We start from the raw sequence: 55943 nt of genomic DNA, 5'->3' as shown, positions 1-55943 counted from the left end.
TCCAGTCCTTGGAAAAGGCGGGCGCAGCGAAGGCGGAAAAAGCCGCCACGCCGCAAAATAGGATTGCGCTGAATTTCATTGATGAATTCTCCTCTGGAGTTGAAACAGACCTTGCGGCACCACGGCCGATCTTCGTCGGCTTGCCCTTTCCTGTCCTTTTAATGTTTCGGACCGATTGGGAGGTTGTATATGGTACCATATGAGATATTTTGTGATATGCAAGAGGAAAGTCGATTTAGGTGGCGAATTCCATTCGTGCAAAAGGAATAGGCAATGAAGCGTTCCGGCGAGATGAAGCGCGAGTTGGCGGAAAATGATAGCACGCCGCTTTATGCCGGCGTCAAGCAGGTGATCCTCGACCGCATCCACAGCGGCGAATGGCCGCCGAAATACCGGGTGCCATCGGAAAACGAGCTGGTGGTCGAGCTCGGCGTCAGCAAGATGACCGCCAACCGGGCGCTGCGCGAACTTGCCAATGAAGGCGAACTCGTCCGCATCCAGGGGGTCGGTTCCTTCGTCGCCGAGCGCAAGGGCTATTCGGCGCTGTTCGAGGTGCGCAACATCGCCGAGGAAATCGCCGAACGCGGCCATGTCCACGAGGCTTCGGTCATCGTTCTCGCCCAGGAAACAGCCTCTCCGGAGATCGCCGACGCATTGGAGCTTGCGATCGGCGCGGCGGTCTTCCACTCGCTGATCGTCCACAGCGAAAACGGCGTTCCGGTGCAGATCGAGGACCGTTTCGTCCATCCGGAGGCTGCTCCCGAATATCTCGGCCAGGATTTCACGACGCTGACGCCGAATGCCTATCTGACCGCCGCAGCCCCGCTTAGCGGCTCCGAGCACGTCGTCGAGGCGGCGATGCCGCAGGCCTGGGAATGCAAGCTCCTGACCATCCTGAAGACCGAACCGTGCTTGACGATCCGTCGACGCACATGGTCGGCAAAGCAGGTGGTGTCGACCGCCCGCCTTGTCTATCCGGGCTATCGCTACCGGCTCGAAGCGCGCAGCGGCAAGATGTTCGAGGAATGAGAACACTCGCCATGTTGTATATGGAACATGGAATTACTGTGATGCCGGGGTGAAACGCGCCACCAGCGCGTGACGATCGCCCGGATAGGTGAAGCGCACATGCGTCACCGGGCCGGCGCCGCTCCAGGTGCGGCGTTCGACGACGAGACAGGCGGTATTGCGCGCGATGTCGAGGACCGCGGCCACTTCGGCATTGGCCGAGACGGCGTGGATCCGGTGTTCGGCCGTGCTCCACGGCACCTGGTTGAGCAACCAGGGCCCCGGCGCCATCATCAGGAAATCGGCATCGGCGGCTTCCGGTACGGTCGCCAGACTGATCAACCGCTCCTCCAGGCAGAAGGGCCGCGCGCCGGCATTGTGGATGCAGACCACCTCGACGACCGAAGAGGCGACCGGCAGTTCCAGCCGGCGGCTGTCTTCCACCTTCGCCTTGCGGCTGGTCTTCTTCGAAACCGCATAGGAATAGGGCAGGTTCAGCGACTGCACCTCGGCCTTGATGTCGTGGATTTCGAGGACGGCCGATTGCGCCTGCGGCTGGGTGACGAAGCTGCCGGATTTCTTGCGGCGCTCGATGAGACCGGCCTTGGCGAGCTGAGTCAGCACCTTGTTCACCGTCATCCGCGAGACGTCATATTGGGTGGCGAGATCCACTTCGAAGGGAATGCGATGCCCCGGCGGCCATTCGCCCGAGACGATACGGCCCTCGATGTCGCCAAGGATGCGCTGATGCAAGGTGGGATCCCTGCTTTGATTCATCGCCACGTTCCGATTGATCCCCCGCTCTAATTCGAATGCTTGCTCATGAAAAGCGCTTTTTCAGGCAGCCAGCAATTCACCCATCGCGGCCAGGAAACGCCGGTCGATGGCGTCACGTTTGAGATGGCGCCCGCCCTCCACCTGCTTGCGGCCGCGCGCCCAGACGCAATCGACGGAAATACCGCCGGCAAACAGCCAGTGATCGAGAATCTGGTCGCCGGAGAGATAGGAAACGGCCGCAGTATCGAGCGAAACGAGATCGGCGTGATGGCCTTCAACAAGACCTGCGGGCGCCTTCAAAGCGGCACCGCCGCCGGCAAGCGCCTGGGTGAACAGGCAAAGTGCCGTCGATCCGCCGGGTGCTGCAACGACATTGCGGGCGCGCAGAGCCAGGCGCTGCGAATATTCGAGCTGGCGCAGTTCTTCCGGCACCGAGATCAGCACATTGGAATCCGAACCGATGCCGTAACGCCCGCCCTCTTCGAGGAAGAGTGGCGCGGCAAAGGCGCCGTCGCCGAGATTGGCTTCGGTGATCGGGCAGAGGCCGGCAATCGCCCCGCTTTTCGCCATCCGCCGCGTTTCGTCGTCGGTCATGTGCGTCGCGTGGATCAAGCACCAGCGCTCATCCACAGGCGCATGATCGAGCAGCCATTCCACCGGCCGCGCGCCCGACCAGGCGATGCAATCCTCGACCTCCTTGACCTGCTCGGCGACATGGATATGGATGGGGCCGTCGCCCGCCATCGGCACAAGCTTCGCCAATTCCTCAGGCGTTGCGGCGCGCAGGCTGTGCGGCGCCAGCCCGAGTTCGGCGCCGTCGAGCCGGCTGGTTACCGCCCGGCATCCCTCCATCAGCCTTTCGAAGCTTTCCAGCGAATTGATGAAACGCCGCTGGCCGTCGATCGGCTGAGCGCCGCCGAAGCCGGAATGAGCGTAGAAGACCGGCAGCAAGGTCAGGCCGAGGCCGGTCTCTTCGCTGGCAGCACCAATGCGTTCGGCAAGCTCGGCGATATTGGCGTAAATGCCGCCATCCCTGTCATGGTGGAGATAATGGAATTCGCCGACCCGGGAAAAGCCCGCCTCCAGCATTTCCGCATAGAGCTTGGCGGCGACCGCCTCGACATGTTCAGGGGTCATTGCCAGCGCGAACTTGTACATGACGGTGCGCCAGCTCCAAAAGCTGTCATTGGCCGGGCCGCGTACCTCGGCAAGGCCGGCCATCGCCCGCTGGAAGGCATGGCTGTGCAGATTTCCCATGGCCGGAACGATAAGAGCGTGGCGTTCATCGCCGGGCTGAGGCGAAACCCCGATCTCGACCCGGGCAATGCGACCGGCTTCGAGCGTCAGCCGCACGTCCTTCTGCCAGCCTTTCGGCGTCAGTGCCGTGCCTGCGTGAAGTGTGGTCATGGCCGTCCCTCTCCTCTTACCGCGCCGCTGCTCTTTCTTTTCCAGAAAAGCGCGCAAAATTTCTCTTGTCACCTGCTTATTATGTATATACATGTTTCGACATAAGGAAAGGCGCAAAGCTGATGACCGGGAACAATTTTTCAGAGGAAGCCTCATCCCCAGACGTCCGGCCAGTGCTGTGGCGCAATGCGCGCCTGGCCACGCTTGCGCCTGAAAAGGACGGGCTCGGTATCGTCGAAAAGGGCGCCGTGCTCACCGAAAACGGCCGCATCACCTTTGCCGGTGCCGAAAGCGAGTTGCCGGCTTCCGCCATCGAACGCTCCGACATCGTCGATCTCGAAGGCCGCTGGGTCACGCCCGGCCTCGTAGACTGCCACACCCATATCGTCCACGGCGGCAACCGAGCCCGCGAGTTCGAGATGCGCCTTCAAGGCGCCACCTATGAGGAAATTGCGCGTGCCGGCGGTGGCATCGTCTCCTCGGTCAAAGCGACCAATGCGCTGTCGGTCGAGGAACTCGTCAGCGCGGCGCTGCCGCGGCTCGATACGCTGCTTGCCGAAGGCGTGACGACGATCGAGATCAAATCCGGCTACGGGCTGAACCGGACCGGCGAAGTGAAGATGTTACAGAGCGCCCGTCTGCTCGGCCATCTGAGACCGGTCCGCGTCGCCACCAGCTATCTCGGCGCCCATGCGACGCCGGTGGAATACAAGGGCCGCAACGGCGATTATCTCGATGATGTCGTGCTGCCCGGCCTCGACGACATGTATAATCTCGGCCTTGCCGATGCGGTCGACGGCTTCTGCGAGGGCATTGCCTTTTCCAGAGCCGAGATCGCCCGCGTCTTCGACAAGGCGAAGGCGCTTGGCCTGCCGGTCAAGCTGCATGCCGAGCAACTTTCCAATCTCGGCGGCGCCCGGCTCGCCGCGTCATATGGCGCGCTTTCGGCCGATCATCTGGAATATCTCGACGAAGAAGGTGTTGCCGCGATGGCCGCTGCCGGCACCGTGGCCGTGCTTCTGCCCGGCGCCTTCTACGCCATCCACGAGAAGCAGAAGCCACCGGTGGAGGCGCTACGCCAGGCCGGCGTGCCGATTGCGATTGCCACCGATTGCAATCCCGGCACCTCGCCGCTCACCTCGATGCTGCTGACCATGAACATGTCGGCGACGCTTTTCGGCCTCACCGTCGAAGAATGCATCGCCGGCGCCACTCGCGAAGGTGCGCGCGCGCTCGGCCTCATCGGCGAGACCGGAACGCTCGAGCCCGGCAAATCAGCCGATTTTGCCGTCTGGAATATTGAGAGCCTCGCCGAGCTCGTCTACCGCATCGGCTTCAACCCGCTTCACACACGCGTCTTCAAGGGCGAAAGGAACGGTCGATGACCATCACGCTCCACCCGGGCTCCGTTTCCCTCAGGGATTTGGAAATCATCTATTGGACCGGCGAGCCGGCAAGGCTCGATCCCGCCTTCGATGCCGGCATCGCCAAGGCCGCCGCCCGGATCGCCGAGATCGCCGCCGGCAATGCGCCGGTCTACGGCATCAATACCGGCTTCGGCAAACTCGCCTCGATCAAGATCGACAGCGCCGACGTCGCAACCTTGCAGCGCAATCTCATCCTGTCGCATTGCTGTGGCGTCGGCGCGCCGCTGCCTGAAAATATCGTCCGGTTGATCATGGCGCTGAAACTGGTCTCGCTCGGGCGCGGCGCCTCCGGCGTACGGCTGGAGCTGGTGCGGCTGATCGAGGGCATGCTGGAAAAGGGTGTCATTCCGCTGATCCCGGAAAAAGGCTCGGTCGGCGCCTCCGGCGATCTTGCACCGCTCGCCCATATGGCCGCGGTGATGATGGGCGAAGCCGAAGCCTTCTTCGCCGGCGAACGTCTTTCGGGCGCTGAAGCCCTCGAAAGGGCAGGTCTCAAACCGGTAGTGCTCGCCGCCAAGGAGGGCCTGGCGCTGATCAACGGCACCCAGACCTCGACGGCCTTGGCGCTTGCCGGTCTCTTCCGCGCCCACCGCGCCGCGCAGTCGGCGCTGATCACCGGCGCCATGTCGACCGACGCCGCCATGGGCTCTTCGGCGCCCTTCCATCCGGATATTCACACCTTGCGCGGCCACAAGGGCCAGATCGACACGGCATCAGCACTTCGCGCCCTGCTCGAACAATCCGTCATCCGCCAGAGCCATATCGAGGGCGACGAGCGTGTGCAGGATCCCTATTGCATCCGTTGCCAACCCCAGGTCGATGGCGCCTGCCTTGACCTGCTGCGCTCGGTTGCCCGCACGCTGGAGATCGAGGCCAATGCGGTCACAGACAATCCGCTGGTGCTGTCGGACAATTCCGTCGTCTCCGGCGGCAATTTCCACGCCGAACCCGTCGCCTTTGCCGCCGACCAGATCGCGCTTGCCGTCTGCGAGATCGGCGCGATTTCGCAGCGCCGCATCGCCCTGCTGGTCGATCCCACCCTTTCCTACGGCCTGCCGGCCTTCCTCGCCAAGAAGCCGGGCCTGAATTCCGGCCTGATGATCGCCGAGGTCACCTCGGCGGCGCTGATGTCGGAGAACAAGCAGATGTCGCATCCGGCCTCGGTCGATTCGACCCCGACCTCAGCCAACCAGGAAGACCATGTCTCGATGGCCTGCCACGGCGCCCGCCGCCTGCTCGGGATGACCGAGAACCTGTTCGCCATCATCGGCATCGAGGCGCTGACCGCCGCCCAAGGCGTCGAACTGCGCGCGCCGCTGTCGACAAGCCCGGAACTCGCCAAGGCGATCACCGCGATCCGCAGCAAGGTTCCGACCCTCGATACCGACCGCTACATGGCCAACGACCTCGCCGCCGCCGCCGAGCTGGTGGCGACCGGCGCACTGAACGCCTCGGTTTCATCTGGCATCTTGCCGGTTTTGGAGGGTTGAGATGACCGCACCATACGAAATCCGTCAGGGCACCTCCCCCATAATCCTCGCCTTTCCCCACACCGGCACCGACGTGCCGGCGGAGATTGCCGACCGTCTCAACGACAATGGCAGGATTCTGGCCGATACCGACTGGCACATCCACCAGCTCTATGACGGCCTGCTCGACAATGTCACGACCGTGCGCGCCACCTTCCACCGCTACGTGATCGACGCCAACCGCGATCCGCAGGGCGTCAGCCTTTATCCCGGCCAGAACACCACCGGCCTCATCCCGGAAACGGACTTCGACGGCCAGCCGATCTGGAAGGATGGGCAGGCGCCTGACGAAGCCGATATCGCGGCGCGGCTGCGGGATTTTCATGCGCCCTATCACGCGGCACTTGCCGCCGAGATCGAGCGCGTCAGGGCAAGCCATGGCGTGGCGATCCTTTACGACTGCCACTCGATCCGCTCTCACATTCCCTTCCTGTTCGAAGGCAAGCTGCCGGATTTCAATATCGGCACCGATATGGGCAAAACCTGCGACGGCGCCATCGAGCAAGCGACGCTGACCGTCGTCGAAGCCGCAGAAGGTTATGACAGCGTGCTCAACGGTCGCTTCAAGGGTGGCTGGACGACCCGCCATTACGGCCGGCCCGAGACCGGCGTGCACGCGATCCAGATGGAGCTTGCGCAGTCGACGCATCTGCAGACCGAGACACCGCCCTTTGCCTACGACACCGCGAGGGCAGACCGACTTCGCGTCCATCTCAAAAACATTCTGGTGCGCATCGAACAAATTGCGCCAGACCTGAAACGATAACGATCACTCGACAGGGGAACCGCCATGACCAACCCACGCCACAATATCCGCGAAATCCGCGCGCCCCGCGGCAATGATCTCAATGCCAAGAGCTGGATGACCGAAGCGCCGCTGCGCATGTTGATGAACAATCTTGATCCTGATGTCGCCGAGAACCCGAACGAACTCGTCGTTTACGGCGGCATCGGCCGCGCCACCCGCACCTGGGAGGATTTCGACCGCATCGTCGCGACGCTGAAGACGCTGACCGAAGAAGAAACGCTGCTCGTCCAATCCGGCAAGCCGGTCGGCGTCTTCCGCACCCACAAGGATGCGCCGCGGGTGCTGATCGCCAATTCCAACCTGGTGCCGCATTGGGCGACCTGGGACCATTTCAATGAGCTGGATAAGAAAGGCCTTGCCATGTACGGCCAGATGACGGCCGGCTCGTGGATCTATATCGGCACGCAGGGCATCGTCCAGGGCACCTACGAGACCTTCGTCGAGGCCGGCCGTCAGCATTATGGCGGCAATCTCAAGGGCAAATGGATCCTGACCGGCGGCCTCGGCGGCATGGGCGGCGCCCAGCCGCTCGCCGCGGTGATGGCCGGCGCCTGCTGCCTCGCCATCGAATGCAATCCAGACTCGATCGATTTCCGGCTGCGCACCCGCTATGTCGACGCCAAGGCCGAGACGCTCGACGAAGCGCTCGAGATGATCGACCGCTGGACCAAGGCCGGTGAAGCCAAATCCGTCGGCCTGCTCGGCAATGCCGCCGAAATCCTGCCGGAAATGGTCCGCCGCGGCATCCGCCCCGACATGGTCACCGACCAGACCTCGGCGCACGACCCGATCAACGGCTACCTGCCGAAGGGCTGGACGATGGCCGAGTGGAAGGCCAAGCGCGAAAGCGATCCGAAAGCAGTGGAAAAAGCGGCGCGCGCCTCGATGCGCGAGCATGTCGAAGCGATGATCGCCTTCTGGAATGCCGGTATTCCGACGCTCGATTACGGCAACAATATCCGCCAGGTCGCCAAGGACGAAGGCCTCGAAAACGCCTTCGCCTTCCCCGGCTTCGTGCCGGCCTATATCCGCCCGCTGTTTTGCCGCGGCATCGGCCCCTTCCGCTGGGCAGCCCTTTCCGGCGACCCGGAGGATATCTACAAGACCGATGCCAAGGTGAAAGAATTGCTGCCCGACAACAAGCACCTGCACAATTGGCTGGATATGGCCAGGGAGCGCATCGCCTTCCAGGGCCTGCCGGCGCGCATCTGCTGGGTAGGCCTCGGCGACCGCCACAAGCTTGGCCTCGCCTTCAACGAGATGGTGAGATCAGGCGAACTCTCCGCCCCGATCGTCATCGGCCGCGACCACCTGGATTCGGGTTCCGTCGCCTCGCCGAACCGGGAGACGGAGGCCATGAAGGACGGCTCCGACGCCGTTTCCGACTGGCCGCTACTCAACGCCCTGCTCAACACGGCGTCGGGCGCCACCTGGGTGTCGCTGCACCACGGCGGCGGCGTCGGCATGGGCTTCTCGCAGCATTCCGGCATGGTCATCTGCGCCGATGGTACGGACGACGCGGCAAGGCGGCTGGAGCGCGTGCTCTGGAACGACCCGGCGACCGGCGTCATGCGCCACGCCGATGCCGGCTATGACATCGCTCTCGACTGCGCCAGGGAAAAGGGCCTGCGCCTGCCCGGCATTCTCGGGAACTGAGCCCGGTGAGGATCCTGCGCGCCGGCGATTACAAGCGCATGCCGTGGAAAAACGGCGGCGGCGAAACGGTGGAGATCGCCGTTTCGCCTGAAGACGCCGGCCTTGCCGGTTTCGACTGGCGCGTCAGCATGGCGACCGTCGCAGCCGACGGACCGTTTTCGATCTTTCCCGGCATCGACCGCACGCTGGCGATCCTCGACGGCAACGGCATGGTGCTTGATATCGAAGGCCGGACGCCGGCGCTGCTGACGACGGCAGGCGATCCGCTTGCCTTCCCGGCCGATATCCCCGTCGCCGCCATGCTCGAGGACGGAGCGATCACCGATCTCAATGTCATGACCCGCCGCGACGGGCTTGCGCACACGCTGATCCGGATCGACATCGCTGGCGGCAAGACCGTGCCGCTGCCGTCGTCGACATGCCTATTGCTCTGCCATCGCGGCACGCTCTCATTCCGGCGGGACGGCGAGACCGGCGCGCTTGCGGCCGGTGATGCGCTGCTGATCAACAATGCGGCCGGGACCGTGCTGGAAATCGACGGCGAGGCAAAATGTTATCTTGCAGCGATCGCCACATGCTGAACTTAGCCCAAGCTTTTGAAGAAATTGGACAATCCTCGATTTTGCGACGCTGCCGCATTGACCATTCCAATCTCAGGCCATGGACGTCATTCCTGCTTTCGGTCTAAACTTCGCCCTTCTGATGCAGAAGAAGACCTAGACCGCCCACGACGTGCTGGGTGGCAAGGGAGCAGGCGTGACGGATCCATACGATATTCTCGGCGTTGAACGCGATGCAAACGAGGCTCAGCTGAAGGCCGCCTATCGGCGCCTGGCGAAGGTCGCGCACCCCGATTCGGGTGGTGATACGGAAGCCTTCGCCCATCTGCAGAAAGCCTATGGGCTGCTTCTCGATCCGGTCCGCCGCAAAGTCTACGACGATACCGGCTACGACGTCGAATTCGCCGATGCCGCCGAACTGCAGGCGCTTGTGATGATCGAGAAGCTGGTCACCGACGCCGTGCTCGATGAGCGGATGCCCGGAAGTTTCGATCCTGTCGCCGTCATGCAGGACAGCCTCTCCGAAGAGCTTCGCAAAGCGCGGTTCAGCAAGAGCGAGTTGGAGCGCCATGCCTCGCGTATCGGCCTGCATCTGGAGCGGCTCGAAAAACAGTCCGGCCGCGATGTGCTCGCCCACATGTTCCGCGCCCGCATCGAGGCAATCTCCAAGGCGGTCGCCGAGACCGAGGCGAAGATCAAGGCGACGGAACGCGCCGCCGATATGCTCGCCGGCTATGTCTACGACGTCGATCCCTCACCGCTGCCGGAGGCCGCAGTCGCCAACCTCGAATGGGCCGAGGCGTCGAGAAACCGCTCCACCGGCTGACGGAGTACGATGCCGGCCTCAATAGGACAGCTTCGGATACCAGTCCGGCGCCCGGCCTTCGGGCGTGCAATCGAGCACGGTCCAGAGTGGCATCAGATCGGGCGCGCCGCGCGGATCCTCGCCGGGATCGGCCGTCACCCCGCCCATCTCTCCGCTCCAGAAATGGCGGATGGTGCCGTCGCGCCGTGTGAAGACGTTGAAGGCGGCGTCATCGCCACCGCCCCGGCCGATGGCGTGATAATCGCGGCTGTAATCACCCGTCGGGTCGGAATAAAGCGGCAGGTGGTGCCAGCCGCGTTCCTTCTTGAAGGCAAGCAGCCTGCCGATCGGCGAAAGCGCGACGACCGCAAGGGCGGCGCGCTGCTCAATGTCAGGCACCTCGCCATCCCAGGCCGACAGCAGCGAGGTGCACATCGGGCATGGGCGCTCACGCTCCGGGCCGAACATATAGCTGTAGACAATCAGCGTCTCCTTGTCGGCGAAGAGTTCGGTAAAGGATATCGGCCCGTTGGCGCCTTCGAAGCGATAGTCCGTCTTCACCTCACCGCCCGGCGGCAGCGCCCGGCGCTGGACCGCCACCCGCTCGATGTGGCGGCGCAAATCGATCTCTTCGGCCAGCAGCGCATCGCGGGCGCTGCGATAAGCCTCGCTCTCATTGGGGAACCGGACGCCGTTCTTTGCCGCAAGCACGGCGGCGGGGACCAGATGCTGATTATCCATGACGATATCCTCCTTCTGTTGCGGCGCGTCGTTTCGGACGCGCAAGGGACGTGTTGCAGCACATCGTGAGAATGACGATCGGCGGATGCGAAAATCGACAGCGCCCGCGTGAAATAACGACAGGACGAAAAAAATCCCACTTCGGAATCCCGAAGGGCTGCCGCTTCGGGATCCCGAAATCCGCGGGGTTTTTCGAGCTGTCGCCTTGGAAAAAGATGCAATGATTTCAAAGACGCAAATTTCGGGATTCCGAAGTGCTATATAGAGTATGGTGGAGGTCCTCACGATTGCCACCACAGCGAAACAAAAGCCTCGGCCCGCGCGGTGTCTGAAAAGCAAAAAGGGCGCTCGACCCTTGCGGGGAGCGCCCTTATCCTGTCGGACAGCGAACGGCTCGACGGCGTCGATACCATGCGCATCCATTTTTCAGGCAGGAGCGGTATATGGACCCTCCAAGCCTGAGTTTCAAGGGACTGTTCCGCACGACAATCGCGTCAGCCGTTAGAAGGCCACTCCAGTCACGGGATTGACCACCGGCCGTTCGCTTTTGTCGCTTGCTCCAGCCGGCTGCACCGTCGGTGGCGCCAGCGATTCTGCGTCGGCGGGCTCCGGCTTTTCGGGAACGGCGCCGACATCCTTGGGTCGCCGCTGCTCGGGCTTTACGTTTTCGTCATTCGTCGACATTGTCTGTCTCCTTTCAAGGACAAAGTCACGGCCGCCGAGATGGTTCCGATGACGGAATGGAGGATTGCCGATGCTGGACAGATTTCTGCTGCAGGGGCCGCAGGATGCGCGCTTCACCATCCTTCTGGCGCATGGCGCCGGCGCGCCGATGGATTCCGCATCGATGACATCCGCGGCAGAGGCGCTGGCCGCCGTCGGCTTCCGCGTCGCCCGTTTCGAATTCGCCTATATGGCCGCCCGCCGCACCGGAGGCCGCAAGCCGCCGCCGCGCGCCGAAACGCTCAATCCCGAATATGAGGCGGCCATTGCCGAGCTCGGGACCAGCGGCCCGCTGATCATCGGCGGCAAGTCGATGGGCGGCCGGGTTGCCAGCATGGTGGCAGACGACCTCTATCGTCAGCAAAAGATCGCCGGGTTGCTTTGCCTCGGCTATCCCTTTCATCCGCCCGGCCAGCCGGAAAAGCTGCGCACCGGCCATCTCACGGGGCTGGCGACGCCCGCGCTGATCTGCCAGGGGACGCGCGATGAATTCGGCACAGGCGACGAGGTACCGGGCTACGATCTCTCAAGCAGGATCGAGCTCTTCTGGCTCGAAGACGGCGACCACGACCTCAAGCCGCGCAAGACAGTCTCCGGCTTCTCCGCTGCCGATCACCTCGCCACGATGGCGAAGACGGCCAAGGCCTGGGCCGAGCGCCTCGTCGTCTAGGGTGCCAGCTTCCTGACATCGATGCTCCGGTCGGTGGCGGAGACGGTGATTTCGAAGTGATCGGCCTGCACCACGTCGCGGATGTTGCGCGGCCGGTGCGCGGCGATATTTACCCCGCCTCTCAGCCGGACGCTGTCATAGAGGATACCGGCGCCGCCGCTCGAACGCACCTCTTCGCCCAACACCTGCGACGCAGCATAACTCGTGCCGTCATAGACATGGGGCCGCAGCGCCTGTTCGCCGCGAATGTCGAGATAGTCGCCAATGAGGGTAGCGGCGTAGCTTCGATAGGTGCGGGCCATCGTCGCGACACCGCGCGCGACAGTTTCGCGCCGGAGATGATGGCCGACCTCGGCGGCGGCCGTGCGGAGATGGTCGGCGGCATACCAGGCGCCGAGATCCGGGCCGTTGAAACGCATTCCTCCCGGCGCGACATGCAGGAATGCCGCCATCACGATACTGGCGTTCGGCGTCCCGTAGACCCATTCATCCTCGGGAAGCCTGCGGATGCGGTCGGCGACGAGACGGTCGTTGGTCCAGCCGACAAGCTCCATCACGGCGTCGAGATCGGCCGCCCGTGCCACCGTCTCGAAAAGCCCGATCGGTGGAAATTGCGACGGGATCAGCCGGTAGGACGGATGCGGCGCCTCGGCAAAACGATCGCTCACCGGAAGACGATGTCCGTATCTTCGTATGGCGTGAATGCCTCGTCGAGCCTATTCGGCTGCATATAGAGACCGCCGCGCGCGCCATCGAGAAACCGGCGTACGGTCATCAACCCGTCCTGGGTTCCGTTGGTCACGATATCGATCGGCGGATGCCCGCCGAAAACCGGCGCCTGATGTGGCATGCGCAGCCAGGCGATGCCGGCGTGTTCGTCGGCAAACAGCACGCCGAGCGCCTGATGGATGCCAAGCACGGCGGAAATCCGGGTCAGCCTATCGACATCGAGCGTGAAAGTCCCGTGCTCGCGGGCCTGCTTGGCCCAATTGTGATAGGTCGAGCGGGAGGGATAACCGAGCACGAGCAGGCGCTGCTCTTCACTCAACCCCCAGAGATCGGCGATCGCCAGAAAGGTTCGCAGCGCTGGGGCACTGAGCCTTTTGCGATTTACAGCGGCAAAGCGGTCGGTTTCCAGCCGCTGCGGCCCCTGGCCTTCCTGCTGCTCGGTACGTCGCGCATGCTGCATAGAAGTCTCCTGGCTTGATTTAGACTTAGTCCAAATCTGGTCATTGTTCAAGCAAATTTAAAGAACCGGGCTCAGGAAATCTCTCCGGCCGCCTCGCGGATCGTCTGCATCAGGATCGATTGCGGCACGGACGGCACGGCATCGGCGCGCATCGTCAGCCCGACCGGACCCCTGGTCTCGCCGGTATTCACCGGCAGCAGAGCCAGCCGTCCGTCGGCGACATCGTCGGCCACCACGCCGTTGGAAATGATCCAGATCGCGTCGCTCGAGCGAAGGAAAGCGCGGCCGAAAGAGTCCGAGACCGTCTCGATCTGGTTGGGCAGGCTGGAGACGCCGTTGGCGATGAGGAAATTTTCGACCACCGGCCGGATGATCGAACCCCGCGTCGGCATCAGCACCGTGTAGTCGCCAAAACCTGAGAAGGGCGATTGCCCGCCGCTCAGCAGCGGATGGCCGGCGCGCACGGCAAACACCACCTGCTCGGAATAAAGATGCTCGAAGGAAAAGCCCGCCATCTTCTCCGCCCCCGCCAGGCGTCCGACGACGACATCGAGATCGCCGACGCGAAGCTGCTCCAGCAGCACCGCGTTCTCGCCGGTGACGATCTTCACCCGGCTCCAGGTCCTCTCCTTGAGGAAGAGTTCCATCGCCCGCGGCATGATGCGTGATGACACCGTCGGCAGGGCGCCGATCCGGATCGGCGGTGCATCGGCAAACTGCTCCTGCGCGACGGAATCGAGACCCTGGCGCAGCGCCGTCAGCGCCGCCCCGGCATGGCGCAGGAAGACTTCGCCGTAACGGGTGATCTTGATGCCGCGGCCATCGCGCTCGAAGACGGCGACACCCAGCGCCTGTTCCAGCTCGCGGATCGTCTTGGTGACCGCCGGCTGGCTGACATGCAGCAATTCGGCCGCCTTCATGACGCTCTTCTGTCGTGCCACCTCGACAAAAGTTTGCAGATGGCGAAACTTGACGCGGCTGTCGATCATCGATCACATAACTCCAGGGTTATCGAAAAGCATAAAAATATCATTTTACTTAACCGGATCAACCGGTCAGTTTTGCCGTTCAGGAGGAGAGTGACGTGCAATTTGCCCGCATCAACGACGTGACGATCCACTATCAGGTGATCGGTGCGCCTGCCGACCGGCCGGTGATCGTTTTCATCAATTCGCTCGGAACGGATTTCCGCATCTGGCGCGACGTCGTGGTGCGGCTTGCCGGGGACTACGCCATCGTGCTTTACGACAAGCGCGGCCACGGGCTTTCCGATGTCGGCCAGCTCCCCTGCTCCATTGAGGACCATGCAACGGATCTCGCCGGCCTGCTCGATCAGCTCTCGGTGAAAGATGCCGTCATCTGCGGCCTCTCGGTCGGCGGCCTCGTCGCCCAGTCGCTCTATCCGCGCCGGCCGGATCTGGTCGGCGCGCTGATCCTCTGCGACACCGCCCATAAGATCGGCACATCGGAAAGCTGGAACGCCCGCATCGCCGCCGTCGAGCAAAACGGCATCGCCAGCATCGTCGACGCCATTATGGAGCGCTGGTTCACGCCTGCCTTCCGCCGGCCCGAAAGCACCGCCTATGCCGGTTATTGCAACATGCTGACGCGCCAGCCGGCCGAGGGTTATATCGCTGCCTGCGAAGCGATCCGCGATGCCGATTTCACCGAGGCGGCAAAGAGGATCACTGTCCCGACGATCTGCATCGTCGGCGACCAGGACGGCTCGACGCCCCCCGACCTCGTGCTTTCCACAGCGAAGCTGATCCGGGGCGCCCGTTACGAGGTGATCCCAGATTGCGCCCACATCCCCTGCGTCGAGCAGCCGGAAGCGCTGACAGCGATCATCCGCGCCTTCCTCTCATCTCTTCCGCCTGGAGAAACCAACCGATGAACGAAACTGCGTCCTCCTCGGAGCGCTATCGGCAGGGCATGGCGACACGCCGCGCCGTACTCGGCGACGCCCATGTCGACCGCGCCGCAACCGCTGCGACCGAGTTCGACCGCCCCTTTCAGGAACTGATCACCGAAGCCGCCTGGGGCCATGTCTGGTCGCGCCCGGGGCTGACCAAGCGCGAGCGCTCGATCGTTACCATCGCGCTTCTGGCGGCACTCGGCCAGGACGACGAGGTCGCCATGCATGTGCGCGCCACCGCCAATACCGGCGCCACCCGCGAGGATGTCTGCGAGGCGCTCTTGCATGTGGCGATCTATGCCGGCGTTCCCGCCGCCAATCATGCAATCAAGATCGCCAAGCAGGCCTTTGAACGGATGGACGCCGAAAAGGCAGCCTGAGAGGGGAAAATGTCCGAATTACCGAACCGCAAGCCGGAGACCGGCGCCTTCTTCGCCCGCGACCGCGCCTGGCACGCGCCGGCGCTGACCCCCGGCTATAAAACATCCGTGCTGCGTGCGCCGCAGCGTGCGCTGCTCTCGCTCGACGGCACGATCTCCGAAACGACAGGCCCGGTCTTCGGCCATTCGATGATCGGCGACCTCGACAACGACCTGATCCTGAATTATGCGCGGCCCGGGGAAAGCGCCATCGGCGAACGCATCATCGTCCATGGGCGCGTGCTCGACGAGCGGGCAAAACCGGTTGCCGGCGCCCTGATCGAGTTCTGGCAGGCCAATGCCGGCGGCCGCTATCGCCACAAGAAGGAATCCTATCTCGCGGCGATCGACCCGAATTTCGGCGGCTGCGGCCGCACGATCACCGACGAGGAAGGCCGCTACCATTTCCGCACCGTCCGCCCCGGCGCCTATCCCTGGCCGAACGGCGTCAACGACTGGCGCCCCGCCCATATCCACTTTTCGATCTTCGGCCACGGCTTTGCCCAGCGCCTGATCACCCAGATGTATTTCGAAGGCGATCCGATGATCTGGAAATGTCCGATCGTCGGCACGATCCCCGACAAGGCGGCGATCGAGCAGCTGATCGCGCCGCTCGACTGGGGCAACACCATCCCGATGGATTCACGCGCCTATAAATTCGATATCGTGCTGCGCGGCCGCCGCTCGACGATGTTCGAAAACAGGCTGGAGGGCAACTGACCATGCAGCAGCTCGGCTATCTCAAGGAAACTCCGTCGCAGACGGCAGGTCCCTATGTCCATATCGGCCTGACACCGAATTTCTGCGACATAGCGGGCGTCTACGATACCGATCTCGGCACCGAGATGATCAACGACAAGACGCTCGGCGAACGCATCACCGTGACCGGCCGCATCTTCGACGGCGCCGGCGCGCTGGTGCGCGATGCCGTCGTCGAAATCTGGCAGGCCGACAGCGCCGGCCTTTACAACAGCCCGTCGGAAATGCGCGGCACAGCCGATCCCAATTTCACCGGCTGGGGCCGCTGCCCGACCCGCGCCGCGGATGGCGTCTACAGCTTCGAAACCATCAAGCCGGGCCGCGTCCCGTTCAAGGACAGCCGCAAGATGGCGCCGCACATCACAGTTTGGATCGTCGCCCGCGGCATCAATATCGGCCTGCACACCCGCGTGTATTTTCCGGAGGAGACGGAGGCCAACGGCGCCGACCCGCTGCTTCAGCGCATCGAACATCGCGAGCGTGTCGCAACCATGGTCGCCATCCGCGACGGCGCGACCTGCCATTTCGACATCCATCTGCAGGGTCCGAAGGAAACGGTGTTTCTGGATATTTAAGAGCCGGCAAGTAACTTGCCGATAGGGCCTAGTGCAAGTAGCGTCCCCTCACCTTACCCTTTCCCGAGAGGAGACGGGACAATGCCTCAAAACCCCTTCTCCCCTCGGGGAGAAGGTGGCGGCAGCCGGATGAGGGGCCTCCATCACAAACGAGCAATTCATGACCGCATCGCCCTTCGACCATCCCTTCCTCTCCGGCCTGCTCGGCGACGATGAAATCGCGCCCTACTTCTCCGCCGAGGCCGACATTCGCGCCATGCTCGCCTTCGAGGCCGCGCTGGCGAGGGCCGAAGCCACCCATGGCCTCATCCCTGCCGAAGCCGCAAGGCGGATCGCCGAAATCTGCGCCGGCTTTTCTCCCGACCTGCCCCGTTTGCGAGCGGCCACGGCACGCGATGGCGTCGTCGTTCCCGAGCTCATCAAGCAGCTGCGCACCGACGTCGGCGAGGAAGCGGCGAAAAGCCTGCATCTCGGCGCCACCAGCCAGGATGTCATCGACACCAGTCTCATGATCCGGCTGAAGGCCGTCGTCTTCCTGTTTGCCGGCCGGCTTTCCGCCATCGTCGCAGAGCTCGATGGGCTCGATCGCCAGTTCGGCCGCAACCGGCTGATGGGTCATACCCGCATGCAGGCGGCGATCCCGATCAGCGTCTCCGACCGTCTCACTGCGTGGCGCGCGCCGCTGACGACCTATCGCGACCGCCTGACCGAGCAGAGTTTTCCCGTCCAGCTCGGTGGGGCCGCCGGCACGCTCGACAAGCTCGGGCCGCACGCCGCAACCGTCCGTGCCTCGCTCGCCCAGGAACTCGGCCTCACCGACACCACGCAATGGCAGAGCGGCCGTCTGCCGATCGCCGATATTGCCGGCCTGTTTGCGTCGATCTCGGGCAGCCTCGGCAAAATCGGCCAGGATATCGCCCTGCTCGCCCAGTCAGGCCAGGAGATAGAAATATCAGGCGGCGGCACTTCGTCGGCGATGGCCCACAAACAGAACCCCGTTGCCGCCGAGGTGCTGGTCTCGCTTGCCCGCTTCAACGCCACGGCGCTGTCGGGCATTCACCAATCCCTCGTCCATGAACAGGAACGCTCCGGCGCCGCCTGGACGCTCGAATGGCTGCTGCTGCCGCAAATGGCGATGGCAACCGCCGCCAGCTTGCGGCTGGCGGGGGAGTTAGTGGGGAATATCAGGCGGCTTGGGGTGGTCTAAAGCCCGTCGCGATCTTTTACCTCAGGCGAAACGAGCATCAAACGAGCCTGGCTATGGCCCGCAGATTGTCGGCCGTCGTTGTTGGGAATTCGAAGAATTCGAGATAGGCGGGGATTTGTTCGAACAGCATATCCGTGCCGACTTGAAAGGCGCAGCCCCGAGCCCGTGCTGCCTCCAGCAACGGGGTGATCTCCTTGCTCAGCACCACCTCGCCGACGAAGGTCGATGGGGAGATGCGGTCGACATCGATCGGCAGAGGGTCACCCCGCCGCATTCCAAGCGGTGTCGCGTTGACGACGATATCGAACCCTGCCGGATCGAGAGAGCCGGTCGTGACGTGCAGATGCGGATAATATGTCTTCAACCGGCCGAGCAGCGCGGTCGCGGCTGTCTCGCTGGCGTCGAAGATTGCGAGATGGCCCACACCTGCCTGCGCCAGCGACGCCGCGATCGCCGAGCCGACGCCGCCGGCGCCGACGACGAGCGCATGGGCGCCGTCGACCTTTCTGCCTTTGCGCAGAACGCCCCGCACGAAGCCCTCGCCATCGAACATGTCACCAATCAGCCTGCCATCGGCATCAAGACGCACCGCATTGCACGAGCCCGCGACTTTGGCGTTGGTCGAGGCTTCGTCGAGCAGTGCCATCGTCGAAATCTTGTGCGGCATCGTGATCAGCGCGCCATGGATATTGGAGAGCCGGAAGACAAGCTTCAGGAACGCCGGATAGTCCTCCGGCCGGCAGCCCATCGGCACGACGACCGCATCGATCCCTGTCTTTTCGAAATACGGATTGTAGATCAGCGGCGCCTTGAACGACTCGGTGGGATAACCGAGGTGAGCGATGAGTTTGGTCGTGCCGGTGATCATGTGGCTAGACTTTCTGGGGATCGGCAGAGGCAACGGTGTCGGCGAGGCGGACCATCTGCCCCGAGCGCGCCGATCTCTTGATCGCTTCGACGACCCTGAGGGTTGCGAGGCCCTCGCGCCCGCTTACGAGGGGCGCGGCATCGCCACGTATGACATCGCAAAAATGGCGGAGCTGACGGCAAAGCGGATCGGCTGCTTCAAAGGGTACGCGCTCCTCGGCAAGCGGCTCCAGCCAATTCGGCTTCGACGTCGCTGTCCAAAGCGTCAGATCGGGAATTGCGAGCGAACCCTTGGTGCCGCCGATCTGGTAGCAATGTCCGGCATAGTGGGGAAATGCAGGGTTCTCACCGGTGGTCGCCTCCCAGCTCCAGGGCGCCGCCACCGCATCGCTGCCGTTAAGCGTGGCGAGAACGCCGTTTGCAAACCGCAACGAGACAACGGCCGTATCCTCGACGGCGTGGTGGCGCACGGCGTGCGATTCCATCGCCTGCACGGCTTCGACCTCGCCGAACAGAAATCGGAAGAGGTCGACATCATGGATCAGGTTGACGAAGATTGGGCCGGCGCCGGCTTCCCGCCGCCAGGAGATGTCGAAATAGTCGTCGGGCTTGGCGACCCAGAAGGTGCCATGCACCGCGATGATCCGGCCAAGCCGGCCGCCGTCGACGATTTGTTTGGCCGCCTGGATCATCGGGTTGTAACGCCGGTGATGGCCGACCAGGATCGGGATCCCGGCCTTCTCGCCGGCCGCAACCAGCGCCGCGGCGGCATCGACATCGTCGGCGATCGGTTTTTCGACCAGAACCGGGATGCCAGCGGCGATGATCTCCATAGCGTTCTCGACGTGGAGCTGGTTCGGTGTTGCCACGATGACGCCGTAAGGCCTGTCTTCCTCACTGATATCCCGGAAGTTCGCATACCATCGGGCGCCGGCATTGCGGGCAAAGTCGTGACCGGCCGAAGACGGATCGATCACGGCGGAGAGAAGCGTTCCGGGCTCGGATATGATGCGCTCGGCATGGCGTCTGCCGATCAGGCCGGCTCCCATGACTGCAATCTTCAATGGCTTCATGATCGGCTCCCAGAATTTGACGAGGTATCGGCCCTGCCCCCTACTTCCGCAGGATTTCTCCGAGAAATTTCCGGGTGCGCTCGTGCTGCGGGTTAGTGAAGAATTCGGCGGGCGGGGCTTCCTCGACGATCGCGCCGCTGGCCATGAAGATCACCCGGTCGGCGACCTGGCGGGCAAAGCCCATCTCATGGGTGACACAGATCATCGTCATGCCCTCGTCGGCCAATGCGATCATCGTATCCAGCACCTCCTTGACCATCTCCGGGTCGAGCGCCGACGTCGGCTCGTCGAACAGCATCACTTTCGGCCGCATGCAAAGCGCGCGGGCAATGGCGACGCGCTGCTGCTGGCCGCCTGAGAGCTGGACCGGGTATTTGTCGGCCTGCTCCAGGATCTTGACCCGCTCAAGCAGCCCGCGTGCCCGTTCCTCGGCTTCCGCCCTGCCGACGCCGATCGCCTTCATCGGCGCCAGCATGCAGTTCTGCAGCACGGTCAGGTGCGGAAACAGATTGAACTGCTGGAAGACCATGCCGACCTCCCGGCGGATCGCATCGACGGTCTTTGCCTGGTCACTCAGAACGATGCCGCCAACCCGGATTTCACCTTTCTGGTAGGTCTCGAGATGGTTGATACAGCGAATGAGCGTCGACTTGCCGCTGCCGGAAGGCCCGCACAGGACGATCCTCTCGCCGCTGCGGACCGTCATGTTGATATCGAGAAGGGCTTGAAACGAGCCGTACCACTTTTCCACCTGCGCCATGGAGATCATGGTTTCTGCGGCCTGGGCGGGAATGGGACTGGTCATCGGTAGAACTCCGGGATTGGCGGGCAGGGCCGCATCGAGGAACAGGGGACGCGGATCAGCGCGCGGAGGCGGCGAACCTTCGCTCGAGACGCGCCCCGAGAATCGTCAACGGGCAGCACATCAGGAAGTACAGGATGCCGACGACGCCGAAGACCGTCAGCGGTTGGAAGATCTGATTGGAGATGATGTTGCCGGCGCGGGTCAGCTCGGTGAAGCCGACGATCGAGGCAAGAGAGGTGCCTTTGATCAACTGCACGAGGAAGCCGACCGTGGCAGGCAGCGAGATGCGCAGCGCCTGCGGCAGGATGACATCCTTCATGCGGGAGATATAACGAAGGCTCAAAGCCTTCGCCGCTTCCGTCTGGCCGCGCGGAACCGCCTCGATCGATCCGCGCCAGATCTCGCCGAGATAGGCGCTGGCATGAAGCGTCAGTCCGATGGCGACGGCCACCCAGGCATCGAGCATCAGCCCGACCAGAGCGAGACCGTAATAGGTCACGAAAAGCTGCATCAGAAGCGGCGTTCCCTGGAAGACGGCGATGTAGCCGGCGGTCAGGCGTTCCAACAGCGGGATGCCCGAGACGCGGGCGAGAGCGACACCGAGCCCGGCAATGCAGCCGCAGACAAAGCCGACTGCGGAGAGGACGACGGTCCATTTCAGGCCGATCAGGAGGAAGACGAACTCGTCGTGACCCATGGAATTCCTCCTACTTGACGGGATATTTGAAGTAGCGGGCCGAAAACAGCGCAAACAGGCGCATCATCAGCCAGGAAATCACGAAATAGAAAACCGTGACGGTGAAGTAGACTTCGAAGCTCCGAAAGCTCTCCGATTCGATCCGCTGGGAAACGGAGGTCAGCTCGTAGGCCGAGATCGCCGAGGCAATGCTGGTGGTCAGTGTCAACAGCACGAACTGGCTGGTCAGAGACGGGTAGATCGCCCGCAACGCCGGCTTGAGGATGATCAGCCGGAAGACCTGCGCCTTGTGCAGGCCAAGCGCCAGGCCGGCTTCCATCTGCCCCTTCGGGATCGACTGGACGCCGCCGCGAATGATCTCGATTGCATAGGCGCCACCATTGATGCCGAGCGCGATGATCGCCGTCGGCGTTGGATCCAGCCTGATGCCGGTGAGCGGAAGCGCGAAGTAGATGAAAAAGATCTGGACCAGGAACGGCGTGTTGCGGATCAACTCGACGAAGGCGATGACCAGCCACCGCACCGGCTTCAGCGGAGAATCGCGCAGGGCAACTCCGCCAATTCCGATGACGATCGCCAGCAGCATTCCACAAATGGCAAGCAGGAATGTCCCGAGACAGCCGAGCAGCAGACTTGGCAGCCCATCGATAACCGGGGTGAAATCCAACTTATAATTCATGCCTTCGCTGCTCCCGCCATGTCGGCCATAGCTTCTATCGCGAGCTCATAACCGCGGGCGCCAAAGCCGATCATGATCGCCGTGGCGACGCGCGAGATCAGCGAATTGTGGTAGATGCTTTCGCGCGCATGAACATTCGAGATGTGCAGCTCGATCTTCGGCGGATCGAACATCTTCAGCGCATCGAGAAGCGCGATTGAGGTGAAGGTATAGCCGGCCGGATTGATGATAATACCGCAGGCCCCTTTGCGGGCCTGGTGCACGCTTTCGACCAACTCGCCCTCGAAATTGGTCTGGCGGAAGTCGATGGCAAAGCCGAGACTCCCAGCCTTTGCGAGGCACTTGTCCTTGATATCTGCCAGCGTCGTCGACCCGTAGATGGCAGGCTCGCGCTCACCCAGCAGGTTCAGGTTCGGTCCGTTGAGCACAAAGATGGTTCTGGTCATGTCGCGCACCTCGGGGCCTTGGGCATGGCGGTTGCGTTGATGGGCAGGGCATGCCCGCCGTCCTAAATAAGGACTTCACTTCTCTCTGGACGTCATCCTCGGCCCTGTGCCGAGGATCTGCCGCCGAAGATGCTCGGGACGAGCCCGAGCATGACGGAAGAGTGGTTGGCGGGCCTTATCATCAGCCGGAAGGCCCGGGCCTCGTCCCGCCTTTAGCGTTGGCTCAGTTCACCGCAAACGGAATGCCTTCCAGCGTTTCCGGGAATTGCGGGACCGGGACCTTCATCCACTTGTCGTAGACGGTCTTGAGCTCGCCGTTTGCCTTGATTTTGTCGATGAAGGTATTCAGCGCCGCGTTGATTTCCTTCTCGCCGAGACGCGTGCAAGCGCCGTTGTAGAGTTTCTGGAATTCAAGCTTGTTTTCGAATTCGCCCGGACGGGCCTTCTCGACGCGGTCCATATAGAAGATGTTGCCGCCCAGCGTATCGACCTGGCCGGAAACGAGGGATTGGACGCTCGCAGCGTCTCCGTCATAGCGCCGGATCGTCGTGCCCTCAGGCGCGTTCTTCGTCACCTGCGTGTCCTGCGCTGCACCCTTGGCGACGCCGACGCTGAATTTGGCCATGTCGGCATTCGTCTTGATCTCTGCCGATTTGGGACCGATCAGAACGATGGCATTGGCCACATAGGGCTTGCTGAACTGCACGGCCTTTGCGCGATCCGGCAGCATCGCCATCGTTGCAAACAGAACGTCGACGCGGCCGGCCGTGAGGGCCGGAATGCGGTTGTTGACTTCAAGCGGCACGAACTCGACGGTAACACCCAATTCCTTGGCAAACAGCGTCGCGATGTCGGCGTCGAGGCCGTCCTGTTTGCCGCCGCTGGTCACAAAACCCCAAGGCGGGTTGTCACCCTGAATTCCGACGATGATCTTACCGCGAGCCTTGATTTCATCAGGCGTAATCGCGGCGGCCGGTTGCGCCAAGGTGACGGCAGCCACAAAGGCTGCGGCTCCGAGCATGGCGTTTCGGCGCGTCAGCATAGACTTGAACATTATGTTTCCTCCTCTTTGACGGTCATTCGACCGGACAGCCACCTCACCTTTTGACTGTGGGAGGAATGATTGCCAGAGACGGACGGCTAAATCAACAGAGTTTTTCAAAATCATATGAGATTTTATAATGCCTCTATCTATTTTAATTCCTCACGAGATTTGCAATAATAGGTGAGGGCGAGTTTTCGCGGCTGGCGGTGGATGCCGAAAGGGCTTTGATATGAAGACCTCGATTGCGACTGTGACGATCAGCGGCGAACTGCCGGAAAAGCTCGAGGCAATCGCCCGAGCGGGCTTCGACGGCGTCGAGATTTTCGAAAATGATTTCCTGGCATTCGACGGAAGCCCGGCCGATGTCGGAAAACTCGTGCGCGACCATGGCCTGGAGATCACGCTGTTTCAGCCGTTTCGAGATTTCGAGGGCATGCCGGAGCCGCTGCGAAGCCGCACCTTCGATCGCGCCGAACGGAAGTTCGACGTGATGCAGCAGCTTGGAACAGATTTGGTGCTGGTCTGCTCGAACGTCTCGCCGGCGGCCATCGGCGGCATCGACCGTGCGGCTGAGGATTTCCGGGAACTCGGCGAGCGTGCCGCCCGGCGTGGACTGAGAGTGGGCTACGAGGCGCTCGCCTGGGGTCGCCATATCAGCGACCACCGCGACGCCTGGGAAATCGTGCGACGCGCCGATCATCCGAATGTCGGCCTCATCCTCGACAGCTTCCACACCTTGTCGCGCAAGATCGACGTCAATTCCATCCGCTCGCTTCCCAAAGAGAAGATCTTTATCGTCCAGCTTGCCGATGCGCCGCTGATCGACATGGACCTGCTCTATTGGAGCCGTCACTTCCGAAATATGCCTGGAGAAGGCGATCTTCCCGTCACGGCGTTCACCGAAGCCGTCGCTGCCACAGGTTATGACGGGTATTTCTCGCTGGAGATTTTCAACGACCAGTTTCGAGGCGGCCTGTCGCGGGCAATCGCCGCCGACGGCCACCGCTCACTGATCTATCTCGGCGACCAGGTGCGGCGCCATCTCGGCGCCGACAGCATGACCGGGGCGGCGATGCCGCAAAGGGCTGCCGTGAAAGGTGTCGGCTTCGTGGAGTTTGCCACGGACGAACAAGATGAAGTCGAGCTGGTGGCTTTGCTGCGCACCCTCGGGTTCAAGCAGACTGCCGTCCACCGCACCAAGAAAGTCTCTCTGTTCGAGCAGGGCGAGATCCGGATCCTCGTCAATGTCGATCAGGCGGGATTCGCCAATGCGGCCTACGCCGTTCATGGCACGTTTGCCTATGCGATCGCCTTGGTCGTCGACGATGCCGCAAAGGCGTATGCGCGCGCCCTTGCCCTGGATGCGGAGGCATTCAGCCAGCCGGTCGCGGCGGGCGAGCTTGAACTGCCGGCCATTCGGGGTGTGGGCGGCGGCATCGTCTATCTGATCGACGACAAGAGCGCCTTGGGGCGCTTTTCCGAAATCGACTTTCGGCCGGTCACCGACGACGCCCAGACGGCGGACGGCGGCCTTTTTCGCGTCGATCACGTCGCCCAGACGGTCGGCTATGATGAAATGCTCACCTGGCTTCTGTTCTACACGTCGATCTTCGAGACCCATAAGACCCCGATGGTCGACATCATCGATCCAGCCGGGGTGGTGCGCAGCCAAGTCGTCGAGAACCAGTCGGGCGAGTTGCGCATTACCATGAACGGAGCCGAAAATCGCCGCACCCTGGCCGGACATTTCATTGCGGAGAAGTTCGGGTCCGGCATCCAGCATCTGGCATTTTCAACCGACGACATCTTTGCAACCGCCGAAAAACTTCGTGGCTGCGGCTTCAGGTCCCTGCACATTTCGCCGAACTATTACGACGACGTCGAAGCCCGCTTCGGGCTCGATCCTGTCATGACCGAGCGGCTGAAAGCAGAGAACATCCTCTATGACCGAGACGAGCATGGCGAATATTTCCAGCTCTATAGCGGAACCTATGGCGAGGGTTTCTTTTTCGAGATCGTCGAGCGCCGCGGCTATCGCGGATATGGCGCGCCAAATGCAATTTTCCGGATCGCCGCGCTGAAAAGGCAGATCCGTCCGGAAGGAATTCCGAAAGACGCTTATTAAATCAGAGAATGCGGCCGCTCTTCAGCACATGCTCTACGCCGCTTTGTACATGCCGTCTGACCACCTCGGTCGCGCCGGCGACGTCACGTTGAATGGACAGTTCGAACAAAAGCCTGTGGTCATCGACAACAGGCTTTCCGCGAAAGCTTTCGGCCAGCATATGGTAACGAAGGAAGCGGTCGAACACCGACGACAATGTCGCCATCAGCGTCGCTGAATTGCAGGCCGAGACGATCGCCTGATGGAACTCCCAATCGTATCGGACCCAGTCGACCGTGCGCGAGACGTCGCCCGCCAGCAGCTTGCGCTCAGCGGCAGCCAGCCGGTGATGGGCAGCGACGATGCGCCCTTCCCATTCGAGATTTCCGGCTGCGAATGCAAGGCCGATCGCATGCGTTTCAAGAACGATCCTCAGGTCGGCAAGCTCCAGCAACTCCCGCCGCGAAGCAGGGCTCACTTCAAAACCACGCTGCCCCTCGGCGACGACGAGGTTCTCCGTGGTCAGGCGGCTCAGAATTTCGCGCAGCGACGAAATGCCGATCGAGTAGCGCTCCTTTGCCTGCTCCAGTTTGATCTTGGCCCCCGGCGCCAATATGCCTGATATGATATCCTCGCGGATCTGCCGGAAGACGACATCGCTTACTGTTTCAGCCGGGTCGTGGACTTGCTTGAGCATGGCTTTTCCTGGTTTCGCCGAGAAGTGTGATGGCCTTAAATCTTGAAAAGACCTCCGTTGTTATTTCAATGTCCCTTTGGCCAGCGCATGTTCCACCCCGCCCTGGATATGAAACGCAAGCACTCGCTTGGCCGTCTCTGCATCCCGTCGCAGGGCCGCATCCAGAAGCTGCTGGTGTTCATCGGCGGCGACGTCACCCCGGTAGGACAAAGCGACCATCTGATACCTTAGATATTTGTCGAAGATCCCCGAGTGGGTCTGCATCAGCAGTTTCGACCCGCATGCGGAAATCAAGGCCTGGTGGAATTCCCAATCATAGCGCTTCCAGTCCTCGGCCCTGCTGGTGTCGCCGGTTGCCATCACCTGCTCCATCCGCGCCAATTTGTAGTGGGCCGATACCAGCGGCGCCTCCCATTCCACGTCTCCATGCGCGAATGACTGCTCCAAGGCATGCGTCTCGAGCAGAAGCCGCATTGCCGCCGTCTCCTTGAGGTCGGAGACGGATACCGGAGAAACTTCAAACCCCTTCTGTCCCTCGGCAACGACCAGACCCTCGGAGGAGAGCCGGTTCAGCACCTCTCTGAGCGTACTGATGCTGGTATCGTAGGCCTCCTTCAGGCTTTCCAGTCTCAATTTTTGCCCGGGCGCCAGCCGCCCGAAAATGATGTCGGCCCGAATGCGCCGGTAGCTGCTCTCGGCGATGGTCTCGTTTACAACAGGCTGGAGCATCACGAGTCTCTTATATTTCTCATATCATCTGATATATCGCTTTTCGGCAATGCCAAGCAAGGAAGCATTCACGCAATACCGAACCCAATTTTCTCATACGATGGAGGTTTCCGCGGACACTGAATGTGCGCGGATCCACATACCCCTTTAGTTTGGTCAGGCTTGCGCTCTCTATTCGGTCACAGATGCGAGTCACACCGACCTCGGCGGAGATGCCTGTCGTGTCCAGCCTCAGGAATTGCGGCGGCAGAAATCAACGCCCGCTGGATGATCCAACAATTGTCGGCGGTTTATGCACTCTCTGGCAAATGCACAGGAAGATAGCTCAGGGGAACAAGCTGGGTATCGAGATCGGGACCTTCCCATTGGCCTGGGTCATAGAAAATGCCGTTATCAGCGTCATACAGGATAAAGTGGTCTCCTTCGACATGGACGACCGCCACCCCGATGACGTCACTCCAGCTCTCCACCTTGCGTACCTCGCCAATACGCCACCCCATCTCGCTTAGGACACAGCTTAGTTCTTTCCACGTGGTGTAATGATTGGTCTGTGCTCCCCAATCGATCATGCCGGCAAGTTGGCCGTAGGGTCTGCCGGTGAGCATCTGCAAGACAAAAACGCCGCAACCATCATCCCGCGGGCGTTGCGTTACAAATTGAAAGCGGACCTTGGCGGGGTTGGGTTGCGCCAATGCTCAGTTCTCCAATTCATTCGGTAGTGCCCGCTCAACCGGGCGATGAGCGCGGGACGACTGGCAAAAACAGCTTCCATTGCGCGGGGTGCTTGATTTCTCGGGCGTGGAATTCGTGATGCTGGCAGGCTGAATTCTGGCGCGAGGTGACAGCAATTGTTTTTTCAATCGTGCGCAACCATCTAATAGGCATGACTTACGGGAAAATGTCCCCGCCCAGCAGCCCGTTTACCGAAAACCAACCATACTGGCTTGCTTTCCGGCGCAAAAGCCGATTGCTTAGGAAAATCTACTCCTTCTTCCGCTAGCGGTTAGGAGAATGAGAGGGGCACAGGCAAACCCGTGGAATTCTACTGCTTCGCATCGGGATAAACTATGATTACGATGGCGATGCGGGAAGGCCGGTTTGAAGAACGATGACGACAGAACTGTTTCAGGTAAAATTTTGGGGCGTCCGGGGCAGTATTCCCGTATCGGGCCCCGAGTTCGACCGCTACGGCGGTAATACGTCCTGCATCGAAATTCGCTGCGGAAAACATCGGATGATCTTCGACGCGGGCTCCGGCCTGCGCGAGGCGGGGCTGTCATTGCTCGCCGACGGCGTCAGCGACGTCGATCTGTTCTTCAGCCATTGCCATTACGACCACATCATCGGCCTGCCGTTTTTCAAGGCGATCTATTATCCCTCGATCAACGTCAACATCTGGTCCGGCCATCTCGACGGCAAGATGAGCACGCGGGAAATGGTCGAGCAGTTCATCAGCCCGCCCTGGTTTCCGGTCAAGACCGACATCTGTCAGGCGACGATGAACTTCCGAGATTTCCATTCCGGACAGGTGCTGACGCCTCACGAGGGCATCGAGATCAAGACCTTCATGCTCAACCACCCGGGCGGCGCCATCGGCTACCGCATCGAATGGCAGGGCCGTTCGGTCGCACTGATCTATGATATCGAGCATATTCCAGGCGCTTACGACCCGGTCTCGCTGGAGATGATGAAGGGTGCCGATCTCGTCGTCTACGACTGCACCTACAATGAAGACGAGATGCAGCGTTTCAAGGGCTTCGGCCATTCGACCTGGGAGCATGGCACCGAGCTTGCAAAGATAGCCGGCGCCAAACGTTTCGCCCTGTTCCACCACGCCCCCTCCCGCACCGACGAACAGCTGGCGCAGATGGAAACGCAGGCGCAGGCCGCATTCCCTGAATCCTTTGCCGCCCGCGACAACCAGATCGTGGTGATCTAGGTGCGCAAGAACACCCCTTCCGCTTCAGCAGCCAGAAGGTGACTTGCTAGCAGCCGGGGCGCCGGATGTGGCTTAGTGTGTACGGCGCGTAACGTGCCCAATCGGAGCCGCAAGACCCTCAAGCGCGCCGCACGCGCCAACCCACGCATGTTCATCGACTGCAAGTGCCGTCTGAAGCCAGGCGAGGGTCAAACGTTTCGTGGCTTCCAGTACATCTGGAGCCTCGGTTTCGGTCTCGCGCGCGTCAAGGCCGGCAATCCCGCCAAGCCCGTGTCCAACCTCGCGCAACATCAACAGTGCCTCCGCGCCCGGGCCATCCTGAAAAGCATCCGCATGCCATTCGGGACCGCGCGGGGTGAAATGCGGATCATCCTGATCACCACAGACAACAAGGCTGAGGGTTGTCAGACTGGAAAAATCCACATCGAAGAAGGGAAACCGGCTTGCGTTCTCCTCGGTCATGTCCTTTCCGCCGCGCCCAGGAGCAGCCAGCAGAATTCCCGCCGAAATTCGAGGATCGGAAAAATCCTCACCGTCCACGCGCGCGCCCAACAGAAGCCCAACGGTGTGGCCGCCAAAGGAATGACCGGCCGCCGCGATTCGGGAATGATCCAGCCGCCCGGAGACAGCGGGCGCCTGATGTTCCACCTCAACCAATTGCTCGATGACCGCCTTCAGCTCCTCCACGCGCTCGCGCCAGAAGAAAGGCGCGCCAGGTGCGCCTGCAGGCAAACCGCCGACGCGCGAGCTTGCATGCGTTGGCTGAATGACAGCGAAACCGCGTTCCGCCCAAAACTGAGCCAATGGAGCGTAGCCGTCCTTCGATGGAAGGTAATTTGAGGGGCCGAAACCGTGCGAAACGAGCACAATGGGCAGGTGGCTGCCCGTTGCAGGTGCGGTTAAACGCAGTTCAAGCGGCTGGCGGCCTTCCATTGGCAAACGGATTGGGGTGTAGGCTACAGTGAGAGTGGCATCAGGCGTGGGAATGTGGCTGGCGAGATTGATCAGATTGTTCATGGTCGAATATCCTGAGCTTGGGTTTCCGAGTAGTCGCCTTCACGCCACAGGATGACCTGTCTCGCGGAACCAGGTCTGCGCATCCGCCCCGGCAGGGCTCCGCATCGGCGCGTCCGGCTCCGTTACGGCACGCCAGACGGCCTGGGCCACATCTTCCGGCGTCGTCACCTCGGTCCCCGTGCGCAAGGCCGTGAGATAGTCGTGAACGAATGCGCTGTAAGGTTGGGGGATCTCCATTCCCACGCGTGCCACTGCATTCTTCCCGAAGGCGGTCGTCGGAGCCGAGCCGGGCAGCACCAGCCGCGTGCGCACGCCGAAGAGCGCGGCCTCAAGGGCAAGGCTTTCGGTGAAAGCGTTCAAAGCCGCCTTACTGGCGCTATAAATGGATAGTGCAGGCAGCGGCTTGATGGTGACGCTGGAACTGACATTCACGATGACGCCCGCACCTCGTACCCGCATCTGCGGAAGGACCGCTTTGGTCAGCGCGATCGCGCCGAAGACATTTGTTTCGAAGAGGTCGCGGACATTCGACATCTCAGCGCCTTCCAGCACGTTCAGCATGCCAACACCGGCATTGTTGACCAGAGCATCGATCGGCCCGGCGGTTTCGACAGCCCTTATGATGCTTTCCGCATTGGTAACATCCAACGCAATCACTCTAAGGCTTTCAGTATCCGGTAGCAGGTCGGTCCGCGGGGTGCGCATGGTCGCGGCCACGTCCCATCCAGCCTGCAGGAAGGTGTGCGCGATGGCGAGCCCGAATCCGGAAGAGCAACCGGTGACGAGGATCTTTGGCATGTGTCTGTCTCCTGACGATTACGCTGCCAAGAGATGGACTACTTGTACCGGACTATCTATATTCGTTTGTCCGAATTCGTTTAGCACAAGTCCAATTCATGACCGACCCAATTGCAGAAGTCGTTTCCCTGCTGAAGCCAATCCCGTCGATATCCAAATTGGTGACAGGCGGCGGCCGCTGGCTCGTCGAGCGCACTGAGCTCGGAAGCCCCTTCTATTGCGCCGTGGTCGAAGGGTGTTGTCGGATGACCATCACAGGTGGTGAGCCGATGCTGCTGACGGCCGGTGACTTCGTGCTGGTTCCGGAAGTCTTCTCGTTCACAATGAGCAGCTTGGAACCACCGCATCGCGGAGCGCTTGCGCAGCGTCTTGAGACTAGTCCGGGTGTATTCCGGTTGGGAGACCCTGATGCGCCGGCCGAGATCAAGGCAATGGTTGGACATTGTGCTTTCGGCTCGGATGACAAGGCTCTTCTCGTCTCGCTATTGCCGGAGGTCATTCATGTCCACGGTGAAGACCGCCTAACCATGCTGGTCCGGATGATAAACGACGAAACGCGACACGACCGGACTGCCCGAGAAATGGTGCTTCGCCGGTTGTTGGAGGTGATGTTGATTGAGGCGTTACGCTCAACGAGCGGTACGGCTGCGCCACCGGGCCTCTTGCGCGGCATGGCCGATCCGCAGCTGGCGCCCACATTGCGCCGGATTCACGAACATCCAGGTCGCAGTATAACCGTGGAAGCGCTGGCGCAGGATTCAGCCATGTCACGTTCAACTTTCTTTGAGCGGTTCCGGAGAGAGGTTGGTGTAGCCCCCATGGAATACGCAACTGGCTGGCGGATGGCACTGGCAAAGCAACTCCTTCGCAGTGATGTTGCAACCGCAGAGATTGCACAACGCGTTGGCTATGGCTCGGCAAGCGCGTTTAGCGTGGCATTTAGCCGGCACGTGGGAACATCGCCCGGGGCCTATGCGCGATCAAATCCTCTTGGGTAACGGGTAGCTCGATCGCGAAGGCGCGGGCAGACCGGTTTTGGGCTTCCCCTGCCGATATAAAGGTCGGAACTGTTCCTGGTGACACGCGGCTTTATCAACCAAAGACAGCGAGTGCTGATTTGACGATAATCCCACCATCCGGACGTCTTTGACGGCCGGTAGCGGCGCGAAAAACTCAAACGCGCCTTCCACAAGCGTGGCGAAATCCGTGACCGGTCCTTCGGCAGCCAGGCATTCTGCGCCTCGGCCCTCAAATCTGGTCGTCAGCGCCCATCGTCCACTGGAACGCCGTCTATCTCAGCCGGGCGACAGCCCATCTGCGCCAGCAGGGCCGAACATCCCCGACGATCTGCTCAAACACGTCTCGCCGCTCAGTTGGGCGCATATAACCTCACCGGCATCTACTTCAGGCCATTGCCGCCTCCAGGCAGAATCCTCCGGGCTGCGTGATGTTCACAATACGTTCGATCTTAGCGCCGGATTTTGAACTGCTCTTGTCCTGCCCCCAGCGCGCTGCAGGCCGCTTTCGCGCTAACGGAACAGATGCCGGTCCTGACCGTTTCCTCGGCGTCGCAAGATCGATGAAGCGGATATCCCTATGACCAACCTTTCCGGAAAGTGCCTTTGCGGGCAGGTGCACATCTCTGTTGGCGGCGAACCCATTCGCGTTGGAATCTGTCATTGCATGGACTGCAGGAAGGAAAGCGGTTCGGCCTTTACCTTCTACGGGATCTGGCCCGCCGGCCAGTTTGAGCATTCTGGGGAAACCGGCGAATTCCAAGGCCGGCATTTCTGCAGCGGCTGTGGTTCGCGGCTATTTTCCGTCGATGACGAGGAGGCAGAAATCAAGCTCGGCATTCTGTCCGAAGCCCCGACGCCCCTGGTGCCCGGCTACGAACTCTGGATCAAGCGCCGCGAACCGTGGCTGCGGCCGGTGGAGGGCGCCGAGCAGTTCGAGGAAGACCGTAGATGAGCGGGGCCATCGGAGGCCTTCCGATGGCCAGCCTCGTCCGGCATCGCCGGATCATCGTCGCAGGCGTCGAGACTCTCACCGCTTGAGAAGCGCCGATGCCGCCGACCAGTGGACGGCAGGATGTCGGCCTGTCGCCGCGAATAAGGCTGACAGAAAGTTCCATGCGGCCGCGTCGTGCACCAGATGGTGGGTGAGCACGCCGATCGGCTCGTCGCTGCCGGCAAACCGGTCGTCAAGCTCGGCCACCAGCTCGGCCACCAATTCCGCCTCGCTGCGTCCGCCGCGCGTGCCGTGCCAATCGATGATGTCGACATGGGTGTTGAGAAGCGGCACCGGGCCGTCCTGCTGTGCCCGCCCATAAACCGAAAGTGCCGTAAACCCAAGCGCGGGCAATGCCGGGATGAGGGCGGCATCGATCCGGTTCCACGGCGGCACCAGCACCGGCAGGAAACGGGTGGGATGGAGCCGCTGCAGCAACCGCAGCCCTTCGCCCAATTCGCCGAGCACGACGTCTGCCGGCCGATCGCCGCCGAGTTCCTGCTTCTTGCCCTCCGGCCTCGCATGGTTCGTATGCGACCAGCCATGCACGGCGACAGTGACGCCTGCTTCCCCCGCCAGCCGCGCGGCCAATGCCCCGCCGGTCAGGCCGGGAATGACGGCAAGCGTCAGCGGCACCGCGCTCTCGCCCGTCAGCGCCAGCTGCATCTCCAACGCCAGCGTCGGCTCGACGGCATCGTCATCCCGCAGCCAGAAGCGGGCTACGCGGCCGGCGGCTTGCCAGCGGTCAAGCTCACGGCGCAGCGGCTCCCAGATCGTCTTGTCGGTCATCGCCTTACTCCTGTTGCAGCATTGTCCTGCAAAATTCCGTCCAATATCTCAGCCGCCCTCGCCAGCGAGCGTTGCCCGAGCACGAAGCGCCGCGCCGCCTTCCCCACGGCGTCGCGCCTCTCCCCGTCGTCGAGCAGGGCAGCGATGGCCGCGGCATAGGCGGCGAGGTCGCCATCCGGCGTCAGCAGGCCGGTCACCCCGGCCTCGACCACATCAGGCACCCCCGCCGTTTCCTGCGCCACGACCGGCAGGCCGGCGGCCTGGGCTTCCAGATAGGCAAGACCATAGGCCTCGCCGCAGCCGGGCCAGACATAGATACCGCCGCGTCCAAGCAATTCGGCGATATCGGCCGCGTCCCGCTCGCCCAGCCATTCGATGCGGTCCGTGGAAAAACCGGCAAACAGCGCCTGAACCGCGTGGCGCATCGGCCCATCGCCGATGACTGCAAGCGTCCACGGCCGGTCTTCGATCAGCAGCAGCGCTTTTGCAAGCATCGTATAACTCTCCATCTTGTCACCCGCACGCATCATCGCCACCACCATCAGCCGCAGCGGATCGGGCGCCGGTGAGACCCTCTCGAACAGCCCCGTGTCGATGAAGGGTTGGAGACCGGCAAGACGCGCCTGCGGAAAGGCGGCCGAAAGCCCGGCCCGGTCACGCGCCGTGAAGCTGATATTGACTGCTGCCTGCAGGATCGCCTCGCCGACTGACTTCTGCACGCCTGCCCAGCCGGTCCTGTCGCGTTTGCCCGCATAGGAGGCTTCGACGGTGACATAGGGGATGACCAATTCGGCTGAAATCACCGGCCCGAACGGGTCGGGCGATTTGTAATAGGGGTGGTAGCAGAACCACAGCTCGGGTCGCGGCGCCGAAGTCCATTTTTCCCGCAGCCGCTGCAGTTCGGTACGGATCGCCGGTTCGAGCGCCGCTGCCGCCTCGGGTGTCGCGGCATAGGTGCGGAATTCTGAAATGATCTCGACTTCATGGCCGGCGTGCTCCAGCGCCCGGATCAACAGCCGCGCCATCAGCCGGTCGCCTGACGGCACCGGATGGTTCGGCGATTTCATCGGCGCGTAGAAAGCCACCCGCATGCACAACCCTCACGTAAGGACACACTGTTTCCAACCGGCATGCCCGGTGGCGAAACTCCGCTATTGTCCATTTCTCTAAAACTTGCGCATAAGCATATGGAATGTGATGGCGATGGAAGCAATTCCGCCTCTTTCTCAATTTCTATGGGCCTGCGGTTGCATCGACAAGAACGGGAATGCATGACGACGGTCTCGGCCACAGGGATTTTTTCGGAGCGTACGATCAGAAGGGCGAGACTTGGTTCCGGCCTCGTCATGTTCATTTTCGTCCTGCTGCATTTGTCGAACCATGCGATCGGTTTGATTTCAGTCTCCGCCGCCGATAAAGCCGCCCGCCTGTTCATGGCGATCTGGCGCAATCCCGTCGGGACGACCATCTTCTATTCGTCGGTTCTGATCCACATCGCGCTGGTGCTGCGCGCCATCTATATGCGCCGCAGCCTGGTGATGCCAAAGGGCGAAATGGCGCAGATTGTGCTCGGCCTTCTGATCCCGCTGCTGCTCATCGATCACGTCATCGGCACGCGCATCGCCCATGAGCTCTATGGCTATATCGATGATTACGAGACGGTCGTCGGGTCGCTGTGGATCAGGGCTCCGGGGAATGGTCTGCGGCAGGCGCTCGGTGTCGTCGCAGTCTGGATCCATGGCTGCATCGGCCTGCATTTCTGGCTGCGCTACCGCCCCTGGTACCCGAGTTTCGCGCCGCTGCTGCTGGCGCTGGCGATCCTCGTGCCCGTGCTCTCGCTGCTCGGCTTCGTCGAAATGGGCCGGACGCTCGCCGACCCCTCCTATCAGCAGGCGATTGCCAACAGCCCCTACAAAGCGACCGTCAACACCCGTTACGCCTCGAACCCGGAGGTTATCCGTCAGGTCTCGACGATCCGCGCCGGCCTCTACGGCGCTTTCTCGGCCTCGCTGCTGATCGTCGTCGCCGCCCGCGCCCGGCGCAAGCTGAAGGAGCGCCTCGACCAGGTGGCCGTGCATTATCCGGGCGGCGAGGTGATCCGGGTGCCGCGCGGCTTCTCGGTGCTGGAAGCAAGCCGGCTCGGCGGCCTGCCGCATTATTCCGTCTGCGGCGGCAAGGGCCAGTGCTCCACCTGCCGCGTGCAGATCCTCGGCGATTACGGGAACCTGCCGGTCCCCGACAAGATGGAACAGACGACGCTGAGGCGTATCAATGCCGGCCCGGATGTGCGGCTCGCCTGCCAGCTTCGCCCGAACCGCGATGTCGCGGTGGCGCCGCTGCTCGTGCCGGCGCTCGAAGCGGCCCTTCCCGCCAACAGCCAGGAGACGAGCCCCGGCCGCGAACGCGAGATCGCCGTGCTCTTCGTCGATATCCGCCATTTCACCACGCTGACGGAAACGCGCCTGCCCTTCGACGTCGTCTTCCTGCTGAACCGTTATTTCGCCATCATCGGCAAGGCGGTGGAGCAGGCGGGCGGGCGCCTCGACAAGTTCATCGGCGATGGCGCCATGGCGCTCTTCGGCCTCAACACCGCGCCGGAGGAAGCTTGCCGCCAGGCGCTCAGCGCTGCCGCGGCGATCGTCGCCGAGATCGAGAAACTCGCCGCAGAGCTCGCCGACGAACTGGCGCTGCCGCTGCGCATCGCGATCGGCATTCACACCGGCCCGGCCGTCGTCGGCACGATGGGCTATGGCCGGGTGCGCAGCCTGACGGCGATCGGCGATACCGTCAATGTGGCGAGCCGGCTGGAAAGTGCTGCCAAGGAGTTCGAAGCGGCGATCGTCATCTCCGAACCGGTGGCGGCCCTCTCCGGCGCCGATCTCGCCGGCATCGAAAGCCGTGAAATCAGCGTGCGCGGCCGGGCTCTGCCCTTGAAAGTCTACGTCATTCCGAGAGAGAAAGCGGCAGAACCGCTCGAAGGAAGAGACTGATGCCCGGCAAACCGTGGCTCACCGCCAAATATTGGAGCCGCCGACTGCGCAAGGCGCGCAATGCCGCCGCCTCGCGCCTCTTCGACACCCGCTTCGGCCGCCGCCTGCTGATCGAGACTATCGGCCCGCGCGTCGTCTCGATGACGGTCGATGCCGGCGACCATCTGATGACTTTTTCGCCGTCGGACTATATCGGCCGCAAGGTCTTCCGGAAGGGCCATTTCGAGCGCGACGCCGTCGACCGGCTGATCGTCATCCTGCGCGAGCGCGGCCTCTTGCGAAAGGATGCGACGCTGCTCGAGATCGGCGGCAATATCGGCACCCAGACCGTCTACTTTGCCTTGAGCGGCACTTACGCCCATATCGTCAGCATCGAGCCCGATCCGCGCAATTTCCCGCTGCTTGCCCTCAACATCCGCCAGAACCGGCTGGAGGAAAAGGTCCGCCTCGTCAACTGCGCCGCCGGCGAGAGTGAAGGCGAGATCGACTTTTTTCTCAACCGCAACAATCACGGCAAGAGCAGCGCCATCCGCCAAAGCTCGACGGACAAGAAGATCATCGTGCCGGTGAAACCGGTTCCCGAGATCCTCGCCGGCCTTTCGATCGACCCAGCCGAAATTGGCCTCGTTTGGATGGATATCGAGGGTTACGAACCGGTCGCCTGCCGCTCGATGCAGCCACTGCTTGCCCGCCGGGTGCCGCTCTATATGGAGTTCACCCCGCTCTTCTACGGAGCGGAGGGAACCAAAGCCTTCACAACGATGCTGTCCGGCTTCTATGAGGATTGCGTCGTCATCTTCGAGGACCGCGAGCAAGAGATGAAGGTTTGCGACCTGCCGGGCGATTACGATCAGTACAACGTGCTGTTTCTGCCGACCACGTGACTTCCTGCACGACGTGGAGCACTGAAAGAGTGCAAGTCGGAGGCGAGCGGACGGTCGCTCGCCTGGCGAAGACAGCTAACCGGAAAAATCTCGTCAACGATGAGAGAGGTGAGTGCTTAATACCCGGTCATTTCGAGATATCCGACACCTGACGTGGTGCCCGTGAAGTTTACCGGCCCTTCCCAATAAGGCGTCGAAGTCGCCATCCAGGACTGGTCGTTCAACGGTTTGGTCGTGATATCGAGTGACTTACCCGGCACGCGGATACGCCACTCTACCGGCATCTGGTGCCCATTGACCGTTGCCTCTCGTGTTGGCTCCAACTGAACGTCGTCTTGCGACAGAGGTGTGGTTTGCCCATCCGCGGATATCCAGTTTGCGGAGATGAACCCGTCCATGTTGTCACGCAGGCGAAAAGCCATCAGCTTATCGCCGGATTCCATATGCAGTGAGAACCAGTCCCAGCCTGTTTGATTGGACGCAAGCGGCTGCGACGACCACTCTCGATCCAGCCAAGCCTCACCCGTGACATCAACCGGCGCCCCGGAGATCGAAATAGCGCCTGAGACCTCATAGAAAGGCTGCGAGTAGTAATAACTCGCCTGCCCGTCAGCCGACTTCACGGAAAAGCCGTTGTCGCCCTGCAGCACCAGCGGGCCGTCAGCCTTGAGGTGCAAGCCATAGCTGAAATCCGGCCCGTTTGCGGAGAGCGAAAGGTTGCCAAGAGCAAGCGAGCCTGCTCCATCAGCAGCTGTCGTCTGCCAGTCGTCGATCCACGCCCGAAACGGCATTGACTCAACGCCCGCTTGTCCAACTCCTCCCCGGCCAAAGCGCTCCGCGACATACTGGTGGGTTTGAGTGGTGATAGCCGCATGTCCGATCCAGACCTGCGGATCCGCGAAGCCTTCTTTGTTTCCCGGGGCCAGTGCGGATCGGAAGAGCGTCCATTGCGCGCCGTACTGCTTTTTATCCTCGCCTGTGAGGTTGGCAGTCACATACCACCATTCAATCCGGTAATCAGGATGAGCGCCGTGATCGGCGGGAAACGAGAGAGTGCCGCCATGTTTCGGGATCGCAAATCCCTGCGCATCTGACCCCAGCCCGGCAAAGCCCTGTGCGAAGGCATGTGCGCTTGCGCAGCTCATAACAACAGCCATCAGGACAACTGCCTGCATTCTAACGTTCATTGGCAAAGATCCTCAACAGATCGACCGGATTGACCGAGGCCAGACGCCGAACGGGAACCAACACCGACAGCAATGATGCCAGGAGGGCGATTGCTCCCAGCCGAAGCCAGTCCATTGGAAACACCATCATTGGCAACCGCCATCCAAAGGCCTCGACGTTCACAATCGCCAGCAGCACCCAGGCCAGGGCGAGACCAACCGGGATCGCCGCCAGAAATGTTGCAAGCCAGAGCGCAAGTGTTCGCGCCACTTCATAGAGCGCCAAGTTTCGTCGCCGCACGCCCATTGCCCATAACGGCGCGAGCTGAGGAAGCCGAATACCTGACAGCGTCAAAAGACTTGAGAACATGGCAAATCCTGCCACAGCTAGCGTGAGGACGTTCAGCGCACCCGTCACCTTGAATGTCTGGTCGAAGATGGCTCTCGATTGTCGCTTGAGGGAGGCCTGGTCAACGATCGCGGTATCCGGCAGACCGAAATCTTCTACCAGCTGACGCTTAAGATCCGAGGCTCGCTCGGGAGGCACTCGGACGCCGTAACGAAGTTTGGGTACATCGGGATAGTGATCGACCAGGCCATTGATCCCCACGATCACTTGACCATTTGGATTGCCATAGTCCGAATACACGCCGACGACAGTCGCGCTCCAGCCACCAGGCATCACCAATGGCTGGCCGATCTTAGCTTCGCCGCGACGCCACATCTGCTCATTGATCAGAGCGCCCTGCCCCGCGGCGACCTTTTCCCAGACCTCCTTGTCTGAAGCAATCAAGGGCCAATGCTCACGATAGGTGGGATCATCCGCAACGCCGAAAATCTGGATCTGCTCACCGAAGACTTCACCGTCGACGCTCCAGATTGGAAGGACTGCTGTCGCGCGCTGCGGAAGCCACGCCCGTAGCCGGGCAGCTTGATCCTCATCCTTGGCAGTCACGTAAAGTTCTGCGGCCAGGCGTTGATCCAGCCACCCGATAAACGTCAACCGGAAACTGGCAACCATCGTGCCGACGCCGATGTTCGCCGACAATGCGAGCAGCAGAGCAATCAAGGCCAGCGACAAGCCAGGGAGTTGCATGCGGGTGTCTGCCCAGAACCATTCTACCAGGGCGCTTCCTGCCAATCGATGAGATGCGGTCAGGATGAGGGCAAGAAGTCCAGGTAACATAAGAGCTGTTCCGAGCAGCAGGCAGCCCAGCACCGCAAAGCCCGCCACGAGGCCGGATGCCGTGATCGCAACGACGACGGCCACGACAAGCAAAACTCCGCCAGCTCCGGCCTGATAAGCCAGTGATCTGGCCGACTCTCTTGCCCACGCCCGCGGTTGAGCGGCAGCCAAGATCGGCAGCTTCCAAACCCGCCAAAGGCTCTGCGCTGACGAGACAGCGGTTCCGCCAAGGGCAATCGCCAGTCCCGCCAACCACCACTCCGGCCGAATGGAAAGCGAACCCGATACATTGGCACCATACAAGCCCCGGAGCGTGGCAGCCACACCCGGCATTAGCAGCGAAGCGATCATGTATCCAAGGATGACGCCGATCAAACCCGATACCAGCGCGAGCACCGAGAGTTCGGCCACAAGCATGAGGGACAGCGCCCGAAGAGAGACACCAAGGGACCGCAGCGTTCGGAAGGTGCCACGACGCTGCTCGAAGGTCAGGCCTGTGGCCGAATAAACGATGAAAAGCCCAACGACGAATGAGAGAAAGCCGAAAGCAGTCAGGTTGAGATGGAAACTATCGGTAATGCGGGCAACGTCTGGCTGGTCAGCCGGTTCGCGAATCGTCAGTCCGGGTGCAATCCGGTCGAGAGCTTGGGCTTTGAGCTCTTGATTGGCAGCAACCACCAGGCGGTCAATCCTCCCGTACTTTTCGAGCAACCTGTCGGCGACGGATATATCGACGAAGGCGGCGCCATCGGGGACATTGTCGTCGACTTTGACAGGCATGTCCGGGCCCCCGCGCAGCCGTTCGGCGGTCGCGCTCGATACCAGAAGCTGTCCGCCGGCTGAAAAGAAGCCCGAGAGATCCGAGCCGCTGACGATCGCCGCACCCGGAGTGTCCCTTGGCATCGTCAGAGGTTCGATGCCAACCAGCCTTATTCGCGTGGTTCCAAGACGGTAAATTCCCTCAATGACCGGCGAAACCTGCAAACCCGCTCGACGCAGGTTTCCATAGATTTCGGTCGTGATACCGCCACCGTTGTTGGCGACGATCTGTCGAAGACTGCCCTGCTCCAAAACGGATGACGCCCGTGCGTAACTTGCCCTGGCCTCGGCGTTGATTGCCTGGACACCAGACCAAAGAGCCGTAGCGAGCGCAATTCCCATTACCAGGGTGAGCAACTGAAGCGGTTTTCGGCGCCAATGAGAAAGAAGCGCTGCGAACGCGACAACCTTCATCCGACAATCTTCCCGCCGCGAAGGACCACTGTTCGGTCCAGACGCTCTGCAAGCCTCGCAGAGTGAGTGACAAGCAGGAGAGCCGATCCCGCTGTCCGCGCCAGACTGACCATCAGGTCAAGGACGACATCCCCGGACTGCTCATCTAGATTGCCCGTTGGTTCGTCGGCGAGAATGAGTGGCGGTCGAGCGGCCAAGGTTCGTCCGATTGCGACGCGCTGCTGTTGCCCTCCAGAAAGCTGCTCGGGGTATCTTGCGGTGTAATCGCCCAGCCCCAATCTATCGACCAACTCTTTTTCCCAAGCGCGGTCGTACCGGTTCGCGAGTTTGGCGTGGAATGAGATATTGGCCGCGACAGCCAGTGACGGAATGAGATTGAACTGTTGGAAGATGAGTCCGACCTTGGTCCTGCGGTAATGTGCGCGTTCGTTTTCACTGAATTGCTTAAGATCTCGGCCGTTCATGACGACGGAGCCACCATCTGCATGGTCCAGCCCTCCCGCCAGATGCAGCAGCGTACTTTTGCCACTGCCGGACTCTCCCGTCAGGGCGACGCTTTCGGCAGCCGCTACGTCCAGATCGACGCCCCTCAGTATCTCAATCGGGCCTTCGGCGGTCGAATAGGATTTTTTGACGCCGGACAGCGTTAGGATCATCATGAACTCTGGAAGCGGCATTGATCGGCGCGTTATCCTCAACTAGGTGAGGTTCTCCTTCACGACAAGGTCCGAAAACCGGCTGATCGATGATAGTTCCTCGCCGCCAGAGCCCTCCAAAGTTCTCGAAGAATGGATCGCAGCGGTCTTCGCTGGCACCGTCGTCCTTCAAGCTCTCGTATCGCCCATAAATTCGGGCACGAGCATGGTAGCTCTACGGCGATTTCATTGGCCAACTTCAATGGAAACGAAGCCTTCTTCGGTATCGCCATCAGTCGTCGGTGTGCTCCACCTGAGCGTATAATTGCCTGGCCGCAGCCTGTCGCGAGTAGAAACAATGACCTCTCCTTGAGCAGGGCCTTCCTTGGCGCCTGCGCAGGCGACCAGATGGTTCCGTTCATCGCGCAGCTCGAAGACAGAGCGGGACAAATCGATCTGATAGGAAAAGGACAGTGAGACGTCAGAGCCTGTTACAGGCAAGATCTGGGCAACACCTGCAAAGGCGGCATGCGGCACCAGCGAGACACCGGCAATGATTGCCCAGATCGTAATTCTCCGCAGCATGGGCGATATCCTCAGAGCTAAGAGATTGAATGCGCAACCAAGCCACCGGGTTCCAGGCGGCAAAGGTCGCGCACGGCCGACACGCTATCGAGGGCGTGATTCGACAATGGCATCAGGTCACCAACGCGCGTCACATTTGTCGACCGGAGGAGGACTGTCTGCCGCGAAATCCACAACTTACGAACTCGTTGAGCGCGCCCCAAAGACAGCCTGCGCGTCTTCGAACAGCGCCCTGATCAACTCGCCCGATGGCAGATGCTGCGTCAGGCGAGTGCCTGTCCCGACGACAGGTTGGTGAAGTCGTCCTGCCCTTTTGCTTCCACTGCACCTGCTGATCCATATGGACCGGCATGAGCAGTCGGCGACTCCGACATGATTGCGAAGATGCTCAACACGAATCCCGTCGTCGTCCGCCGCACCATGGCCGGCCTTCGCGAACAGGGCTATGTCCGCTCCGAAAAGGGCCACGGCGGCGGCTGGACGCTGCTGCGTCCGTTGTCGGAAATCACGCTGCTTAATGTCTACAACGCGCTCGGCGAGCCACATCTCTTCGCTATCGGCCCCGCCGATGATCGGCCGAAATGCCTTATGGAACAGGCGGTGAATACCGTCCTCCGAGATGCGATGAAGGAGGCGGAGGCCCTGCTCCTGCGGCGGTTGGGCAGCGTAACCCTGGAAGAAATCGCCGCCGACTTCGAAGCAAAACTGACCTCGCGCTCAGCGACGTCCTATTCCTGCGCCTCATGAGGGTTATGTTCCGCAGCAGAGGACATAACGGCTTTCCTTGCATGGCGAAGCCGCTTCAAACCAGCCTCTTCGCCTCTGTCCTCGTATGCTCATGGTACTTGTTTTCGCGCAGCGTTCCGAAAAGCTTCAGGCTCTCCAGATGCTCGCGCTGGGCGCGGTAGAATTCGTTGAGAAAGAACAGTTCCTGGCCGGGCTTCACGGTCTCGGGATACTGGATCCTTCGGGTAATGGTGCGGACGATCTGAGCGATCTCCACGCTGTTGCGGCTCTTCGTCGTGTCGCGGAGCACATCTTCCAGCGTCTGCAGCTCATATTTGCCGTAGATATCGAGATGCTCGGGTGAAAATTCGAATGCCGGCTGCGAGTCGGCGGCGGCAATCGCAGACAGTGCGAGGTCGGACAGCAGCACCGAGCGCGGATTGTCGACCACCAGCGTGCCGGCGATGATGTCGCCGAGCCGTTGCCGGCGCCGGTTGGCGAGCGGAACGATCACGACCACCAGAAGCCAGGCGCTTGTCAAAGCGTTTTCCAATCCCGACTGCGTGGCAATTGACGCCAAAAGGGTCATGGGAGCGAAGATCTCCACCTCTTTCATCAGGTTGCGCGCGGTAACCTGATGGGGCGTCAGCCGCCGTCCGTTGGCGTTGATGACGCGGATGCCGGTAATCTTTTTTCCGAGTGTGCGTCCGTTCCAGATCAGTTCCGATAAAATGTAATAGGGAGTCCTCACCAAGAAACCCAGCAAGACGATCAGCATCATCTCGACGTTCGAAGGCAGGATTCCTGTGAAGGCGATAACGAAGGCGCAGATGAGGATGAGGATACCGGTGAAGATGATGTCGAGGATTTGCGCGCCGAGGCGGCTGCCGATGGAGCCGATCGCGAAACTGATCGGAACACCCTCCGGCGGGATGAACTGTTCGACGCGGTTGCCGTCCTGAACTGACTGGTTCATCGCACAGGCTCACGCGAAACTTTATTTTCGCGGCCTCCAAACAGCAGCCAGCCCACCCAGAAGAGGCCCATCCCCCAGCCGATGGTGAGGCGCCAGATCGGATCCTGTATCAGCTGGCGAAGGAAGCCTTCGATGAAGGCTGCCACGATCAGCATCAGCGCCGCAAGGATCGCGAGCTTGACGGCGTCACGTCCCTGGTGGCGTAACGCCTCCCGGCGGGTTCGTGCACCCGGCAGAAGAACGGCAAGTCCGAGCCTTGCTCCCCCCGCGCAGGCGATGGCGATGGCCGCAAGCTCGGTCACGCCGTGGATCGAGAGCCAACCGAAGACGTCGTAACCCAGGCCCTTGCGAGCAAACATCGCGAAGAACGCGCCCATGATCAGGCCATTGTAAAAGGTCAGGATGAAGCTCGGTACCGACACGAAAATGCCGAGTGTGAAAATCAGCACGACGATGGTGGTGTTGTGGGAAAAGAGAAATGCGGAAAAGGCGGAGAGCCTGTCGCTGTCATGCCCTTCATCGCCATAGATCGTCGAGCGGAGATAATCGGCCGATGCATCCGGGGTGCGCTGGTCGGCCAGCCGCGGCGGCACCAAGGTATAGAACCAGCTCGGATCGCTGGTGCAGAGCTTGTAGCCGGCAAGCGCGCCCAGCACGAGCGCCAGGAAACCGATGAACAGAGGCAGGGCCGATCGGCGCACCGCCTGCGGAATGCCCTGCACCAGCAGGCGGGTGAACAGGCCGCCGAGGCTTTCCTGCGGCGCATAGACGACCAGATAGGCCCGGGCGCAGAGGCTCTCCAGATAGGCGATCAGGGCACGATCGAGGGAAATGTCGCGGGCCACGCTCAGCGAGTTCATCGCCTGCCTGTAGCCGGCGGTGAGATTGCGGACCTCATCATAGCCGAGGGCGGCTGCGCCACCTTTCTCGGCCCGCGTCACGAGGTCGTCCAGCTGACGCCAGTGCGTTTCGCGCTCCACCCGGAAGCGCGCCGAGCGAAGCATATCGGTCTGAACAGCGCCGACGTTCACCGTCCCGCCCGTATCTCTCCTGTCGCCGATACCGATATCCATCATATCATCTCACGGGATTTGATTTCGATGTAACGCGCAATGAGATCCGAGGTCAGTGCCTCCGGTGTGCTGTCGAGACAGAGTACGCCGAGACGCGCCAGCTTTTCCATCACCGTTCGCCTCTCCTGAAGGATCTGGCGCGCCGCCACGGAGCGGGCGATGGCGTCCAACGTCATCTCCTCGGGTTCCACCAGCTTTGCCAGCATCGGATCGCGCAAGGCGACGTAGACGATGAAATGATGCCGGGCGAGCACCTGAATGTTCTCGATCATCAGCTCCGCCGTGATGCTGTCGACGAAATCGGAAAATATCACGATCAGCGAACGTCGTTTCAAGCGCCCCGACAGATGCGTCAGTCCCAGCGTATGGTTGCTCTCCTGGGTTTCATACCGCAGCTCGGCGCACATCGTCTGCAGCCGGGGAAAGGCTGCTCTTCCAGGCAAGGCCGGCACGAACAGGCGCGGGCGGCTGTCGAAACTGTAGAAACCCACGAGATCGCCGGCAAGACCACCGGCCCAGCACATTGCCAATGCCGCGTTGATGGCGCGATCGAGCTTGGTGAAGCCGCCGAGCTGTTCGGCCATGAGCCGTCCGGAATCGATGCACAAGATGATCTGGTGGTTTCGTTCGGCCCGCATCTCGCGCACCACCAGATTGCGCATCCGGGCGGACCGCTTCCAATCGATGCTGCGCGGATCCATGCCGCTTACAAATTCACGCAGCTGATGGAACTCCGATCCTTCGCCACGCAGCCGCAGATCTTTCTGACCGGCTTCCAGCGGCAGGATCTGCGTCCTTATCGCACCTGACAGCACCGGCGATATGTCAGGCAGAACGGCAATCTCTTTCCCCACCGGCATGCGCGCGATCATCTCGAGCAGCTTCAGCCGCGACGGCCACTTCAGCCACAGGTCATGGATGGCGTATCGTCCCCGTCGTGTCAGGTGAAGATCCAAAGAGGCCCCGGCAGATTTCTCTCCAGAGACTGACATGGGGCTCGCCAATCTGCTTTCGCCGACGACGAGCTCGGGAGCGCAATCGAGCCGGATCTCGATATTGTCAGGCACTGCGCCCTTCTGCGGCCGGATAGTGGCCGTGAACGCGGCGGTGTGGCCGACAAAACCTTGCGGCGGCAGATCGAATTCCACCGTCATCCGGCCCGACAAGGCCGACATGACCAGATCGGCTGCCGTCACCGCCGCAAGCGCGATCCAAAGGCCGAGTAACAGGTAGCCCATATCGCGCCACCACACGCTGACGAAAACCGTCACCGCCGCCAAAATCAGAACAAGTGCGATCAGATACCGGGATGGCCGCATTTAACGGGGCGCATCCACGCGGTTCAAGATGTTGCGGAGCACCTCGTCCGGTGTGCGGCCGTCGATTTCCGCCGAAGGCGAGAGAATGATGCGGTGGCGAAGCGCCGGCACCAGCAATGCCTGAACATCATCCGGCAAGCCGTAATCCCGGCCCTCGAATGCCGCACGCACACGCACGGCCGAGGCCAGAGCGTCGGCGGCGCGCGTCGATGCGCCGCAGAGAATATCGGCATCGGAGCGCGTGGCGCGCACCAGGTCGACGACATAGGTCAGGATCGTGCTGTCCAGATGGATCGCATCGATCAGCGCCCGCCCCTCGGCGAGCGTCGCACTGGTGACGAGCGGGCGGATGCCGGCATTGCGCATATCCGATTGCAGCGCCTGCTTCGCATGTTTGGAGAGGATGGCAATTTCCGTATCTCGGTCGGGAAATTCGACGACGAGCTTGAACAGGAAGCGGTCGAGCTGGGCTTCGGGCAGGGGATAGGTGCCCTGCTGCTCGATCGGGTTCTGGGTGGCAAGCACGAAGAAATCCGGTCCCAGGGAATAATCGGTTCCGTCGAGCGTGACCATCCGCTCATTCATCGCCTGGAGGAGCGCGGATTGCGTCTTCGGCGGAGCGCGATTGATCTCGTCGGCGAGAAGGATATCGGTAAAGACCGGACCCTTGGTCAGGTGGAACTGATTGGTCTGGAAGTTGAAGAGATTAACACCCAGGACATCACCGGGCATCAGGTCGGGCGTGAACTGGATGCGACGATAGACCAGTGCCATGGCGGCGGAAACCGAGCGCGCAAGCAGGGTTTTGGCCGTACCGGGAGGGCCCTCGACGAGACAGTGGCCGCCGGCAAAGATCGAGATCAGGACGAGATCGATGATCGCATCCTGCCCCTGCACCACTTTGCCGATTTCGCCGCGAACCGTGGCGATAAGATTGCGAAATTCACCTAGATCCAAGCTCAATGCTCCCTAGCAATTTTCTGAATATCTCGAGATGGCGGTGGAGGTCCGCCCGCGTCATCACATGTCCGCGTTCGATCAGCGCCTCGGCTGTAGCGTGCAAGGCCTGCGCCCCTGCCTTGTCGCGGCGCGCCAGACGTTGAAACAGCCGCGTAATACCTGCCTGATTGCCGGCTCCAGAGCCGAAGAGCAGCTGCGCTTTATCGGCCAGCAGATGCAGCACGAACTGGCCGGCCATCCGCCCGTCATTGCCCGACAAACGAAGCAGCCGCGCCGTAGCTTCGATCGCGGCGGTCTTCGACAGCTCGATGTTTGCAGATGCCTCACGCAAAGGCGGCCCGAAGCGATACGCGCCGCGCCAGAAGCAGATCGCTGCGACGACGAGCAGTGTTCCCCAGATAACCGACAGCGGATAGGCGAAAAACCGCTTGAGATCGGAGGCAGAGCGCTCATAGGACTTGCCCTCGTCCACCGGTTTCTCGCTGTCCAGAGGCAGGCCGACCGTATCCAGATAGACCGGCCGCGTCTCGCCGGCGCCGCGCAGCAGCGTGACGAGCGACGCGGCGAAGGAGGCGTTATCGGCCAGGGCCATCCCATGATTGTTCAACAGGTCGGGATCCGACAGAAGATAAGCGTGATGATAGTTCTCGCAATGGATGAGCAGCGCACCGGTCAGCGTGCCCGCAAGCTCCCTGCACGAGGACGGCAAGCTCGCCAGATCGAAGGTTTGCGCTCGATACAAGGCAATGCTGATTGGCTGGTCCGGCTTGAGGCGCGGATGTGCCTCGTCAAGTCCCTTCCCGCTGCGATCGAGACCCAAATCTGAATAACCGATCCTGTCGAGTTCGCCGCGGATGTCGGCGAGATCAACCAGTCCCGCTGCGCTGGCGACACCATCGGTCGACACGCTGCCACGCCATTTCGGCAAAATGATCAGCGTCGGCAGCGCGTAGCGACTTGATTCCTGGACTGAGCTTTCCGAACCCGCCTCATCCGTTTCTTCGCCCGTCTGAGGTGCGACAGCCTCGCCTCGGCGTATCGACAGGGGAACGATGCGCAGCGAGATTTCCGAACTCGCTCGGGCGACATGCGGGTCGGATCGGATGACAGGGATTCCCTTGGCCTGCAGCCACAATTCCAATCCCTTGTTGCCGAGCGGCGAGCGGTCGAAATCGCTGCCCCGCGGCAGCCAGAAGAGTGCCAGCGCTACCAGCACAAGCACCATAACCAGGATTAAAACGGGGGCCGACTTACGCATGGGTCAATCTACCGATCGACAGAAGGTCGCGCGCCGCGGCGAGAAGGGTGCTGAAATGGTTTTCCGCAACGCTGCGACCGCCGTAATGAACGAGTTCCACCGCAGTCAGGAAATTTGCAAGCCGCTCGCGGTCGGGCATATTTTTCGGCAGGCGGGCGAAAACGGCGCGTTCCGTATCGGCACGGAAAAGACGGGTTCCGGTAATATCCGCCGCGTGCAGCAGGCAATGCCTGAGCAGCAGGACAAGCGCCTGCCGTCGATCCGCCATGGCCGCAATGCGCTGCAGGAAATCGCTCGGCTTCTCCTCAGCCTCCGCGGCCGATGTGCGCCAGCTTTCCGGCGCCTCCCCCTGCCGCTTCATTTCGCGAGGAGCAGAGGAGAGCAAGACACCGCCATTTCCGAAGCGGATCCACAAGCCGATGACCGCGATGAGACCGACAAGCACGACGGCAACCGCCAGAGGACCGCTGACGACCGACTCCCGCGGGACAAACAACGGCTTGCGTTGCGGTGGCGATGTCGTCGTATTCGATGCCGGTGCGCCTTTTGCGGAGGCGTCGCCATAGACCAGCGTACAGCGCAATCCGTTCTGCAAGCACTGCGAGGCATATTCGGCTCCGGCGGCGCTCCTTTGATGAGCATCGCCCTCGGCCTGCGGACTGCTGCTGTCCTGCGCTTGCGCAGGCGGAAAGGGAGCCGAGGTGGCCAGGATCAAAGCCACCAGCAGGCCGGCGTTGCGGATGGTCATGCTCTAGGCAAAGACCTCTGCTCGCGCTTCAGGACGCAACGGATCCGGACCGAACTTGTTCGGACCTTCGGTGCCCTTCATCACGGAAATAATGGTAATCGCGAGCCCCGTAACAGTACCGACATAGGGAACCATGCCCAAGACGATCACCGCGAGATACCACCAACCGGAAATGTTGCGATCATGGAAGCGGCGAACCTGAAGGGATAGGATGGGCAAAACGAGGGCAAGCGCCAACAATCCGCCAATAATCATAAGGACGACCACCAGTGAAGATGTTCCGCCCTGCTGACCGGAAAAAGCGCCTGCCGCGAAGGCCAAAATTACTATTGCGAGAGCCAACAACGCATAGAACAGCTGAAACCACCAATATTCCGACCGGGGGGCCCTGCCGGAAAAGGTTGCGTATTTCTGCGTCAGAACAGTCCGAACAGCTTCAGTAAACCCCAATTGAAACGCTCTCATTGTGCCTGCTGCAAGCAAGGCGCCTACAGTCTTATCAACGTCCTGCTTAATAGTCGTTTTTCGGATAAAACAGCTACAATTCAAACGCAGAAATTGCAATAAGCCGGTTGCTTCAAAACAGGCGCTAACTCATGTGGAAACTAACCGCAGAAACGGAGCTACCAGCAGGCTGCGGATGCCCATGCTGTTAGGCAAAGACTTCTGCGCGCGCTTCAGGACGCAGCGGATCGCGTCCGAACTTGTTCGGACCTTCGGTGCCCGGAAGCACGTTGATCACCAGGATCGCAATAACTGCAATGAGACCCATGTAGGGAACGAAATTAGCAACGCACAGCGCGAGATACCACCAGCCGGAAATGTTGCGATCATGGAAGCGGCGAACTTGAACTGCTATCGCTGGCAAAAACATCGCCAGCCAAATCAATCCGCCGAGGAAGAAGAGAAGGCCGAGCGGTGGCGGAACTCCGTCCCGGAAGTCGGAAAAGCCGGCGACCAAACTGCACAGGATGCCCATCGCAAGCAGCACTGGAACATAGAATAAGACATACCACCAATATTCGGCGCGGGACGCCCTGCCGGAGAAAGTTGCATATTTCTGCACCAGAACCGTGCCGGCAGCTTCAGTAAACCCCACTTCGATGCCCCATCTGTGCTAGCGGCGAGTCTGGTGATCGCTCACCTTTCGGCTCGGACCTACAGCCCGACGAAAAACAGCTACAATTCAAACGCATAAATTGCAATGAGGCAGCTGCATCGCGTCAGCATCCAAACGCGATGCTTGGGCGGAAAGATTTTTTAACTTCGTTGCCCGGGGAATTCGATCGTATAATGTGGTGGTTTACACGCCTCCCCGTGCCGCGTAGCCCCCTCATCCGCCTGCCGGCACCTTTTCCCTGCGGCTGAGAAGAGAATCGTGGCAACGCCTCGCTTCTGTTGAAACCTCGGTCGCCACAGTCGCCGCTACCACGGCTTATGTCCTCCGATAAAGAAAATACCGCCCTTCCTTGATTCCCTCCGGCAGCGGCAGCGCCGCCAGTTCGGCATGCTCCAGCGGCAGGCCGCTGACGGCGATGCCGTTTGGGGCGATGACGGCGGCCATCAGCTGCGGCAGCCAGGTCAGCGTCACCGCGTCGATCTCGTCATGGCCGGTGCCGATGTCGGCATGGGCAAGGGCCGCGCCGATGCCGAGGAAGGCCTGGCCGGATTCGCGGATATTGCCGGTCACCATATCTTCCGCCGCGGGTGTCGAGGCTGAATAGGAGCGGACCTCCCAGTCGAAGGCGACGATGCGGCGGCCGGGGAAATTCTCGCGCAGGTGATCATAGGTGCGGCCATTGCCGAGGCCGAATTCCAGCACCGGACCCTCTGTTTCGCCGACCAGATCGATGATCGCGTTCAAAATGTCGCGTTGGGCCGTCAACCGGCGAATGAAGCTGTCGAGGCGGCTCATCTAATCCGTATCCGTCATGAAAAATCGTGCTCGGGTGCTAACACATGAAACCTTGCCAAGTCGATTGCCGTAAATGGGAAATGGCGTTGCAGTGGCAACATGGGTCTGTGCTAAGCTGGATGACATGAAAACCGTGACCGACGAAGAATTCTTTGCCGCCGTGCCGCTGTTCAGCGTCTTCGAGGGCGTGACCGATGCCGCCAATTATCGGCCGCTGCCGGACGGATGGGTGCTGGCGCTCGCCGACATCGTCGGCTCGACGCAGGCAATCGCCGGCGGCCGTTACAAGGACGTCAACATGGCGGGCGCCAGCGTCATTTCGGCGGTGTTGAATGCCGTCGGCAAGGGCGATTATCCCTTCGTCTTCGGCGGCGACGGTGCGCTGATCGCGCTTCCGGGTTCGCTGGAGCAGGCGGCGCGCGATGCCCTTGCCGCGGTGCAGGTCTGGGTCGAGGAAGATCTCAGCCTGATGCTGCGCATCGCCATCGTTCCCGTCGCCGACACCCGCGCCGAGGGTCTCGACGTCCGCGTCGCACGTTACTCGGCAAGCCCGCACGTCACCTATGCGATGTTCTGGGGCGGTGGCACCAGCTGGGCGGAAAGACAGATGAAGCTCGGCCGTTACGCCGTCGACCGCGCCGCCCCGGAAACCCGCCCAGATCTCACCGGCCTCTCCTGCCGCTGGAGCCCGATCGATGCGCAAAACGGCGAGATCGTCTCGATCATCGCGGTTCCCGGCGAAGGCCGCCCGGGCGAAGAATTCCGCGAGCTCGTCAACGGTATCGTCGCCATCACCACCGAACAGAACCGCGATAGCCATCCGGTGCCGGCCGGCGGCCCAAACTTCGCCTTTTCGCTGCACGGCATCAATCGCGAGGCCAAGGCCACCGCGCCGGCCGGTCGGCGGTTGCGGCAGAAGCTCTTCATCTTCCTGCAGCTCGCCGTTACCGTATTGTTCTACAGGCTCGGCATTCCGCTCGGCCGCTTCGACGCGCGCCGCTACAAAAGCGACGTCGCCGGCAATTCCGATTTCCGCAAGTTCGACGACGGGCTGAAGATGACGGTCGACGTCGATGCCGAACATCTGAAACGGATCGAGACGTTGCTGGAAGCGGCGCGGGCCAGGGGCATTGCCCGCTACGGCCTGCATCGGCAGGCCTCGGCGCTGATGACCTGCTTCGTGCCGACGCCGATTTCGCGCGACCACATGCATTTCATCGACGGTGCATCAGGCGGTTATGCGGTGGCCGCCAGCCGGATGACCGGCAAGTCGCTTTCTGCAACGCCGCCCGTCATCTGAGACGCGCACCGAAGAAAGGCAACCCGCCGCTTTGACGGCGACGGGCTGATCTCATCCTGGTTTACGCAACGACTTAGCGGGAACGGCAACGACCGGTTCGGGTAGTTTCCTTGTCGCCGTCATCGTAGGCAATGCCGACGGGTGCCATCGAGCCTCCCTTCTTAGCTGTGGCCGTCACGCCTTGATGATGTGACCGGCAGAAAGCCCGAGCCGGTTGAAGACGTTGCGCGTGTCGATGATCAGCGCAGCACTTTTTGCGAGCGTCGCATAATCCACGCTGTCATGGTCGGTCGCGACCAGCACCGCATCGTAACCGGCGACCGCTTCCGGCGTCAGCGCCACCGATTGGCGGCCCTTCAGCGCCTGGTATTCGCGTGTCGGCGGGATCTCGGTGACGAAGGGATCGTGATAATCGGCCCGTCCGCCGCGTTCCTCAATGATCTCGATCAGCCGCAGCGATGGGCTCTCGCGGATATCGGCAACGTTCTTCTTGTAGGCGAGCCCGATCACCAGCACCTTGCTGCGGCTCAGCGCCTTGCCGGCGCGGATGTCGAGGGCTTCGGCAAGCTTGCCGACGACATAACGCGGCATTGCCGAATTGATCTCGCCGGCGAGCTCGATGAAGCGGGTGGGCAGCTCGTATTCGCGCGATTTCCAGGTGAGGTAGAAGGGATCGATCGGGATGCAATGGCCGCCGAGGCCGGGGCCGGGATAGAAGGGCATATAGCCGAAGGGCTTGGTCTTGGCCGCGTCGATCACTTCCCAGACATCGATGCCCATCGCCGCATAGACGGTCTTCAGCTCGTTGACGAGGGCGATGTTGACCGAGCGGAAGATGTTTTCGGTAAGCTTCACCGCCTCGGCCGTCGCGTTCGAGGAGACCGGAACGACGGTCGAGACCGCCGCACCGTAGAAGGCCTTCATCAAGGACAGCGCCTCAGTGCCGTCGCCGGCGACGACCTTCGGGATGGTGGCGGTATGATAATTCTGGTTGCCGGGATCCTCCCGCTCCGGCGAGAAGCCGACGAAGAAGTCCGAACCGGACTTCAGCCCGGTGCCTTCGAGAATGACCTTGACGATATCATCGGTCGTGCCGGGATAGGTGGTCGATTCCAGCACGACGAGCTGGCCGGGGCGCAGATGCGCGGCGATCGAGCGCGACGTCGCCTCGACGAAGGAAAGGTCGGGATCGCGGTGTTTGGTCAGCGGCGTCGGCACGCAGATGATGATGACGTCGCAGGCGGCAAGCCCGGCGAAATCGGTCGTCGCCTCGAAGCGTCCTGCTTTGATCTCGGTGGCAAGCGCTGCGTCGCTGACCGCGTCGATATAGGAGCGGCGGGCATCGAGCGCCACCATCTTGGAGGGATCGATGTCGAAGCCGGTGACCGCAAAGCCGCTGCGCGCCACCGCCATCGCCAGCGGCAGGCCGACATAACCGAGCCCGATGATGCCGGCACGCGCCGCGCGGGTGTCGATCTTCTGCAAAAGCGTATCGAAGGTGGAGAGAGCCAAGGCGGGATCTTTCAAACGGGGAAATTCAGGAAGCTGATCTAATGCATGATTGCGGTGAATTAAACCCGGGGGCGGATGTTCCTCTTTTCCCGGCGGCATGCCGTCCTGTCGATGCCAGTGGCTTCCCCTCACCCTAGCCCTCTCCCCGTAAAAACGGGGAGAGGGGACGTGGCCCTGCGCGAGGTGGGTGGGAACGGAGAGGTCGCGGCTCGGCAGGCGGATGAGGGGCAGGTCTCGCCGACATATTTGAAAACCCCTTAGCCGGGGTGTGGCCAAAATGCCCCGCCGCCATCCTTTGCTGCAACTTCAGGGCACAAAAAATGCCGATCCCATTGTTTCGCATTTGCAGCATCCCTATTTTGACTTTTGATAATGAACCGCCGTGAAAGGACCGCCCCTCCGATCCCCCGATAGGGAGCAAAGGGGTGCCGCTGCCGGGCTCTCGGCAGATCGTTGACAAATAATACCGCTCGTACATCCTGATTTCCTTGTGACCTGCGCATGAAAATGTGCCGGCCGGGGGATTTTTGGCTCTTGAGGATGGCGTGGCTTATGAGGATCATACCGAGAATGAGCACGATCGAATCCAGCGTCTCCTCCATCCTGTTGGACCGGGTCGCCGAATGGCTGACGAACTCTTCGCTGGCCGGAGACGAGCTGGAAAACATTGTGCGCGGTTTCTGCGAACGGCTCGCCTCCGCCGGCCTGCCGATTGCGCGCGTGCATCTGACCTTTTCGATGCTGCATCCGCTCTACGACGCGCTGAGCTTCACCTGGCGGCGCGCCAGTGGCGTCACCATCGAGGGCTTCCGCATGCCGGCCGGGCAGAAGCCGGACCGCTTCCTGCAGAGCCCTTATTATTACCTGCTCGACAACAATCTGCAGCACATCCGCCGCCGGCTGATGCAGGAAGGGCCGGCCGAATTCCCGATCTTCGAGGACCTGCGCAAGGACGCTATCACCGATTACCTGGCCTTCGTGCAGCCCTTCGGCGACGGTTCGGTGCAGGGCATGATGGGCTCCTGGTCGACCGACCACCATAACGGCTTTTCCGACGACATGATCGATGCGCTGCTGAGAATGCAGAACCATCTGGCCGTCGCCGCCAAGATGGCCGTGCTCGGCAAGCTCGCCAACAACATGCTGACCACCTATCTCGGCGGCGATGCCGGTAAGCGGGTGCTGAACGGCCAGATCCGCCGCGGCGACGGCGAGACGATCCGCGCCGCCCTGGTCATGGGCGACATGCGCGAATCCACGGTGTATGCCGAAAAGGAAGGCCGCCAGGCCTATATCGACACGCTGAACCAGTTCTTCGACGCGATCGCCGCGCCGTTCAACCGCAATGGCGGCGAGATACTGAGTTTCCTCGGCGACGGCTTCCTCGCCGTCTACCCCTGCGGGCGCCACAAGGACCCGTCGAAAATCGCCTGCGAGGCAGCACTTTCCGCCGTCCATCAAGCGCAGGCGCGGGTTGCCGAACTCAACAGGGATCGCGAGCAGAAAGGCCTCAGCAAGGTCGGCTACGGCATCGGCCTGCACGTCGGCAACGTCATGTTCGGCAATGTCGGCCTCAAGGATCGGCTGACCTTCTCGGCCTTCGGCTC

At 61.6% G+C, this 55943-nt stretch carries 58 protein-coding genes and 2 pseudogenes (2 of these 60 running past the window's edge); 23 read left to right on the top strand and 37 right to left on the bottom strand.

The features are described 5' to 3' along the window. A protein-coding gene (locus tag HJB89_RS01875) for a transporter substrate-binding domain-containing protein (protein WP_207585513.1) crosses the window boundary here: on the bottom strand, nt 1-79 show its 5' end (the start). The gene continues 764 nt to the left of window position 1, outside the view; only the first 79 of its 843 coding nucleotides appear in the window; the start codon lies at nt 77-79; its stop codon lies beyond the left edge, outside the window. A 194-nt stretch (nt 80-273) separates the two neighbouring features. Here HJB89_RS01875 and hutC (HJB89_RS01870) point away from each other — a divergent pair, with 194 nt between their 5' ends. Beyond that, entirely contained in the window at nt 274-1029 is a 756-nt protein-coding gene (hutC, locus tag HJB89_RS01870) for a histidine utilization repressor (protein WP_207585512.1), read from the top strand. Between the two features lie 33 nt (nt 1030-1062). Here the strand turns inward: hutC (HJB89_RS01870) and hutC (HJB89_RS01865) are convergent, their stop codons facing one another. After that, nucleotides 1063-1785, bottom strand: coding sequence for a histidine utilization repressor (gene hutC / locus HJB89_RS01865; protein ID WP_207585511.1), 723 nt, complete (start codon nt 1783-1785; stop codon nt 1063-1065). 60 nt (nt 1786-1845) lie between these two features. After that, nucleotides 1846-3192, bottom strand: coding sequence for a formimidoylglutamate deiminase (locus tag HJB89_RS01860; RefSeq protein WP_207585510.1), 1347 nt, complete (start codon nt 3190-3192; stop codon nt 1846-1848). 122 nt (nt 3193-3314) lie between these two features. Between HJB89_RS01860 and hutI the strand changes: the two genes are divergently transcribed. The 6 genes from hutI to HJB89_RS01830 all read left to right on the top strand — a co-directional run bounded on the left by hutI (nt 3315) and on the right by HJB89_RS01830 (nt 9998). After that, entirely contained in the window at nt 3315-4577 is a 1263-nt protein-coding gene (hutI, locus tag HJB89_RS01855) for an imidazolonepropionase (protein ID WP_221115633.1), read from the top strand. After that, complete coding sequence (gene hutH, locus HJB89_RS01850; RefSeq protein WP_207585508.1) at nt 4574-6109, top strand: histidine ammonia-lyase; 1536 nt, start codon at nt 4574-4576, stop codon at nt 6107-6109. The genes hutI and hutH overlap by 4 nt, the downstream gene beginning before the upstream one ends. A 1-nt stretch (nt 6110) precedes the next feature. Continuing rightward, nucleotides 6111-6914 carry an N-formylglutamate deformylase gene (gene hutG / locus HJB89_RS01845; RefSeq protein ID WP_207585507.1) on the top strand — a complete coding sequence of 268 codons (804 nt, stop codon included), beginning with the start codon at nt 6111-6113 and terminating at the stop codon, nt 6912-6914. Between the two features lie 24 nt (nt 6915-6938). After that, complete coding sequence (gene hutU, locus HJB89_RS01840) at nt 6939-8612, top strand: urocanate hydratase (protein WP_221115632.1); 1674 nt, start codon at nt 6939-6941, stop codon at nt 8610-8612. A gap of 5 nt (nt 8613-8617) precedes the next feature. Then, entirely contained in the window at nt 8618-9193 is a 576-nt protein-coding gene (locus tag HJB89_RS01835; RefSeq protein ID WP_221148790.1) for a HutD family protein, read from the top strand. A 175-nt stretch (nt 9194-9368) separates the two neighbouring features. Beyond that, on the top strand, nt 9369-9998 hold the full coding sequence (locus HJB89_RS01830) for a J domain-containing protein (protein WP_221148788.1): 630 nt from the start codon (nt 9369-9371) through the stop codon (nt 9996-9998). Nucleotides 9999-10016: 18 nt separating this feature from the next. Here HJB89_RS01830 and HJB89_RS01825 read toward each other — a convergent pair whose 3' ends face one another. Both HJB89_RS01825 and HJB89_RS01820 read right to left on the bottom strand, forming a co-directional pair. Next, nucleotides 10017-10718 (bottom strand): DUF899 family protein, encoded by a 702-nt coding sequence (locus HJB89_RS01825; protein WP_221148787.1) that lies wholly within the window; start codon nt 10716-10718, stop codon nt 10017-10019. Nucleotides 10719-11219: 501 nt separating this feature from the next. Beyond that, nucleotides 11220-11402: a hypothetical protein gene (locus tag HJB89_RS01820; protein WP_207585502.1), complete on the bottom strand. Its 183-nt coding sequence runs from the start codon at nt 11400-11402 to the stop codon at nt 11220-11222. 70 nt (nt 11403-11472) lie between these two features. On the opposite strand from HJB89_RS01820, the gene HJB89_RS01815 reads away from it, so the two are divergent. After that, on the top strand, nt 11473-12111 hold the full coding sequence (locus tag HJB89_RS01815; RefSeq protein ID WP_221148786.1) for an alpha/beta family hydrolase: 639 nt from the start codon (nt 11473-11475) through the stop codon (nt 12109-12111). Here the strand turns inward: HJB89_RS01815 and HJB89_RS01810 are convergent. The 3 genes from HJB89_RS01810 to pcaQ form a co-directional block, all read right to left on the bottom strand. After that, nucleotides 12108-12779 (bottom strand): RES family NAD+ phosphorylase, encoded by a 672-nt coding sequence (locus HJB89_RS01810; RefSeq protein ID WP_221148785.1) that lies wholly within the window; start codon nt 12777-12779, stop codon nt 12108-12110. The two genes, HJB89_RS01815 and HJB89_RS01810, sit on opposite strands and share 4 nt — an antisense overlap. Next, the gene (locus HJB89_RS01805) at nt 12776-13300 is read right to left on the bottom strand and encodes an MbcA/ParS/Xre antitoxin family protein (protein ID WP_221148784.1); all 525 of its coding nucleotides are present in this window, start codon (nt 13298-13300) and stop codon (nt 12776-12778) included. Before HJB89_RS01805 ends, HJB89_RS01810 begins: the two co-directional genes overlap by 4 nt. 71 nt (nt 13301-13371) lie before the next feature. Next, nucleotides 13372-14289 carry a pca operon transcription factor PcaQ gene (gene pcaQ, locus HJB89_RS01800; protein ID WP_221148783.1) on the bottom strand — a complete coding sequence of 306 codons (918 nt, stop codon included), beginning with the start codon at nt 14287-14289 and terminating at the stop codon, nt 13372-13374. 95 nt (nt 14290-14384) lie between these two features. On the opposite strand from pcaQ, the gene pcaD reads away from it, so the two are divergent. The 5 genes from pcaD (at nt 14385) to HJB89_RS01775 (ending at nt 18175) form a co-directional block, all read left to right on the top strand. Further along, nucleotides 14385-15194, top strand: a complete 810-nt coding sequence (gene pcaD, locus HJB89_RS01795; RefSeq protein WP_221148778.1) for a 3-oxoadipate enol-lactonase — start codon at nt 14385-14387, stop codon at nt 15192-15194. Continuing rightward, complete coding sequence (gene pcaC, locus HJB89_RS01790; RefSeq protein WP_221148776.1) at nt 15191-15595, top strand: 4-carboxymuconolactone decarboxylase; 405 nt, start codon at nt 15191-15193, stop codon at nt 15593-15595. The genes pcaD and pcaC overlap by 4 nt, the downstream gene beginning before the upstream one ends. A gap of 9 nt (nt 15596-15604) precedes the next feature. Beyond that, nucleotides 15605-16354, top strand: coding sequence for a protocatechuate 3,4-dioxygenase subunit beta (gene pcaH, locus HJB89_RS01785; protein ID WP_221148772.1), 750 nt, complete (start codon nt 15605-15607; stop codon nt 16352-16354). A 2-nt stretch (nt 16355-16356) separates the two neighbouring features. After that, complete coding sequence (pcaG, locus tag HJB89_RS01780) at nt 16357-16968, top strand: protocatechuate 3,4-dioxygenase subunit alpha (RefSeq protein WP_207585493.1); 612 nt, start codon at nt 16357-16359, stop codon at nt 16966-16968. 160 nt (nt 16969-17128) lie between these two features. Beyond that, nucleotides 17129-18175, top strand: a complete 1047-nt coding sequence (locus HJB89_RS01775; protein WP_207585492.1) for a 3-carboxy-cis,cis-muconate cycloisomerase — start codon at nt 17129-17131, stop codon at nt 18173-18175. A 37-nt stretch (nt 18176-18212) separates the two neighbouring features. Here HJB89_RS01775 and HJB89_RS01770 read toward each other — a convergent pair whose 3' ends face one another. The 7 genes from HJB89_RS01770 to HJB89_RS01740 form a co-directional block, all read right to left on the bottom strand. Continuing rightward, nucleotides 18213-19043, bottom strand: a complete 831-nt coding sequence (locus HJB89_RS01770; RefSeq protein ID WP_221148771.1) for a shikimate dehydrogenase — start codon at nt 19041-19043, stop codon at nt 18213-18215. A gap of 4 nt (nt 19044-19047) precedes the next feature. Next, entirely contained in the window at nt 19048-20115 is a 1068-nt protein-coding gene (locus HJB89_RS01765; protein ID WP_221148770.1) for a Gfo/Idh/MocA family protein, read from the bottom strand. Between the two features lie 40 nt (nt 20116-20155). Beyond that, nucleotides 20156-20920, bottom strand: coding sequence for an amino acid ABC transporter ATP-binding protein (locus tag HJB89_RS01760; RefSeq protein WP_311044279.1), 765 nt, complete (start codon nt 20918-20920; stop codon nt 20156-20158). A gap of 55 nt (nt 20921-20975) precedes the next feature. Next, entirely contained in the window at nt 20976-21617 is a 642-nt protein-coding gene (locus tag HJB89_RS01755; RefSeq protein ID WP_207585489.1) for an amino acid ABC transporter permease, read from the bottom strand. Between the two features lie 10 nt (nt 21618-21627). Further along, nucleotides 21628-22296: an amino acid ABC transporter permease gene (locus tag HJB89_RS01750; RefSeq protein WP_207585488.1), complete on the bottom strand. Its 669-nt coding sequence runs from the start codon at nt 22294-22296 to the stop codon at nt 21628-21630. Further along, nucleotides 22293-22742 carry a type II 3-dehydroquinate dehydratase gene (locus tag HJB89_RS01745; RefSeq protein WP_207585487.1) on the bottom strand — a complete coding sequence of 150 codons (450 nt, stop codon included), beginning with the start codon at nt 22740-22742 and terminating at the stop codon, nt 22293-22295. Before HJB89_RS01745 ends, HJB89_RS01750 begins: the two co-directional genes overlap by 4 nt. 223 nt (nt 22743-22965) lie before the next feature. Next, nucleotides 22966-23796: a transporter substrate-binding domain-containing protein gene (locus tag HJB89_RS01740; RefSeq protein WP_207585486.1), complete on the bottom strand. Its 831-nt coding sequence runs from the start codon at nt 23794-23796 to the stop codon at nt 22966-22968. Nucleotides 23797-24016: 220 nt separating this feature from the next. On the opposite strand from HJB89_RS01740, the gene HJB89_RS01735 reads away from it, so the two are divergent. After that, nucleotides 24017-25912, top strand: coding sequence for a bifunctional sugar phosphate isomerase/epimerase/4-hydroxyphenylpyruvate dioxygenase family protein (locus HJB89_RS01735; protein ID WP_221148769.1), 1896 nt, complete (start codon nt 24017-24019; stop codon nt 25910-25912). Between the two features lies 1 nt (nt 25913). Here HJB89_RS01735 and HJB89_RS01730 read toward each other — a convergent pair whose 3' ends face one another. The 3 genes from HJB89_RS01730 to HJB89_RS01720 all read right to left on the bottom strand — a co-directional run bounded on the left by HJB89_RS01730 (nt 25914) and on the right by HJB89_RS01720 (nt 28009). Beyond that, nucleotides 25914-26588 (bottom strand): GntR family transcriptional regulator, encoded by a 675-nt coding sequence (locus tag HJB89_RS01730; protein ID WP_221139951.1) that lies wholly within the window; start codon nt 26586-26588, stop codon nt 25914-25916. A 60-nt stretch (nt 26589-26648) separates the two neighbouring features. Beyond that, nucleotides 26649-27317: a GntR family transcriptional regulator gene (locus HJB89_RS01725; RefSeq protein ID WP_207585483.1), complete on the bottom strand. Its 669-nt coding sequence runs from the start codon at nt 27315-27317 to the stop codon at nt 26649-26651. A 290-nt stretch (nt 27318-27607) separates the two neighbouring features. Next, complete coding sequence (locus HJB89_RS01720; RefSeq protein WP_259671959.1) at nt 27608-28009, bottom strand: hypothetical protein; 402 nt, start codon at nt 28007-28009, stop codon at nt 27608-27610. Between the two features lie 416 nt (nt 28010-28425). On the opposite strand from HJB89_RS01720, the gene HJB89_RS01715 reads away from it, so the two are divergent. Beyond that, nucleotides 28426-29256: an MBL fold metallo-hydrolase gene (locus HJB89_RS01715; protein WP_207585482.1), complete on the top strand. Its 831-nt coding sequence runs from the start codon at nt 28426-28428 to the stop codon at nt 29254-29256. Nucleotides 29257-29328: 72 nt separating this feature from the next. Here the strand turns inward: HJB89_RS01715 and HJB89_RS01710 are convergent, their stop codons facing one another. Both HJB89_RS01710 and HJB89_RS01705 read right to left on the bottom strand, forming a co-directional pair. Beyond that, on the bottom strand, nt 29329-30273 hold the full coding sequence (locus tag HJB89_RS01710) for a dienelactone hydrolase (protein ID WP_207585481.1): 945 nt from the start codon (nt 30271-30273) through the stop codon (nt 29329-29331). 39 nt (nt 30274-30312) lie between these two features. Then, a complete protein-coding gene (locus HJB89_RS01705) occupies nt 30313-31071 on the bottom strand; it encodes an SDR family oxidoreductase (RefSeq protein WP_221131828.1) in 759 nt (252 codons plus the stop codon). A gap of 98 nt (nt 31072-31169) precedes the next feature. Here HJB89_RS01705 and HJB89_RS01700 point away from each other — a divergent pair, with 98 nt between their 5' ends. Continuing rightward, on the top strand, nt 31170-32069 hold the full coding sequence (locus HJB89_RS01700; protein ID WP_221148767.1) for an AraC family transcriptional regulator: 900 nt from the start codon (nt 31170-31172) through the stop codon (nt 32067-32069). A gap of 171 nt (nt 32070-32240) precedes the next feature. Next, a pseudogene (locus HJB89_RS33670) lies at nt 32241-32519 on the top strand (Tn3 family transposase); the annotation flags it as partial. On the opposite strand, the gene HJB89_RS01690 reads toward HJB89_RS33670, so the two are convergent. Further along, entirely contained in the window at nt 32476-32751 is a 276-nt protein-coding gene (locus HJB89_RS01690; RefSeq protein WP_221149027.1) for a hypothetical protein, read from the bottom strand. The pseudogene HJB89_RS33670 and the gene HJB89_RS01690 sit on opposite strands and share 44 nt — an antisense overlap. On the opposite strand from HJB89_RS01690, the gene HJB89_RS01685 reads away from it, so the two are divergent. Next, nucleotides 32668-33042: a GFA family protein gene (locus HJB89_RS01685; RefSeq protein ID WP_221115624.1), complete on the top strand. Its 375-nt coding sequence runs from the start codon at nt 32668-32670 to the stop codon at nt 33040-33042. The two genes, HJB89_RS01690 and HJB89_RS01685, sit on opposite strands and share 84 nt — an antisense overlap. Nucleotides 33043-33117: 75 nt before the next feature. Here HJB89_RS01685 and HJB89_RS01680 read toward each other — a convergent pair whose 3' ends face one another. Together HJB89_RS01680 and HJB89_RS01675 are read right to left on the bottom strand one after the other, a co-directional pair. Then, the gene (locus HJB89_RS01680) at nt 33118-33870 is read right to left on the bottom strand and encodes a polysaccharide deacetylase family protein (protein ID WP_221115623.1); all 753 of its coding nucleotides are present in this window, start codon (nt 33868-33870) and stop codon (nt 33118-33120) included. Then, a complete protein-coding gene (locus HJB89_RS01675; RefSeq protein ID WP_207585476.1) occupies nt 33867-34961 on the bottom strand; it encodes a glycosyltransferase family 4 protein in 1095 nt (364 codons plus the stop codon). The genes HJB89_RS01680 and HJB89_RS01675 overlap by 4 nt, the downstream gene beginning before the upstream one ends. Nucleotides 34962-35141: 180 nt before the next feature. Here HJB89_RS01675 and HJB89_RS01670 point away from each other — a divergent pair, with 180 nt between their 5' ends. Together HJB89_RS01670 and HJB89_RS01665 are read left to right on the top strand one after the other, a co-directional pair. Then, a complete protein-coding gene (locus tag HJB89_RS01670; RefSeq protein ID WP_207585475.1) occupies nt 35142-36860 on the top strand; it encodes an adenylate/guanylate cyclase domain-containing protein in 1719 nt (572 codons plus the stop codon). Then, a complete protein-coding gene (locus tag HJB89_RS01665; RefSeq protein ID WP_207585474.1) occupies nt 36860-37744 on the top strand; it encodes an FkbM family methyltransferase in 885 nt (294 codons plus the stop codon). Before HJB89_RS01670 ends, HJB89_RS01665 begins: the two co-directional genes overlap by 1 nt. A gap of 116 nt (nt 37745-37860) precedes the next feature. Here HJB89_RS01665 and HJB89_RS01660 read toward each other — a convergent pair whose 3' ends face one another. The 4 genes from HJB89_RS01660 to HJB89_RS01645 form a co-directional block, all read right to left on the bottom strand. Beyond that, nucleotides 37861-38931, bottom strand: a complete 1071-nt coding sequence (locus HJB89_RS01660; RefSeq protein WP_207585473.1) for a lipocalin-like domain-containing protein — start codon at nt 38929-38931, stop codon at nt 37861-37863. Then, entirely contained in the window at nt 38921-41329 is a 2409-nt protein-coding gene (locus HJB89_RS01655) for an ABC transporter permease (RefSeq protein WP_221148765.1), read from the bottom strand. The genes HJB89_RS01660 and HJB89_RS01655 overlap by 11 nt, the downstream gene beginning before the upstream one ends. After that, the gene (locus HJB89_RS01650) at nt 41326-41985 is read right to left on the bottom strand and encodes an ABC transporter ATP-binding protein (protein WP_207585621.1); all 660 of its coding nucleotides are present in this window, start codon (nt 41983-41985) and stop codon (nt 41326-41328) included. The genes HJB89_RS01655 and HJB89_RS01650 overlap by 4 nt, the downstream gene beginning before the upstream one ends. Before the next feature lie 225 nt (nt 41986-42210). Continuing rightward, nucleotides 42211-42549: a copper resistance protein CopC gene (locus tag HJB89_RS01645; protein WP_221115621.1), complete on the bottom strand. Its 339-nt coding sequence runs from the start codon at nt 42547-42549 to the stop codon at nt 42211-42213. Nucleotides 42550-42889: 340 nt separating this feature from the next. Here HJB89_RS01645 and HJB89_RS01640 point away from each other — a divergent pair. Continuing rightward, nucleotides 42890-43296 (top strand): annotated as a pseudogene (locus tag HJB89_RS01640) (Rrf2 family transcriptional regulator). 55 nt (nt 43297-43351) lie between these two features. Here the strand turns inward: HJB89_RS01640 and HJB89_RS01635 are convergent. The 9 genes from HJB89_RS01635 to HJB89_RS01595 form a co-directional block, all read right to left on the bottom strand. After that, the gene (locus tag HJB89_RS01635; protein ID WP_221148763.1) at nt 43352-44251 is read right to left on the bottom strand and encodes an RDD family protein; all 900 of its coding nucleotides are present in this window, start codon (nt 44249-44251) and stop codon (nt 43352-43354) included. Continuing rightward, complete coding sequence (locus tag HJB89_RS01630; protein ID WP_221148761.1) at nt 44248-45324, bottom strand: stage II sporulation protein M; 1077 nt, start codon at nt 45322-45324, stop codon at nt 44248-44250. Before HJB89_RS01630 ends, HJB89_RS01635 begins: the two co-directional genes overlap by 4 nt. Beyond that, nucleotides 45324-46643: a DUF58 domain-containing protein gene (locus HJB89_RS01625; protein WP_221148759.1), complete on the bottom strand. Its 1320-nt coding sequence runs from the start codon at nt 46641-46643 to the stop codon at nt 45324-45326. Before HJB89_RS01625 ends, HJB89_RS01630 begins: the two co-directional genes overlap by 1 nt. Further along, nucleotides 46644-47600: a MoxR family ATPase gene (locus tag HJB89_RS01620; RefSeq protein ID WP_221148757.1), complete on the bottom strand. Its 957-nt coding sequence runs from the start codon at nt 47598-47600 to the stop codon at nt 46644-46646. After that, nucleotides 47587-48861 carry a hypothetical protein gene (locus HJB89_RS01615; RefSeq protein ID WP_221148756.1) on the bottom strand — a complete coding sequence of 425 codons (1275 nt, stop codon included), beginning with the start codon at nt 48859-48861 and terminating at the stop codon, nt 47587-47589. The genes HJB89_RS01620 and HJB89_RS01615 overlap by 14 nt, the downstream gene beginning before the upstream one ends. Beyond that, entirely contained in the window at nt 48854-49609 is a 756-nt protein-coding gene (locus HJB89_RS01610) for a hypothetical protein (protein WP_207585464.1), read from the bottom strand. Before HJB89_RS01610 ends, HJB89_RS01615 begins: the two co-directional genes overlap by 8 nt. A gap of 3 nt (nt 49610-49612) precedes the next feature. Next, nucleotides 49613-50059, bottom strand: coding sequence for a DUF805 domain-containing protein (locus tag HJB89_RS01605; RefSeq protein WP_207585620.1), 447 nt, complete (start codon nt 50057-50059; stop codon nt 49613-49615). 202 nt (nt 50060-50261) lie between these two features. Continuing rightward, the gene (locus HJB89_RS01600; RefSeq protein WP_221148754.1) at nt 50262-50708 is read right to left on the bottom strand and encodes a DUF805 domain-containing protein; all 447 of its coding nucleotides are present in this window, start codon (nt 50706-50708) and stop codon (nt 50262-50264) included. A 336-nt stretch (nt 50709-51044) separates the two neighbouring features. Then, nucleotides 51045-51524: a class I SAM-dependent methyltransferase gene (locus HJB89_RS01595; protein ID WP_221148753.1), complete on the bottom strand. Its 480-nt coding sequence runs from the start codon at nt 51522-51524 to the stop codon at nt 51045-51047. A 124-nt stretch (nt 51525-51648) separates the two neighbouring features. Here HJB89_RS01595 and HJB89_RS01590 point away from each other — a divergent pair, with 124 nt between their 5' ends. Further along, nucleotides 51649-52824, top strand: coding sequence for a DUF3095 domain-containing protein (locus HJB89_RS01590; protein ID WP_207585462.1), 1176 nt, complete (start codon nt 51649-51651; stop codon nt 52822-52824). Between the two features lie 174 nt (nt 52825-52998). On the opposite strand, the gene HJB89_RS01585 is transcribed toward HJB89_RS01590, so the two are convergent. Continuing rightward, nucleotides 52999-54336 (bottom strand): nucleotide sugar dehydrogenase, encoded by a 1338-nt coding sequence (locus tag HJB89_RS01585; RefSeq protein WP_207585461.1) that lies wholly within the window; start codon nt 54334-54336, stop codon nt 52999-53001. Between the two features lie 570 nt (nt 54337-54906). Between HJB89_RS01585 and HJB89_RS01580 the strand changes: the two genes are divergently transcribed. After that, on the top strand, nt 54907-55943 hold the 5' portion of the coding sequence (locus HJB89_RS01580) for an adenylate/guanylate cyclase domain-containing protein (RefSeq protein ID WP_207585460.1). The gene runs 307 nt beyond the window's last position; the window shows 1037 of its 1344 coding nt (coding positions 1-1037); the start codon lies at nt 54907-54909; its stop codon lies beyond the right edge, outside the window.

The organism is Rhizobium sp. NZLR8 (assembly GCF_019685025.1).
GTDB lineage: Bacteria > Pseudomonadota > Alphaproteobacteria > Rhizobiales > Rhizobiaceae > Rhizobium.
This window is presented reverse-complemented; position numbering and strand designations above follow the sequence as displayed.

Coding starts and splice junctions, on each gene's coding strand:
- hutC (WP_207585512.1), top strand. CDS start 274: ATGAAGCGTTCCGGCGAGATGAAGCGCGAGTTGGCGGAAAATGATAGC.
- hutC (WP_207585511.1), bottom strand. CDS start 1,785: ATGAATCAAAGCAGGGATCCCACCTTGCATCAGCGCATCCTTGGCGAC.
- HJB89_RS01860 (WP_207585510.1), bottom strand. CDS start 3,192: ATGACCACACTTCACGCAGGCACGGCACTGACGCCGAAAGGCTGGCAG.
- hutI (WP_221115633.1), top strand. CDS start 3,315: ATGACCGGGAACAATTTTTCAGAGGAAGCCTCATCCCCAGACGTCCGG.
- hutH (WP_207585508.1), top strand. CDS start 4,574: ATGACCATCACGCTCCACCCGGGCTCCGTTTCCCTCAGGGATTTGGAA.
- hutG (WP_207585507.1), top strand. CDS start 6,111: ATGACCGCACCATACGAAATCCGTCAGGGCACCTCCCCCATAATCCTC.
- hutU (WP_221115632.1), top strand. CDS start 6,939: ATGACCAACCCACGCCACAATATCCGCGAAATCCGCGCGCCCCGCGGC.
- HJB89_RS01825 (WP_221148787.1), bottom strand. CDS start 10,718: ATGGATAATCAGCATCTGGTCCCCGCCGCCGTGCTTGCGGCAAAGAAC.
- HJB89_RS01820 (WP_207585502.1), bottom strand. CDS start 11,402: ATGTCGACGAATGACGAAAACGTAAAGCCCGAGCAGCGGCGACCCAAG.
- HJB89_RS01815 (WP_221148786.1), top strand. CDS start 11,473: ATGCTGGACAGATTTCTGCTGCAGGGGCCGCAGGATGCGCGCTTCACC.
- HJB89_RS01805 (WP_221148784.1), bottom strand. CDS start 13,300: ATGCAGCATGCGCGACGTACCGAGCAGCAGGAAGGCCAGGGGCCGCAG.
- pcaQ (WP_221148783.1), bottom strand. CDS start 14,289: ATGATCGACAGCCGCGTCAAGTTTCGCCATCTGCAAACTTTTGTCGAG.
- pcaC (WP_221148776.1), top strand. CDS start 15,191: ATGAACGAAACTGCGTCCTCCTCGGAGCGCTATCGGCAGGGCATGGCG.
- pcaH (WP_221148772.1), top strand. CDS start 15,605: ATGTCCGAATTACCGAACCGCAAGCCGGAGACCGGCGCCTTCTTCGCC.
- pcaG (WP_207585493.1), top strand. CDS start 16,357: ATGCAGCAGCTCGGCTATCTCAAGGAAACTCCGTCGCAGACGGCAGGT.
- HJB89_RS01775 (WP_207585492.1), top strand. CDS start 17,129: ATGACCGCATCGCCCTTCGACCATCCCTTCCTCTCCGGCCTGCTCGGC.
- HJB89_RS01770 (WP_221148771.1), bottom strand. CDS start 19,043: ATGATCACCGGCACGACCAAACTCATCGCTCACCTCGGTTATCCCACC.
- HJB89_RS01765 (WP_221148770.1), bottom strand. CDS start 20,115: ATGAAGCCATTGAAGATTGCAGTCATGGGAGCCGGCCTGATCGGCAGA.
- HJB89_RS01760 (WP_311044279.1), bottom strand. CDS start 20,920: ATGACCAGTCCCATTCCCGCCCAGGCCGCAGAAACCATGATCTCCATG.
- HJB89_RS01755 (WP_207585489.1), bottom strand. CDS start 21,617: ATGGGTCACGACGAGTTCGTCTTCCTCCTGATCGGCCTGAAATGGACC.
- HJB89_RS01750 (WP_207585488.1), bottom strand. CDS start 22,296: ATGAATTATAAGTTGGATTTCACCCCGGTTATCGATGGGCTGCCAAGT.
- HJB89_RS01745 (WP_207585487.1), bottom strand. CDS start 22,742: ATGACCAGAACCATCTTTGTGCTCAACGGACCGAACCTGAACCTGCTG.
- HJB89_RS01740 (WP_207585486.1), bottom strand. CDS start 23,796: ATGTTCAAGTCTATGCTGACGCGCCGAAACGCCATGCTCGGAGCCGCA.
- HJB89_RS01735 (WP_221148769.1), top strand. CDS start 24,017: ATGAAGACCTCGATTGCGACTGTGACGATCAGCGGCGAACTGCCGGAA.
- HJB89_RS01730 (WP_221139951.1), bottom strand. CDS start 26,588: ATGCTCAAGCAAGTCCACGACCCGGCTGAAACAGTAAGCGATGTCGTC.
- HJB89_RS01725 (WP_207585483.1), bottom strand. CDS start 27,317: ATGCTCCAGCCTGTTGTAAACGAGACCATCGCCGAGAGCAGCTACCGG.
- HJB89_RS01715 (WP_207585482.1), top strand. CDS start 28,426: ATGACGACAGAACTGTTTCAGGTAAAATTTTGGGGCGTCCGGGGCAGT.
- HJB89_RS01710 (WP_207585481.1), bottom strand. CDS start 30,273: ATGAACAATCTGATCAATCTCGCCAGCCACATTCCCACGCCTGATGCC.
- HJB89_RS01705 (WP_221131828.1), bottom strand. CDS start 31,071: ATGCCAAAGATCCTCGTCACCGGTTGCTCTTCCGGATTCGGGCTCGCC.
- HJB89_RS01700 (WP_221148767.1), top strand. CDS start 31,170: ATGACCGACCCAATTGCAGAAGTCGTTTCCCTGCTGAAGCCAATCCCG.
- HJB89_RS01685 (WP_221115624.1), top strand. CDS start 32,668: ATGACCAACCTTTCCGGAAAGTGCCTTTGCGGGCAGGTGCACATCTCT.
- HJB89_RS01690 (WP_221149027.1), bottom strand. CDS start 32,751: ATGACAGATTCCAACGCGAATGGGTTCGCCGCCAACAGAGATGTGCAC.
- HJB89_RS01680 (WP_221115623.1), bottom strand. CDS start 33,870: ATGACCGACAAGACGATCTGGGAGCCGCTGCGCCGTGAGCTTGACCGC.
- HJB89_RS01675 (WP_207585476.1), bottom strand. CDS start 34,961: ATGCGGGTGGCTTTCTACGCGCCGATGAAATCGCCGAACCATCCGGTG.
- HJB89_RS01670 (WP_207585475.1), top strand. CDS start 35,142: ATGACGACGGTCTCGGCCACAGGGATTTTTTCGGAGCGTACGATCAGA.
- HJB89_RS01665 (WP_207585474.1), top strand. CDS start 36,860: ATGCCCGGCAAACCGTGGCTCACCGCCAAATATTGGAGCCGCCGACTG.
- HJB89_RS01660 (WP_207585473.1), bottom strand. CDS start 38,931: ATGAACGTTAGAATGCAGGCAGTTGTCCTGATGGCTGTTGTTATGAGC.
- HJB89_RS01655 (WP_221148765.1), bottom strand. CDS start 41,329: ATGAAGGTTGTCGCGTTCGCAGCGCTTCTTTCTCATTGGCGCCGAAAA.
- HJB89_RS01650 (WP_207585621.1), bottom strand. CDS start 41,985: ATGATCCTAACGCTGTCCGGCGTCAAAAAATCCTATTCGACCGCCGAA.
- HJB89_RS01645 (WP_221115621.1), bottom strand. CDS start 42,549: ATGCTGCGGAGAATTACGATCTGGGCAATCATTGCCGGTGTCTCGCTG.
- HJB89_RS01635 (WP_221148763.1), bottom strand. CDS start 44,251: ATGAACCAGTCAGTTCAGGACGGCAACCGCGTCGAACAGTTCATCCCG.
- HJB89_RS01630 (WP_221148761.1), bottom strand. CDS start 45,324: ATGGATATCGGTATCGGCGACAGGAGAGATACGGGCGGGACGGTGAAC.
- HJB89_RS01625 (WP_221148759.1), bottom strand. CDS start 46,643: ATGCGGCCATCCCGGTATCTGATCGCACTTGTTCTGATTTTGGCGGCG.
- HJB89_RS01615 (WP_221148756.1), bottom strand. CDS start 48,861: ATGCGTAAGTCGGCCCCCGTTTTAATCCTGGTTATGGTGCTTGTGCTG.
- HJB89_RS01610 (WP_207585464.1), bottom strand. CDS start 49,609: ATGACCATCCGCAACGCCGGCCTGCTGGTGGCTTTGATCCTGGCCACC.
- HJB89_RS01595 (WP_221148753.1), bottom strand. CDS start 51,524: ATGAGCCGCCTCGACAGCTTCATTCGCCGGTTGACGGCCCAACGCGAC.
- HJB89_RS01590 (WP_207585462.1), top strand. CDS start 51,649: ATGAAAACCGTGACCGACGAAGAATTCTTTGCCGCCGTGCCGCTGTTC.